The sequence below is a fragment of the Shewanella sp. SG41-3 genome (assembly GCF_014164545.1).
GTDB classification, from domain to species: Bacteria; Pseudomonadota; Gammaproteobacteria; order Enterobacterales; family Shewanellaceae; genus Shewanella; species Shewanella vesiculosa.
This window is the reverse complement of sequence record NZ_JACJFJ010000002.1, coordinates 519,043-576,713: the sequence shown is the minus strand read 5'-3', so window position 1 is coordinate 576,713 and position 57,671 is coordinate 519,043. Positions and strand designations below refer to the sequence as shown.

Annotated in this window: 50 protein-coding genes and 1 pseudogene (1 of these 51 running past the window's edge); 31 read left to right on the top strand and 20 right to left on the bottom strand. The window is 42.7% G+C overall.

Going from position 1 to position 57,671, the window contains the following annotated elements; genetic code table 11:
• Positions 1-247: 247 nt before the first annotated feature.
• The 6 genes from H5164_RS05765 to nqrF are packed head-to-tail and all read left to right on the top strand — an operon-like array spanning position 248 to position 6,079.
• Positions 248-1,627 carry a Na(+)-translocating NADH-quinone reductase subunit A gene (locus H5164_RS05765; protein ID WP_124015410.1) on the top strand — a complete coding sequence of 460 codons (1,380 nt, stop codon included), beginning with the start codon at positions 248-250 and terminating at the stop codon, positions 1,625-1,627.
• Positions 1,627-2,841: an NADH:ubiquinone reductase (Na(+)-transporting) subunit B gene (locus tag H5164_RS05760; protein WP_124015411.1), complete on the top strand. Its 1,215-nt coding sequence runs from the start codon at positions 1,627-1,629 to the stop codon at positions 2,839-2,841. The genes H5164_RS05765 and H5164_RS05760 overlap by 1 nt, the downstream gene beginning before the upstream one ends.
• Positions 2,831-3,598 (top strand): Na(+)-translocating NADH-quinone reductase subunit C, encoded by a 768-nt coding sequence (locus tag H5164_RS05755; protein WP_182722607.1) that lies wholly within the window; start codon positions 2,831-2,833, stop codon positions 3,596-3,598. Before H5164_RS05760 ends, H5164_RS05755 begins: the two co-directional genes overlap by 11 nt.
• Entirely contained in the window at positions 3,599-4,219 is a 621-nt protein-coding gene (locus H5164_RS05750; RefSeq protein WP_124015413.1) for an NADH:ubiquinone reductase (Na(+)-transporting) subunit D, read from the top strand.
• 9 nt (positions 4,220-4,228) lie between these two features.
• Entirely contained in the window at positions 4,229-4,837 is a 609-nt protein-coding gene (gene nqrE / locus H5164_RS05745; RefSeq protein WP_124015414.1) for an NADH:ubiquinone reductase (Na(+)-transporting) subunit E, read from the top strand.
• A gap of 24 nt (positions 4,838-4,861) precedes the next feature.
• Entirely contained in the window at positions 4,862-6,079 is a 1,218-nt protein-coding gene (gene nqrF, locus H5164_RS05740; RefSeq protein ID WP_124015415.1) for an NADH:ubiquinone reductase (Na(+)-transporting) subunit F, read from the top strand.
• A 185-nt stretch (positions 6,080-6,264) separates the two neighbouring features.
• Here nqrF and H5164_RS05735 read toward each other — a convergent pair whose 3' ends face one another.
• The 3 genes from H5164_RS05735 to H5164_RS05725 all read right to left on the bottom strand — a co-directional run bounded on the left by H5164_RS05735 (position 6,265) and on the right by H5164_RS05725 (position 8,495).
• Positions 6,265-6,435 (bottom strand): helix-turn-helix domain-containing protein, encoded by a 171-nt coding sequence (locus H5164_RS05735; RefSeq protein WP_124015416.1) that lies wholly within the window; start codon positions 6,433-6,435, stop codon positions 6,265-6,267.
• 104 nt (positions 6,436-6,539) lie between these two features.
• On the bottom strand, positions 6,540-7,214 hold the full coding sequence (locus H5164_RS05730; protein WP_182755187.1) for a nucleoside-diphosphate sugar epimerase: 675 nt from the start codon (positions 7,212-7,214) through the stop codon (positions 6,540-6,542).
• 354 nt (positions 7,215-7,568) lie between these two features.
• On the bottom strand, positions 7,569-8,495 hold the full coding sequence (locus tag H5164_RS05725) for an LpxL/LpxP family Kdo(2)-lipid IV(A) lauroyl/palmitoleoyl acyltransferase (RefSeq protein WP_182755186.1): 927 nt from the start codon (positions 8,493-8,495) through the stop codon (positions 7,569-7,571).
• Between the two features lie 103 nt (positions 8,496-8,598).
• On the opposite strand from H5164_RS05725, the gene hldE reads away from it, so the two are divergent.
• From hldE to H5164_RS05710, 3 genes are all read left to right on the top strand, one after another.
• A complete protein-coding gene (gene hldE, locus H5164_RS05720) occupies positions 8,599-10,029 on the top strand; it encodes a bifunctional D-glycero-beta-D-manno-heptose-7-phosphate kinase/D-glycero-beta-D-manno-heptose 1-phosphate adenylyltransferase HldE (protein ID WP_182697596.1) in 1,431 nt (476 codons plus the stop codon).
• A gap of 3 nt (positions 10,030-10,032) precedes the next feature.
• Entirely contained in the window at positions 10,033-11,013 is a 981-nt protein-coding gene (locus H5164_RS05715) for a hypothetical protein (protein WP_182755184.1), read from the top strand.
• A 236-nt stretch (positions 11,014-11,249) separates the two neighbouring features.
• Positions 11,250-11,720, top strand: coding sequence for a TetR/AcrR family transcriptional regulator (locus H5164_RS05710; RefSeq protein ID WP_182755182.1), 471 nt, complete (start codon positions 11,250-11,252; stop codon positions 11,718-11,720).
• A gap of 217 nt (positions 11,721-11,937) precedes the next feature.
• On the opposite strand, the gene H5164_RS05705 is transcribed toward H5164_RS05710, so the two are convergent.
• From H5164_RS05705 to H5164_RS05690, 4 genes are all read right to left on the bottom strand, one after another.
• Positions 11,938-12,639 carry a DUF3581 domain-containing protein gene (locus H5164_RS05705; protein ID WP_182722614.1) on the bottom strand — a complete coding sequence of 234 codons (702 nt, stop codon included), beginning with the start codon at positions 12,637-12,639 and terminating at the stop codon, positions 11,938-11,940.
• A gap of 427 nt (positions 12,640-13,066) precedes the next feature.
• Complete coding sequence (locus H5164_RS05700; protein WP_124015423.1) at positions 13,067-14,083, bottom strand: sensor domain-containing diguanylate cyclase; 1,017 nt, start codon at positions 14,081-14,083, stop codon at positions 13,067-13,069.
• 95 nt (positions 14,084-14,178) lie between these two features.
• Positions 14,179-15,663, bottom strand: a complete 1,485-nt coding sequence (gene pntB / locus H5164_RS05695) for a Re/Si-specific NAD(P)(+) transhydrogenase subunit beta (protein ID WP_124015424.1) — start codon at positions 15,661-15,663, stop codon at positions 14,179-14,181.
• Positions 15,664-15,674: 11 nt separating this feature from the next.
• Complete coding sequence (locus tag H5164_RS05690) at positions 15,675-17,204, bottom strand: Re/Si-specific NAD(P)(+) transhydrogenase subunit alpha (RefSeq protein WP_182755180.1); 1,530 nt, start codon at positions 17,202-17,204, stop codon at positions 15,675-15,677.
• A 467-nt stretch (positions 17,205-17,671) separates the two neighbouring features.
• Between H5164_RS05690 and H5164_RS05685 the strand changes: the two genes are divergently transcribed.
• From H5164_RS05685 to H5164_RS05670, 4 genes are all read left to right on the top strand, one after another.
• Entirely contained in the window at positions 17,672-19,462 is a 1,791-nt protein-coding gene (locus H5164_RS05685; protein ID WP_182755178.1) for an assimilatory sulfite reductase (NADPH) flavoprotein subunit, read from the top strand.
• Between the two features lie 79 nt (positions 19,463-19,541).
• Complete coding sequence (cysI, locus tag H5164_RS05680; protein WP_182722617.1) at positions 19,542-21,233, top strand: assimilatory sulfite reductase (NADPH) hemoprotein subunit; 1,692 nt, start codon at positions 19,542-19,544, stop codon at positions 21,231-21,233.
• Positions 21,226-22,017, top strand: a complete 792-nt coding sequence (locus H5164_RS05675; protein WP_182741103.1) for a phosphoadenylyl-sulfate reductase — start codon at positions 21,226-21,228, stop codon at positions 22,015-22,017. Before cysI ends, H5164_RS05675 begins: the two co-directional genes overlap by 8 nt.
• Positions 22,018-22,835: 818 nt before the next feature.
• Positions 22,836-24,560 carry a hypothetical protein gene (locus tag H5164_RS05670; RefSeq protein ID WP_124015429.1) on the top strand — a complete coding sequence of 575 codons (1,725 nt, stop codon included), beginning with the start codon at positions 22,836-22,838 and terminating at the stop codon, positions 24,558-24,560.
• Positions 24,561-24,638: 78 nt separating this feature from the next.
• On the opposite strand, the gene H5164_RS05665 is transcribed toward H5164_RS05670, so the two are convergent.
• Complete coding sequence (locus H5164_RS05665) at positions 24,639-25,529, bottom strand: phospholipase A (RefSeq protein WP_235781606.1); 891 nt, start codon at positions 25,527-25,529, stop codon at positions 24,639-24,641.
• 282 nt (positions 25,530-25,811) lie between these two features.
• On the opposite strand from H5164_RS05665, the gene cobA reads away from it, so the two are divergent.
• The 5 genes from cobA to cysC are packed head-to-tail and all read left to right on the top strand — an operon-like array spanning position 25,812 to position 31,494.
• On the top strand, positions 25,812-26,630 hold the full coding sequence (gene cobA, locus H5164_RS05660) for a uroporphyrinogen-III C-methyltransferase (protein ID WP_182697587.1): 819 nt from the start codon (positions 25,812-25,814) through the stop codon (positions 26,628-26,630).
• A 56-nt stretch (positions 26,631-26,686) separates the two neighbouring features.
• A complete protein-coding gene (gene cysD / locus H5164_RS05655; protein ID WP_124015432.1) occupies positions 26,687-27,595 on the top strand; it encodes a sulfate adenylyltransferase subunit CysD in 909 nt (302 codons plus the stop codon).
• 60 nt (positions 27,596-27,655) lie between these two features.
• A complete protein-coding gene (gene cysN, locus H5164_RS05650) occupies positions 27,656-29,098 on the top strand; it encodes a sulfate adenylyltransferase subunit CysN (RefSeq protein ID WP_182741101.1) in 1,443 nt (480 codons plus the stop codon).
• Positions 29,099-29,101: 3 nt separating this feature from the next.
• On the top strand, positions 29,102-30,826 hold the full coding sequence (locus tag H5164_RS05645; protein WP_182697584.1) for an SLC13 family permease: 1,725 nt from the start codon (positions 29,102-29,104) through the stop codon (positions 30,824-30,826).
• Between the two features lie 44 nt (positions 30,827-30,870).
• Positions 30,871-31,494, top strand: a complete 624-nt coding sequence (gene cysC / locus H5164_RS05640; protein ID WP_124015435.1) for an adenylyl-sulfate kinase — start codon at positions 30,871-30,873, stop codon at positions 31,492-31,494.
• A 124-nt stretch (positions 31,495-31,618) separates the two neighbouring features.
• On the opposite strand, the gene H5164_RS05635 is transcribed toward cysC, so the two are convergent.
• The 6 genes from H5164_RS05635 to yjjX form a co-directional block, all read right to left on the bottom strand.
• On the bottom strand, positions 31,619-32,785 hold the full coding sequence (locus H5164_RS05635) for a membrane dipeptidase (RefSeq protein WP_182741100.1): 1,167 nt from the start codon (positions 32,783-32,785) through the stop codon (positions 31,619-31,621).
• A gap of 27 nt (positions 32,786-32,812) precedes the next feature.
• A complete protein-coding gene (locus tag H5164_RS05630; RefSeq protein WP_182697582.1) occupies positions 32,813-33,268 on the bottom strand; it encodes a SufE family protein in 456 nt (151 codons plus the stop codon).
• A gap of 65 nt (positions 33,269-33,333) precedes the next feature.
• On the bottom strand, positions 33,334-34,572 hold the full coding sequence (locus tag H5164_RS05625; RefSeq protein WP_182755176.1) for an aminotransferase class V-fold PLP-dependent enzyme: 1,239 nt from the start codon (positions 34,570-34,572) through the stop codon (positions 33,334-33,336).
• Positions 34,573-34,689: 117 nt separating this feature from the next.
• On the bottom strand, positions 34,690-35,730 hold the full coding sequence (locus H5164_RS05620) for an NADP(H)-dependent aldo-keto reductase (protein ID WP_182741098.1): 1,041 nt from the start codon (positions 35,728-35,730) through the stop codon (positions 34,690-34,692).
• Positions 35,731-35,852: 122 nt separating this feature from the next.
• Positions 35,853-36,374 (bottom strand): GNAT family N-acetyltransferase, encoded by a 522-nt coding sequence (locus H5164_RS05615; RefSeq protein WP_124015443.1) that lies wholly within the window; start codon positions 36,372-36,374, stop codon positions 35,853-35,855.
• Positions 36,367-36,939 (bottom strand): inosine/xanthosine triphosphatase, encoded by a 573-nt coding sequence (gene yjjX, locus H5164_RS05610; protein ID WP_124015444.1) that lies wholly within the window; start codon positions 36,937-36,939, stop codon positions 36,367-36,369. Before yjjX ends, H5164_RS05615 begins: the two co-directional genes overlap by 8 nt.
• Before the next feature lie 272 nt (positions 36,940-37,211).
• On the opposite strand from yjjX, the gene H5164_RS05605 reads away from it, so the two are divergent.
• Positions 37,212-38,021 carry a hypothetical protein gene (locus tag H5164_RS05605; RefSeq protein ID WP_182755174.1) on the top strand — a complete coding sequence of 270 codons (810 nt, stop codon included), beginning with the start codon at positions 37,212-37,214 and terminating at the stop codon, positions 38,019-38,021.
• A gap of 173 nt (positions 38,022-38,194) precedes the next feature.
• Positions 38,195-38,983: a ribonuclease H family protein gene (locus H5164_RS05600; protein ID WP_182755172.1), complete on the top strand. Its 789-nt coding sequence runs from the start codon at positions 38,195-38,197 to the stop codon at positions 38,981-38,983.
• A gap of 114 nt (positions 38,984-39,097) precedes the next feature.
• Here the strand turns inward: H5164_RS05600 and H5164_RS05595 are convergent, their stop codons facing one another.
• Positions 39,098-39,547, bottom strand: coding sequence for a GNAT family N-acetyltransferase (locus tag H5164_RS05595; RefSeq protein ID WP_182697576.1), 450 nt, complete (start codon positions 39,545-39,547; stop codon positions 39,098-39,100).
• Between the two features lie 532 nt (positions 39,548-40,079).
• Between H5164_RS05595 and mdh the strand changes: the two genes are divergently transcribed.
• The 4 genes from mdh (at position 40,080) to H5164_RS05575 (ending at position 45,515) form a co-directional block, all read left to right on the top strand.
• Positions 40,080-41,015, top strand: coding sequence for a malate dehydrogenase (mdh, locus tag H5164_RS05590; protein WP_011638612.1), 936 nt, complete (start codon positions 40,080-40,082; stop codon positions 41,013-41,015).
• Between the two features lie 253 nt (positions 41,016-41,268).
• A complete protein-coding gene (locus tag H5164_RS05585) occupies positions 41,269-42,231 on the top strand; it encodes a PHB depolymerase family esterase (RefSeq protein ID WP_182755170.1) in 963 nt (320 codons plus the stop codon).
• Between the two features lie 198 nt (positions 42,232-42,429).
• Entirely contained in the window at positions 42,430-44,709 is a 2,280-nt protein-coding gene (locus H5164_RS05580) for a TonB-dependent receptor (RefSeq protein WP_182755168.1), read from the top strand.
• Positions 44,710-44,843: 134 nt separating this feature from the next.
• Positions 44,844-45,515 carry a response regulator transcription factor gene (locus tag H5164_RS05575; protein ID WP_182741093.1) on the top strand — a complete coding sequence of 224 codons (672 nt, stop codon included), beginning with the start codon at positions 44,844-44,846 and terminating at the stop codon, positions 45,513-45,515.
• 190 nt (positions 45,516-45,705) lie between these two features.
• On the opposite strand, the gene H5164_RS05570 is transcribed toward H5164_RS05575, so the two are convergent.
• Positions 45,706-49,212 (bottom strand): sodium:solute symporter family transporter, encoded by a 3,507-nt coding sequence (locus tag H5164_RS05570; protein WP_182755166.1) that lies wholly within the window; start codon positions 49,210-49,212, stop codon positions 45,706-45,708.
• Positions 49,213-49,378: 166 nt separating this feature from the next.
• Here H5164_RS05570 and H5164_RS05565 point away from each other — a divergent pair, with 166 nt between their 5' ends.
• Positions 49,379-50,551: an MFS transporter gene (locus H5164_RS05565; protein ID WP_182755164.1), complete on the top strand. Its 1,173-nt coding sequence runs from the start codon at positions 49,379-49,381 to the stop codon at positions 50,549-50,551.
• Complete coding sequence (locus tag H5164_RS05560; RefSeq protein WP_182755162.1) at positions 50,551-51,507, top strand: alpha/beta hydrolase; 957 nt, start codon at positions 50,551-50,553, stop codon at positions 51,505-51,507. The genes H5164_RS05565 and H5164_RS05560 overlap by 1 nt, the downstream gene beginning before the upstream one ends.
• Positions 51,508-51,677: 170 nt before the next feature.
• Here H5164_RS05560 and H5164_RS05555 read toward each other — a convergent pair whose 3' ends face one another.
• Entirely contained in the window at positions 51,678-52,478 is an 801-nt protein-coding gene (locus H5164_RS05555) for a 3-hydroxybutyrate dehydrogenase (RefSeq protein WP_182755160.1), read from the bottom strand.
• A gap of 393 nt (positions 52,479-52,871) precedes the next feature.
• Between H5164_RS05555 and H5164_RS05550 the strand changes: the two are divergent.
• Positions 52,872-52,970 (top strand): annotated as a pseudogene (locus H5164_RS05550) (malate dehydrogenase); the annotation flags it as partial.
• 109 nt (positions 52,971-53,079) lie between these two features.
• On the opposite strand, the gene H5164_RS05545 reads toward H5164_RS05550, so the two are convergent.
• The 3 genes from H5164_RS05545 to H5164_RS05535 form a co-directional block, all read right to left on the bottom strand.
• Complete coding sequence (locus tag H5164_RS05545; RefSeq protein WP_182755158.1) at positions 53,080-53,643, bottom strand: hypothetical protein; 564 nt, start codon at positions 53,641-53,643, stop codon at positions 53,080-53,082.
• A gap of 250 nt (positions 53,644-53,893) precedes the next feature.
• Entirely contained in the window at positions 53,894-54,736 is an 843-nt protein-coding gene (locus H5164_RS05540; RefSeq protein ID WP_182755156.1) for an SDR family NAD(P)-dependent oxidoreductase, read from the bottom strand.
• Between the two features lie 37 nt (positions 54,737-54,773).
• Positions 54,774-55,163: a thiol-disulfide oxidoreductase DCC family protein gene (locus H5164_RS05535; RefSeq protein WP_124015690.1), complete on the bottom strand. Its 390-nt coding sequence runs from the start codon at positions 55,161-55,163 to the stop codon at positions 54,774-54,776.
• Positions 55,164-55,342: 179 nt separating this feature from the next.
• Between H5164_RS05535 and folX the strand changes: the two genes are divergently transcribed.
• The 4 genes from folX to H5164_RS05515 form a co-directional block, all read left to right on the top strand.
• On the top strand, positions 55,343-55,705 hold the full coding sequence (folX, locus tag H5164_RS05530; RefSeq protein WP_124015457.1) for a dihydroneopterin triphosphate 2'-epimerase: 363 nt from the start codon (positions 55,343-55,345) through the stop codon (positions 55,703-55,705).
• 21 nt (positions 55,706-55,726) lie between these two features.
• Positions 55,727-56,395 carry a GTP cyclohydrolase I FolE gene (gene folE / locus H5164_RS05525; protein ID WP_124015458.1) on the top strand — a complete coding sequence of 223 codons (669 nt, stop codon included), beginning with the start codon at positions 55,727-55,729 and terminating at the stop codon, positions 56,393-56,395.
• Positions 56,396-56,587: 192 nt separating this feature from the next.
• Positions 56,588-57,316 (top strand): dihydromonapterin reductase, encoded by a 729-nt coding sequence (gene folM, locus H5164_RS05520; protein ID WP_124015459.1) that lies wholly within the window; start codon positions 56,588-56,590, stop codon positions 57,314-57,316.
• A 135-nt stretch (positions 57,317-57,451) separates the two neighbouring features.
• Positions 57,452-57,671 carry the 5' portion of an O-acetylhomoserine aminocarboxypropyltransferase/cysteine synthase family protein gene (locus H5164_RS05515; RefSeq protein ID WP_182755262.1) on the top strand. The gene runs 1,073 nt beyond the window's last position, so 220 of the gene's 1,293 nt are visible here — the first part of the coding sequence; the start codon lies at positions 57,452-57,454; its stop codon lies off the right edge, out of view.

The window sequence follows — 57,671 nt, the reverse complement described above, 5'->3', positions numbered from 1 at the left end:
AGGTGAGTATTTGTGCCTAGGATTGTGGCCACCAAGCCGCGTGACCAAGTTTGAATGTACAAACCATTTTGACATTAAAATTACATAAATTGTTTTATCCTGAATGATAAATTGACCGGGTTCACATTTTTGCTATTCAGTTATGTTTCAAAATTACAGTCCTCGCCCGGAGTGTGATCTTAGTTACTATATTAGTAGTTGCAAACATATAACATTAGCTATCGAATATTTTTAGATGGTGAATGTGATGGCTGGTGTTACCAATCCAGTAATAACTATTAAGCGCGGACTTGATATCCCGATTGCTGGAGAACCGCTGCAGCAAATCGATGACGCCCCTAAAACGACCCAAGTTGCGTTAATTGGTGAGGAATATGTGGGTTTAAAACCAACGATGTTGGTTGAAGTCGGCGATAAGGTCGTCAAAGGCCAAGTGCTGTTTGAAGACAAGAAAACCCCTGGCGTATTATTTACCGCGCCTGCAAGCGGAGTTGTTTGCGCGATTAATCGCGGAGACCGTCGCGTGCTGCAGTCGGTGGTGATTGATTGCGATGCTAAGCAAGATCCTGCCATTATTCTTGGATCAGTAGATATTCATGCGCTATCAAATCAAACCGTTAAAGACGGTTTAGTTCGCAGTGGTTTATGGACCGCGTTGCGGACACGTCCTTTTTCTCGCGTACCTCAATTAGATGTCGCTCCTGCTGGTATATTTGTTACCGCTGTTGATACTAATCCTCTGGCGCCAGACCCACGGGTCATCATTGCCACTCAAGCACAGGCTTTTCAAGCAGGATTATTTGCCTTAACGTTTTTGACAAGCGGTCAAGTGTATTTATGCCAAGACGATGGTGCCTCATTATTAGCTGATGCAGCTAGCGAATACGACTTATCAAAAGTGAGTGTGCACCGCTTTAACGGCGTGCATCCGGCCGGATTAGTCGGCACCCACATTCATTATTTGTTACCCGCCAGTATTGAACGCCAAGTATGGCATGTGGGTTATCAAGACGTGATCGCCTTTGGAAAACTGTTTTTAACTGGCGAGCTGTATACCGATCGCATCGTGGCATTAGCTGGCCCTAACGTGTTAAAACCACGACTAGTGCGCACCCAAATGGGCGCCAAACTCAGTGAATGGGTTACAGATGAAATTAATCAACAACAATCACGGATAGTGTCGGGTTCAGTGTTGTCTGGCCATACCGCGGTAGATGTTTATGATTATCTTGGCCGATTCCATAATCAAATCAGTGTATTGACTGAAAATGAACGTCAAGAATTGTTGCCTTGGGTTCGCCACGATAGCAGTAAGTTTTCCCTTACCGGCATCATGATGTCAGGTTTTAGTCATACCAAAAAACTCTTCGATTTTACCACCCATGCTGGTGGATCTCCGCGCGCAATGATGGCCTATGGCCAACTCGCCCGCGTAATGCCATTAGATATTTTACCCATCTTATTAGTACGCGATTTAGTGGTGCGAGATACCGATGAAGCGCAATTGCTTGGCGCATTAGAACTCGACGAAGAAGATTTAGCCTTGTGTACCTTTGTGTGCCCAGGAAAATATGACTTTGGCAAAGAACTTCGTGCTTGCCTAGATATTATCGAGAGGGAAGGTTAATGAGTCAGCAACAGAAAAAGCCCAGCAAACAAGACAGCTATTACGCTCATGGCGACTCGATGCGCAGCTATTTACGATCGTTGTGGATCGCCAATGGCCGCAGCACCAAAGGTGATGTGCATATTCGTGATGCTATTGATGTTAAACGTACTATGCACATTGTGGGCATGTGTTTATTCCCTGCCATGTTAGTGGGTATGTACAACATTGGCCTGCAAGCTCAAATGGCTATTATTGCCGGGGCAACACAGCCGGATGTATGGCAACTTGCCTTTTATAACTTATTGTTCGGCCCACTCACAGAAAGCGCAGGCTTGATCAGTTTGTTCGCCTATGGTGCCAGTTTTTATGTGCCATTTTACTTAACGGCGTTGGTGGTCAGTTTGATGTGGGAAGTGGTGTTTGCCAAAGTGCGCCGCCAAGAACTGCACGAAGGCTTCTTTATCACTGCGTTATTGTTCTCTCTCATTTTACCGATATCGACACCTTTATGGATTGTGGCTTTAGGTCTTAGTTTTGGGGTGGTCGTGGCCAAAGAAATGTTTGGTGGCATGGGGTATAACTTTTTAAACCCTGCGTTAGCAGGCTATGCGTTTATTTATTTTGCATATCCAACAGAGGTGGTGGCGTTAGGTCAGTTTGTGGCCGTTGATGGCTTTTCTGGAGCCACCACATTAACCCTTACCGCGGCAAAAAAATTAAGCTTTATCGATGTGAGTTGGTTTAGTGTGTTGACCGACACCAGTTGGTGGAATGCCTTTTTAGGCTTTACTCCAGGCGCGGTTGGTGAAACCAGCACCTTAGCCATTTTAATTGGTGGCGGTATTTTATTGCTGACTCGCGTAGCTGATTGGCGTGTGGTAGCTGGTGTGATGCTGGGAATGATCATTACCGTGGTGCTGTTTAACTACTTTGGTTCTAGCCGAAATCCGATGGCGGCAATGCCGTGGACATGGCACTTAGTCACTGGTGGCTTTGCATTGGGAATGATGTTTATGGCCACCGATCCAGTAACGGCATCATATACCCGTAAAGCCAAGTTTGCTTATGGTTTTATGATTGGTTTTATGACCATTATTATTCGCTTACTGAATACAAAAATGCCCGAGGGCATTATGTTGGCTATTTTGTTTACTAATTTATGGGCACCGTTATTCGACTACTTAGTTGCACGTGCCAATATTAAACGGAGACTAAAACGTCATGGCCTTTAAGAAAGATAGCATCGCTGGAACAATGGTTTTTATTATCATTTTAAGCCTAGTTTGCTCATTTATGATCACAGGTACCGTTGAGATCTTAAAAGAGCGTAAGTTGGCTAAAAAGCGCGAAGAAGTGCAGCAGTTTGTGTTAAAGGCAGCAGATATCGACATTAGTCAAGGTGACTTTAGTGAGTTATTTGCTCAACGAGTGAAACCTAAGATGGTTAACTTAGCGACCGGCAAGGTCACTGAAAAAGCCAATTTACTAGATTTTGACGAACGCATGGCATCGATTAACCCAGAAACGTCTATCAAGCCGAAAAAGGATATCGCCAAAATTAAAACCATGGCGACTGACATTCGTATTTTTGAGGTGTATGACACTAATGGTCAACTTGCCAGCATTGTTATGCCGATTTATGGCAAAGGTTTATGGTCGATTATTTACGGTTATATGGCGATAAAACCCGACTTAAACACTATCGAAAATATCGTGTTTTATGAACATGGTGAAACCCCTGGTATTGCAGATTTCATTACCGACCCACAGTGGTTAGCTTTGTGGCAAGGTAAAAAGCTATTTGATGATAAAGGTAAAATTGCCATTAAAGTGATTAAAGGCGGCGCCAAAGACGGTGACATTCACGGTATTGATGGCGTAAGTGGTGCTACTCGTTCAGGTGTTGGCATTCAGCGCTTAGTCGAGTTTTGGTTTGGCGTAGAAGGATACCAAACCTATCTACACACGTTAGCTGCGGAGGGTAAGTAAATGAGTAATACCACTTCAACTCGCGAGATCCTGACATCACCTATTTTTGCTAATAATCCAGTGGCAATGCAGGTATTAGGTGTCTGTTCGGCTTTAGCGGTCAGTAATTCGATGCAAACCGCATTCGTCATGACACTTGCTGTGACCTTTGTGTTGGTATTTTCTAACTTGATTATCTCCAGTATCCGCAATTTTATTCCTAATAGTGTACGGATCATTGCGCAAATGACGGTGATTGCCTCGTTGGTGATTATTGTCGATATGGTGTTACAAGATGTGGCGTATGAATTGTCAAAACAGCTGTCGGTGTTTGTCAGTTTGATCATCACTAACTGTATCATTATGGGCCGCGCAGAAGCCTTTGCCATGAAACATCCTCCTCACTTAGCCGTATTTGATGCCTTGGGCAATGCCTTGGGTTATGGCTTAATTTTAATGGGAGTAGCGTTTATTCGTGAGCTTCTGGGTCGTGGCAGTTTGTTTGGTCACAGCATATTTACCACTATTGAGAATGGCGGTTGGTATCTTGCCAATGAGATGTTCACTTTACCACCCAGCGCGTTCTTTTTAATTGGCGTGATGATTTGGGTCATTAAAATCATTCAGCGTAAGCGCGGATAAGGAAACAGCATGGAACACTATCTTAATTTATTTATCCAAGCGGCGTTTATCGACAATATGGCGCTGTCATTTTTCTTGGGTATGTGCACTTTTTTAGCCGTGTCGAAAAAGGTTTCTACTGCATTTGGTTTAGGCGTTGCAGTGATTGTGGTCATGGTGCTGGCAGTGCCATTAAACCAAATTATCTACGTCAATATCTTAGCTCCAGGCGCATTAGCTTGGGCTGGGTTTCCTGAGCTGAATTTAAGCTATTTACAGTTGATTACCTTTATTGGGGTAATCGCTGCGTTAGTGCAAATTTTAGAAATGTTTTTAGACCGTTATATTCCAACGTTATATCAGTCATTGGGGATCTTTTTGCCGTTATTAACGGTGAATTGTGCCATTTTCGCAGGGGTCATTTTTATGGCTAACCGTGACTATAACTTTACTGAGTCTGTGGTATTTGCGGCGGGTTCAGCTGTGGGTTGGGCGATGGCGATTGTGTTATTAGCGGGATTGCGTGAGCGCATGAAGTTTCATGCTATTCCTGATGGGTTACAAGGTATTGGTATCACCTTTATTACCACCGGCTTGATGGCTCTGGGCTTTATGTCATTTGCGGGCATTACGTTATAACGCAGTAAAGAGAAGGGTTATTTAATGGAAATGGCAATAGGTATTGGCATGTTTACCATAGTGGTAAGTTTGCTAGTGGTGGTAATTTTAGCTGCCAAAAGTAAGTTAGTGAACACTGATGATATTACTATCAGCATTAATGGTGATGCCAGCAAAAGTGTACGAACTCCTGCGGGTGACAAGCTATTGGGCGCATTATCTGGGCAGAATATTTTTATTCCATCGGCTTGCGGTGGTGGTGGGACTTGTGGCCAATGCCGCGTGAAAGTTAAATCAGGCGGTGGTGATATTTTAGCAACTGAACTTGATCATATTACTAAAAAAGAAGCCAAAGATGGTTGCCGATTGGCTTGCCAAGTCACAGTGCGAACCGACATGGATCTTGAGGTTGATGAAGAAATTTTTGGGGTTAAAAAATGGCAATGTGAGGTTATTTCAAATAATAACCAAGCGACATTTATTAAAGAACTGTTATTAAAAATCCCCGACGGTGAAGAGGTATTATTTAAAGCAGGTGGCTACATTCAAATTGAAGCACCGGCTCATGAAGTACGTTATGCCGATTTTGATATTCCAGAGGAGTATCGTGGTGACTGGGTTAAGTACGGTTTGTTTGATTTAGTGTCTACCGTTGATGAAGACGTATTACGGGCTTATTCAATGGCCAATTACCCCGATGAAAAGGGGATGATAATGCTAAACGTGCGTATTGCAACGCCGCCTAAAGCAGGTATGGCACCAGGTAAAATGTCGTCGTATATTTTTAATTTAAAAGCGGGCGATAAGGTGACCATTTCTGGCCCATTCGGTGAGTTTTTTGTCAAAGAAACTGATGCTGAAATGGTGTTTGTTGGTGGTGGTGCTGGTATGGCACCGATGCGGTCGCATATTTTTAATCAGCTAAAAAGTGTCAAAACCAAGCGCAAAATGAGCTTTTGGTATGGTGCTCGTTCAACTCGTGAAGTGTTCTATCAGCAAGATTTTGATCAACTAGCCGCTGAAAACGACAACTTTGTATGGCATGTTGCTTTGTCTGATCCACTTCCTGAAGATAACTGGACGGGGTATACCGGCTTTATTCATAATGTGTTATTCGAAAATTACCTAAAGCAGCATAAAGCGCCAGAAGACTGCGAATTTTATATGTGTGGTCCTCCGATTATGAACGCATCAGTGATAGCCATGCTAGAAAGTTTAGGGGTTGAGTCGGAAAATATCTTACTTGATGACTTTGGCGATTAGTTGTTGTGTGATGCGTGCCTTATGGGGCAATCTTGTGCAGGATTGTGGCGTAAAAGACTGGTTTAATAACCCACTCGTTAATCACCATCTCGTTAGTCACAGAGTACTCATATTAACGCGCTAATAAAAATCCCCATACTGTTTTAACAGTTTGGGGATTTTTAGTCATAGAGGTAAACAAAGGATTATCGTTCAGAACATGCTAAACGCATCACCTCGGCTTTGCTAAAACTAAGTACGTTACCGTTTTGTTCAGTAAGCAGTAAATTTTCGCGAGCATAACGCTTAATCGTAGTAGGGCTTTTGTCGAGTATTTCACAGACTTCATTTAAGGTTAAATCGTTATCATCACTCATGCTCATTCTCCTTACGTTATGGTTATCTTTACCCGTTACGTTATTAACATTGAACAACATGTGTATTAACTTGTCATAAACGTACCTAGTTGTCGAGAGTAGTCTTAATAACGATGCATCATGGCATTATTGATGATCTGAGTCGCAGGGGCTACCTGAGGCTTTAACGCGACCTGATACATCGACTCTGCGACCATTTTCGCATCAATGGGTTGATATTGACGAAGAGGTCCGATAAATAAAAATGATAGGCCACCAAAAATGGTTTGGCCAATATCTTCCAGTAAACGCCTATTCGTTCGCGGTCCTAATAATAAGCTCGGTTGAAAAATATTCAGAACGGGTAAAGATAATGCCTTCAGTGCTTGCTCGACTTCACCTTTAATTCGATTATAAAACACAGTTGATTTAGCGTCCGCGCCCAATGCAGTTACCACCATAAATTTAAGCGCAGGATTCGCTTGTGCTTGGCAGAGTTTCGCAAACGCTACTACGGCTAATTTATCGACTTGTATAAAGGCCTCTTCACTGCCAGCTTGTTTGATTGTGGTGCCCAAACAGCAAAATGCATGATCAACTTTTTCGTCCAAGGTAAGCTCATGTAACTCGTCAAGTTGGCAGCCAATAAACTGCACCTTTTGTTCACCAAATTGGTGTTCTACTAAATTAGGTTCCGAACGGCCAATGACCAAGACTTTACTGTATTGTTCACTTTCAATGATGCGAGTTAACAAGGCATTACCCACTAACCCCGTCGCACCTATAATTGCTGCAATCATATAATCCTTTAGAAAGCTAAACACACTGGCTAAACTCTAATCTGTCGTCTTAACGGTTTCAATAAGAATATTTTAATCGTTATTATTGTTCGGTTTGCTCACACAATATTAGCCCCCTAAACGTGAGCGTTGACTCGAGAGGGTTAAGATTTTTAGCCTATTTAGCTGCACGACCAAACCTAGATTGATTTTATGGGTGAGATGCTTGGAGGGTTATTTGTCTGGGGTGGAGCACTCATTGTGCCTAAGTGCGGTTATTTAGATGGCCTTGAGATAACTCATGGCATAATGAGGCGATAAAAAAAAGCGCCCAAAGGCGCTTTATAAGCAAACATCTCACTCAATTAACTCACATCAGTCATATAACGATGGGGTATCTTCTGTTGGACGAGTTTTAAAACGACGATGTAGCCACATATATTGAGCTTTATTGCGGCTAATCAGCTGTTCAACAATCTGGTTACCACGAATGGCGTCGTCTGTTTCATTGTCGCCAGGAAAATTCTCTAAAGGCGGCATGATTTCAAGGGTATAGCCTTTATCATCGCTATTACGTTCAACAAAAAAAGGCACCACATTGGCTTTACCGAGTCTTGCCAGTGACGTTACACCTGTAATTGTGGCGGCATCGGGTACGCCAAAAAAGGGGATAAATACGGCGCTCGAACGACCAAAATCTTGATCGGCGGTGTACCAAATAACATCAGGACTGCGCAAACTGCGGATCATTTGCCGAACGTCACGTTTAGGCACTAAGCCTTTATTTGAACGTAAGCGACCTTTAACTTGTAAGTATTCCATCACCGGATTGTTATGTGGACGATACACGCCAATTCCCGGGGCAAACTGGCCAAATATTCGCGCGCCCATTTCAAGTGGTAAACAATGCACTGCAAATAAAATCACCCCTTTGCCATTGTCTAAACTTTGGCTAACATGCTCAGTGCCTTTAATGGTCATGTGTTGTTGCACGCGTTCGTTGGACCACCACCATGCGTTAATGGTGTCAAATACCGCTTTACCGGTTTCTTCAAAAGTCCGTTCAAGCAGTTGCTGTTTGTCAGCATCGCTCATATCTGGAAAGCATAAATCGATATTACGCTTAGCGGTGTGGGTTCTTCCGGCCGCCACTTTCATGACTAATCGACCAATGCCACGGCCGATTTTCATTTGCCAAGACAGAGGTAATAGCAAAGTTAAACGCATTAAACCGACGCCAAACCACATAGGCCAGTGTTTAGGATGATATAAATCAGAAGAAAATTCGGCTTTCTCGACCACGGACAACTCGTCTAGTTCACAAAAATTATTTGTTATTCTACCTCATATTTTGATGAAAATTAGGTACAATCACGGTTAAATTTTACAAGACAGCGAATACACCATGAAGGTTTCTCTCCCAGCTTTTGAAAATGCGCGCGTTTTAGTGATTGGCGATGTGATGTTAGATCGCTATTGGGTAGGCCCTACGGGACGCATTTCACCCGAAGCCCCTGTACCTGTTGTTAAAATTAATCAAATTGAAGATAGACCCGGCGGCGCCGCCAACGTGGCATTAAACATTGCGACATTAGGTGGACATGTCCAGTTAGCGGGCATTGTCGGTCAAGATGAAACCGCACAAGCATTAACCCAAGGGGTAAAAGTGTTTGGCGTTGAACCGCAGTGGTTAACGGTAGCAGACAAGCCGACGATTACTAAATTGCGCGTATTGTCACGTAATCAGCAGTTGATCCGCTTAGATTTTGAAGAGCAATTTGATAAAGCCACGAGCCAAGCATTATTCGCTCAAAGCGAAGTCATTTTAGATAATATTGACGTATTGGTGCTGTCAGATTACGCCAAAGGTGCTATCGATGAACCGAAAGAGTTTATCGCTAAAGCTCGTGCTAAAGGGGTAACCGTTTTAGTTGACCCTAAGGGACATGATTTTGCCCGTTATCATGGCGCATCATTAATTACGCCAAACATGAGTGAGTTTGAAGCGGTTGTTGGTAGCGTTACTAGCGAAGATGATTTAATCGAAAAAGCCCAAAAACTGATTAAGTTACACGATTTTGGCGCGATTTTAGTGACCCGTTCAGAAAAGGGGATGACGTTAGTGTCGCAAGACCAACCAGAATTGCACATCCCAACCGTTGCCCGTGAGGTTCACGATGTTACGGGTGCAGGTGATACGGTGATTTCTGCTTTAGCAACTTCGATTGCCGCAGGTGCAACTTTGGCGCAAGCTTGCGCGATTGCCAATACTGCCGCAGGTGTGGTTGTGGGTAAGTTAGGTACATCAACGGTAAGCCGTATTGAACTGATTCAGGCACTGGCGCTGAATCATGGCGAGTCTGGCTTTGGCGTAATGACTGAAGATCAATTAGCTTATGCCATGGATCAGGCCCGTTTACGCGGTGAGCGCATTGTCATGACCAATGGGTGTTTTGATATTCTCCATGCTGGCCATGTGAGCTATTTACAACAAGCCAAAGCCTTGGGCGATCGTCTTATCGTGGCTGTTAATGATGATAGCTCGGTAACACGCTTAAAAGGCCCAGGACGTCCGGTTAACCCTGTTGATCGTCGCATGGCTGTGTTAGCGGGACTCGCATCGGCAGATTGGGTTGTGCCATTCTCTGAAGATACACCACAACGGATTATTGCGCGCTTGTTACCCGATGCATTGGTTAAAGGTGGCGATTATAAAGTGGAAGACATTGCGGGCGGGGCTGAAGTCATTGCCGCTGGCGGTAAGGTTGAGGTGCTTGGATTTGAAGATGGGGTGTCCACTACTGCCATTATTCAAAATATTATGTCACAAAAGTAGTCGATGCTTAGATACTGGCAAGGGGCATTACTCAAGTTATTAAGCTTTAGCCTTGCTTGCGCAATGTTATTGGTTTGTCACTTTGTTAATGCCGGGCAGCTAAGTGTCAGTCAATCTGTGGCGATAGACCCTGTCATCACCACTCAGATCAGTGCAGTAGATAGTTTGGCGGATCAGACGATTCGCCAAGCTTATTTTACCCCCGTCGCCTCCAAACAAGCACTCGTGTGTTATTTACCTGCTCTTGAGCTGTGTGTCGGGTTACTGCCTGCTTCATTACAACAACAAACGGCTTTTTCTGTTGCCAATATTCGCCGCGCGATTGGGCGTAAAAGTGCGATGGTACTGGTTGCTGAACATGACACTGTAGCAGGGGTTATTGTGATTAATCGTGCTAGAGACATGCTCGAGCAGAGTGGCTCTATTGGTCTAGTCACTTATCAATTGCCATTAGTGAAACAGGCCCAATTAACCTTGTGGCATGAAATAGGTCATTTATATAATATTACCTTGCAAGGCACTATTTTACCTTCCTCTTTAAGCGAATATCAGCATGAGTGGCTAGCCGATTTGTATCTTCTATGGCAGATTGCGCAGCATTATCATCAGCTCGATTTAGCTTGGCAGCAGTTTCATCGACGTAATCTGGCACTTATTAATGACAGCGGTAATTTGTCACATTGGAGTGCACCACAACTTCAAATAGTGCTCAGCCATTATAATGCCCAGCAATTGCTCGATTTTACTCGCTATGAAGATTTTATCACCGCAGTTTATCCATTGATGCCGCTATGGTCTACGCGTGACATGGGCGAATTTTCTAGCTTAGTCCAACGTACTTTTAGCGCAGTTCAGTCTCTACCTGGGTATATATTTTGGCGTCAGCCCGAACTCATCCAAGTGTTGTCACCGACTTTGGATCGTTTAATGGGTAAGGCTGAATCCCAGCGATGGTTGAAAAATCAATTCTCAACGGTAAAGTAGTTTGTAAACGCTTATTGCGCCTATTTTTTACCGTATGCAGTTCATTCTATAGTGTTTTCTAATAACCTTTGATTTTAAAGAGGTAAATAAATCGTTATCGCGATAATGTTCTGTTTTATCCTGTCTATCTGGATATTGTACGGTTAAATATGTTGTAAATTTGCTAATTCATAGCAGAATTTTCTAGTTTGGTCTGGTAAGCTCTTGCACCAAAAATAATTAGAGAGACCAAGTTTATGGCCAAACGTTCGCGAGTTGAAACTGAGTTAACCGTTAACCAAATTTTAGATGAAGCCTTTAAACAAATACTCACGATTGGTTTTGAGGCGATGTCGTATACCACGCTGTCTGCTGCCACCGGGATCAGTCGTACGGGTATTAGTCATCACTTTCCTCGTAAAACAGAATTCCTAGTGCGTTTAGATCAACGTATTGGGCAGTTTTTTATTGATGGACTCGATTTCTCTTCGCTAGAGGTATTAGAGCAATCATGGGGAGAAGTGATGCAACAACCTGATCGAAAAGCAGTTTTACAACTGTTTTTCAGTTTATGTGCCAGTACTGATGAAAACATCAAAAAGCTAAATTCGCTTAATGTTGTGAGTGAGGTTGCTATGAGTCATTTTGCTGAGAAAGGACGCCAATGCGTTGAACAACTTATCGGCAATAGTGCATTGGTTTTATTGCAAGATGGCAGCGTAGATTAACAATAAGTCATACACAATATTTGACTAAGTTGTTATATGCACCAAATGTTTGGCTATTTAAATTTTTACCCTGTTAGTAACAAATCGATGTTCAAATTGACATTATGATCAATACCGCATCGAAACAACCATCCCGTATTGGCATCTGAGCCTTCAATATACTGAATCGAGCAGATATCATTACGGTATGGTATTTCTTCTACGATGAAGTTACTGTTTATTTATGCCAGCTTCTGCTTTCGTATCTGTCACACATGTCTTGCGCTTTCTCGTCATCAAACTCACGTAATCCACTTAATACTAATGTTTTTACGCCGCTACCGATAACCTTGCCTTCGCTTTGCAGTTCAAAGGTAAGGGTAACATCACCACGCTTACCATCAATGACTAAGTTTTGCTTAACCAAATGCAAACTGATGGTACTGAAATCAAAGTTATCTAAATGAAAAGACATACTTTCATAAATGACTAATGGACGGTCAGGGTTAATCATTACCTTGTATTGCTTCATCATTGGCACGAGTACATGAATAAAATTTAAGCCTGAAAAAGCCACATAGCTTTGAATGAATGCGGCAGTTTGTATATCACATTTACACACTTCACCTTGACGTTGAATATGCAGATATTCTTTACCTTTGGTGTCACTAATACTAAATTTTTCGCCAACACTCTTATCAACGTGAAGTTCAACATTGTCACCTACCATGCCAGCAAACTTAAATTGCATATTTTGGCTTAAGCCATATTGGGTCAGCACGAGGGCAAACAATAAATCGCCCGGTACGCAAAAACGTTTAGCGCCCACATCATGGATAGGATTAAAATCGCCAGCGATTTTTTTTGCGAAGTCACTGGCTTGTTGAGCCGAAATAAATACGCTTTGATCTTGCTTGGTAAAATAAGGTGATAAAAACATAAACAATAATTCTTATTGGTCAGTTGCCTGCTGTCGCATATGGTATTTGTTACTCAACATTCAGTAACAAGAAAGCGAAAGCGTAGGGCAAACAAAGTAATTAATAAAATCAGTAGTTGAGCGAGAGTTTACTGTAAAACGCCAAATACACTCACCCGATGACTATGTCGATAGCCAGATTAGGCTAAGCATGGTAACGGTTTAAGATGGCTTTTAGTGACAGATAATAATGCATTTCCATATATATCAATTCCTTACCTATTTTGTCCAGTTAGGCTTTTGCGTTGAACTCATCTTTTAAGTCTGCAGCATATCCTAGTCGCATAAGATTGGCTTATTTAATTAACTTGAACGCTTAAGCGAATTGAGATTAATCATCCTCATGTTAAGGCTTAAGTTACCAAGGCTGGCTACTTTAGAGTCGTATTTACCAAAATAAGAAGTTATGTTTGCCATCTTTTTTAATACTGTACATGGCTTTATCAGCCTGCTCGCAAACATTCGAAAAATGGTCTAACTCATCAAACAGACTGATACCAATACTGAGGCCAATTTTAATGGTTTCTCCCTCTAATTCTATGGGGTGTTGATAATGTGATAACAATGTTTTAGCCATGGTTGTTAATAATTCAACGTTATTGGAATGGGCTAAAATAACAAACTCATCACCACCAAATCGAGCCACATAGTGATGTTGAGACTGGGCGCTATCAGTAGTACTAAAAATCTGCTCACATACCTGGCAAATATGATCTGCGACATGGATTAATATGCTATCGCCATATCTGTGTCCTAAGCGATCATTAATCATCTTAAAACCGTCTAAATCGATGAAGCAAAGGGCGCCCTTATGGGGAGGGTTAGCTTTTCTTCCTTGCTCAAATACTTCGATGAGAGCATTTCGATTGAGGAGATGAGTTAACTGATCACGATGAGCTCGCTTAGCGAGATCTTCCTCGTAACGTTTTTCTTTAGTGACATCAATATGGGTGCCCATAATGCGCAGCGGTTTACCGTCAATGTCATATTCAACAATACGGCCACGGTCTGAAACCCAAGAAACACTGCCATCTTTGTGTATCATCCGGTGCACGGCGTGATAGGTTTCGGCTTTACCTGCAACATGGTTGTCAAAGGCCTGGATAACCCAGTTTTTATCTTCAGGGTGGAGATTGTTTTTCCAGCTGTCGATATGGGCGGGCAGCTCTTCGCGAGTAAAACCGAGCAGGTGTCCCCATTGTTGATTAAAAATAGTTAAATTGCCTGTGGGAATATGTTGCTCCCACAAACATAAGCCAGTGCGATCAAGCGTGGCACTGAGTTGTTCGTTTACTCGTTTATTCAATAGAGTAAGCCGATTATTTTCATACTCTAATTGCTTGATTTTTTGCTCTTGTTGCGCAAGTTCAAGCTGTAATTGAGTAATGACGTCCTGCGGTGTCATCAATAATCCTATAGAGTCTAATCGTTCTAGTTTAGCGGGTTCTTAAACAAAAAAATACCAGCAAGCTGCTGGTATTTTAGCATTAAAAGATAACCTTATAAGGCTTTAAGAATCGCCTCAACACTGTCCTTAGCATCACCAAACAACATTTGCGTATTGTCTTTGAAGAACAATGGATTTTGTACACCGGCATAACCCGTATTCATTGAACGTTTAAAGCCAATGACATTTTGTGCTTTCCATACTTCTAATACTGGCATGCCCGCGATAGGGCTAGTTGGATCTTCCATCGCTGCGGGGTTAACCGTATCGTTGGCACCTATGACTAGCACAGTATCAGTACTGCTAAAGTCTTCGTTGATTTCGTCCATTTCCAGCACTATGTCATAAGGCACTTTAGCTTCTGCAAGAAGTACGTTCATATGACCAGGTAAACGACCTGCTACAGGGTGAATACCAAAGCGCACTTTTATACCTAACGCTCGCAGCTTTTTAGTGATTTCAGCTACAGGGTACTGAGCTTGAGCCACTGCCATGCCATAGCCAGGGGTGATAACGACGGTATCAGATGCTTTTAGCATATCAGCGACATCTTCAGCGGTTGTTTCACGGTATTCGCCAACAGTGTCATCGCCTGAAGAGGCAACACTGTCATTACCAAAACCACCGGCAATAACTGAAATAAATGAGCGGTTCATTGCTTTACACATAATGTAAGACAGAATTGCACCCGACGAGCCCACAAGCGCACCGACGACAATCAGTAAGTCATTTGATAGCATGAAACCGGCCGCTGCTGCTGCCCAACCTGAATATGAGTTCAGCATAGACACCACAACTGGCATGTCTGCACCGCCAATTGATGCGACTAAATGCCAACCAAATGCAAACGCAATTAATGTCATCAGAATCAGTGGTGTGATTGCACCGCCAGCTTGAACAAATAGCACCATCAGAATAAACGACACCACAACAGCCAATAAATTTAATTTATGACGATGCGGCAGCATTAATGCTTTTGATGACACCAAACCACGTAGCTTAGCAAAAGCCACAATCGAACCTGTGAAGGTGACTGCACCAATAAAGATACCTAAAAACACTTCGACCAAGTGAATGTTAAGCATGGCGCCGGTTAAATGCTGTGTTTGTTGAGCTTGACTTGCTTGGGCAAATGCCGCTTTTGCGGTTTCGAGCGTAGTGTTGAGATCTTGCCCCATAACGACGACAATTTCCGACACTTCATGTGGCTGAATATCAATAAAGCTATTAAAGCCAACTAATACTGCCGCTAAGCCCACAAAGCTATGCAAAATAGCCACTAGCTCTGGCATTTCAGTCATTTCAACTTTTAATGCTAAGCGAATACCAATCGATCCACCAATAACCATGGCAAGAATAATCCATTCTACGCCGCTTGTAGCAGGATTGAGGATGGTGGCAATGAGTGCAATCGCCATCCCGATAATGCCAAATAAATTACCATTCTTGGCGGTTTCTTGTTTTGATAATCCAGCTAAGCTGAGAATAAAAAACACCGCGGCAATGATATAAGATGCTGTAACCAGTCCTTGAGACACGATATGACTCCTTAATCTTTACGGAACATCTTCAGCATACGCTGAGTGACGGTAAACCCGCCAAAGATGTTGATACTGGCAATAAGCACCGCGACAAACGCAAGCGCCGTGACTAATGCTGAACCTTGACCTATTTGCAATAACGCCCCGACCACAATAATGCCTGAAATCGCATTAGTGACCGACATTAACGGCGTATGCAATGAGTGCGACACATTCCACACCACGTAATAACCCACCACACAGGCTAGGATGAACACGGTGAAATGCGACAAGAACTCAGCGGGGGCAACCGAAGCGACTGCTGCAAAGCCGGCAAGACCTAACACACCTAAAATGTATTTAAGTTTTGACGGTGCCTTATCGACTTTTGCCGCTTTAGGCTCGATGCTGGCAGCTGGTTTTTGCGGCGCGGCAGACACTGAAATCGCTGGTGGTGGGAAAGTAATTTCGCCGCCACGGGTCACGGTCATATTGCGCATTACTACATCATCAAAATCGAGTACTGCGTTACCGTCTTTGGCTTTACACATTAGCTTCATCAAGTTGACTAAGTTAGTGCCATAAAGTTGTGACGATTGCGCCGGTAAACGACCTGGCAGGTCGGTATAACCTAATACCTTGACGCCGTTGTCAGTAATAAAGCGCTCACCAGTGACGGTATATTCACAGTTACCGCCCGTGGCTGCCGCTAAATCAACAATCACTGAGCCAGGTTTCATGGTATCGACCATGTCTTTGGTGATCAGTTTTGGCGCCGGGCGACCCGGAATTAATGCGGTGGTGATAATAATATCGACATCTTTAGCTTGTTCGGCAAAGAGCGCCATTTCAGCGGCTATAAATTCTTCTGACATCACTTTTGCGTAGCCGTCTGACGATCCGCCTTCTTTATTTTCAAATTCAAGCTTTAAGAAACTGCCGCCCATTGACTCAATTTGCTCAGCCACTTCAAGGCGAGTATCAAATGCGCGTACTATGGCGCCTAGCGAGCCTGCAGTGCCAATAGCGGCAAGACCGGCTACACCAGCACCAATAACTAATACTTTGGCTGGTGGTACTTTACCTGCGGCGGTAATTTGCCCAGTAAAGAAACGACCAAACTCGTGAGCGGCTTCGATCACCGCGCGATAACCACCAATGTTGGCCATCGATGATAAAGCATCGAGTGATTGTGCGCGTGAGATACGCGGCACCATGTCCATCGCCATCACAGTAATATCGTGACTTGACAGTTTTTCAACAAGCTCAGGGTTTTGTGCTGGCCAAATAAAACTTACCAGGGTAGTGCCTGGCTTCATTTGAGCGATTTCTTCATCACTTGGCGCATTGACTTTAAAAATAAAGTCCGCTTGATAGACGCTGTCGACAACATCTGCCCCAGCGGCTTCAAATGCAGCATTATCGAAGCTTGATTTCACACCTGCCTGTGCTTCAATTGCCACACTAAAGCCGAGTTTTATTAGTTGTATCACAGTGGCTGGAGTCGCAGCGACTCGAGTTTCACCTTCGATACTTTCTCTCGGTATTCCAATCTGCATGACTGTTTCCTGATGGTTGATAAAAAAGACCCGTCTATTGTTGTTCCCCACCAATAGACCATTCCGTTTGAGTATTACAGCCTAACATGGACACTTTAATGATAGAAAAAGTGCAGCATGTAAACATTGAAGTCGGGTAAACTATTTAATCAATGGCTTTACGCTGACATAGTTACATTGTATTTGCACGTCGTTTTACTCAGAGAACAATCAAGCTGAACATTATTCATCAGTTAATTGAACCTCCTAGCTTGCGACAGGAAGCGTGTTCGGTACAAGTGCCTTTGGGCTAATTACTTGGTTTTAAATAGAGGTAATTTAAAAACTTTTAACTGCGCCACACTTTTGTAGCTTAAAAAAACAACTTTGCATATTCCTAAATGGAATAAAAAATTATCTTTTATTCTTTTTTTGTTTTGATACTCAGGAGTAAGCTGTTCCACATTACACTGTTATAAGGCCGTCTTATGTTGTTAAAAGAACTTTCAGCTTTAGCTTCGCCTTTGTCTCAAGGACAAATCGATAAGCTAAAACAACTCACATCAGAATTATCTTCAGTTCAGCTCGCATGGGTCAGCGGTTATCTAGCGGCGAGTGCTAATCATGGTCAAAGCGGTGTCGAGACGACAGCAGAGACAAGTACAGCCCCAACAGTTACGATTTTATACGGTAGCCAAACGGGTAACGGCCGTGGTGTTGCCAAAGAGTTAGCGGCTAAAGCGCAGGCGCAAGGTTATGCGGTTAATTTGACATCAATGGGTGAATACAATGTGCGTCAGTTAAAGCAAGAAACCATCTTGCTATTAGTTGTCAGCACTCATGGTGAAGGTGAAGCGCCTGATGATGCCATTGAGTTACACAAGTTTTTAGCTTCAAAGCGTGCCCCTAAACTAGATAAGCTACATTATTCTGTGTTAGCGCTAGGTGATTCAAGCTATGAGTTTTTCTGCCAAACAGGTAAAGACTTTGATGCGCGTTTAAGTGCATTAGGGGCAACATCATTATTACCTTTGGTAGAATGTGATGTTGACTATGAAGATATTTCACAACAATGGCAGGACAGTGTTGTCGAAACTGTTAAGCCGTACATTCAAGCCTCAAGTGCAAATGTAGTGTCAATTGGTGCCGCATCTGTTACGGGTGAAAGTGAATACACCAAGCAAAATCCCTATACCGCGGAAGTATTGGTAAGCCAAAAAATTACTGGTCGAGGTTCTGATCGTGATGTACGCCATGTTGAAATTGACTTAGGCGAGTCGGGATTAACTTATCAAGTCGGCGATGCGTTAGGTGTGTGGTTTAGCAATAACGAAGTACTTGTTGATGAAGTGATCGCCGCGCTCGGTTTAGCTGCAGACGATAATGTCACAGTGTCGAAAGAGTCACTATCATTAAAAGCTGCGTTAACCGATAAGAAAGAATTAACTCAGCTATACCCAGGCTTAGTGAAAACATGGGCTGAGTTGAGTGGTAATGCACAACTTGCTGCCATTTGTGAAGACAAAGAACAGATCAGACAGTTTATTATTAAACATCAATTTGCCGATTTAGTGGCTGCTTATCCGGCAAAGGTAAGCGCGACACAGTTAGTTGATATGTTGCGCCCAATCACGCCACGCTTATATTCAATTGCCTCTAGCCAAGCCGAAGTGGAAGCAGAAGTACACTTAACGGTCGCGTTGGTTGAAGACGAACGTCAAGGCCAAGCTCGTTTTGGTGGGGCATCGCATTTCTTAGCCTCGGCTGAAGAAGGCCAACACGTTAAGGTCTATGTTGAGTCTAATAACCATTTCCGTTTACCCGAAAATCCAAACACACCGGTGATCATGGTGGGTCCTGGTACTGGTGTTGCGCCTTTCCGCGCCTTTATGCAGCAACGTGCTGCTGACGGCACCTCGGGTGATAGCTGGTTATTCTTTGGTAACCCGCATTTTGAACAAGATTTCTTGTACCAAGTTGAGTGGCAGCAGTATCTTAAAAATGGCGATTTATCGCGTTTAGATGTGGCTTTCTCACGCGATCAAGCTCATAAAGTGTATGTTCAGCATCGCATTGCAGAACAAGCCGAAACGTTGTGGCAGTGGCTACAAAATGGCGCCCATGTGTATATCTGTGGTGATGCAGAACGTATGGCAAAAGATGTCCATCAAGCATTAGTCAATATTGCGGTTGAACAGGGTGGCTTAAGTGCTGATGACGCAGAAGCTTACTTTGAAACACTACGTAGTGAAAAACGCTACCAAAAAGACGTGTACTAAATTCGACCTCGGTTGTTAGCGCAAATCTAGCAACCCAATCGCACTACTGAATTGAACAGAATTAAGAGAGGCCTAGGCCATGAGTGAGCAAAAGTTAGCGTTAAACGAATACTTAAAAATCGACAGTGATTATTTACGCGGTGATATCCAAGAGGGTTTAGATACCCAAGTAACAGGATCGTTTAGTGATGGCGATCAGCAGTTGATCAAATTCCACGGTTTTTATCAGCAAGACGATCGCGATTTACGTAATGAACGTAAAGAGCAAAAGTTAGAGCCATTGCATAGCTTTATGCTTCGAGCTCGGGTACCTGGTGGTATCTGTACCCCAGCACAATGGTTAGAAGTGGATAAAATTTCATCTACGCTAACCACCTCAAACAGCATTCGTTTAACCACGCGTCAAACGTTTCAGTACCACGGCATTCCTAAGCGTAATCTAAAAACCTTGATCCAAGGTCTTGATCGCGCAGCACTTGATTCTATTGCTGCTTGTGGTGATGTAAACCGTAACGTGATGTGTAACCCAAACCCGGTTGAGTCTAAACTGCATGAGCAAGCATATGCGGTGGCAAAGCATTTATCGGATCATCTATTACCACACACTCGCGCTTATGCTGAAATTTGGTTAGATGAAGAAAAGCTATTAGGTACCGAAACCGTTGAACCTGTTTACGGCAAAACCTATTTGCCACGTAAATTTAAAATGGCTGTCGCCGTTCCGCCACATAATGATGTTGATGTATACACCAACGATCTTGGTTTTATTGCGGTAGCAGAAGAGGGTGAATTGGTTGGTTTCAACTTGGTTGCTGGCGGCGGCATGGGCTCTACCCACGGTGAGGTTGAAACCTTCCCACGCTTAGCTGACGATTTTGGCTTTATTAAAACTGAGGATGTGACTAAGTTTGCCGAAGCCGTAATGACAGTTCAGCGTGACTGGGGTAACCGTGTTGTCCGTAAACGTGCGCGTTTGAAGTACACCATTGTTGACCACGGATATGATGCCTTTAAAGCGGAAGTGGAAAAGCGTGCTGGGGTTAACTTTGAGCCAAAGCGTGATGTGATCATTGGTGATCGCGGCGATCGTTATGGCTGGGTTGAAGGTATCGATAACAAGTTCCACTTAACCTTATTTATTGAAAGCGGCCGTATTAAAGACATGCCTGGCCAAACCTTGCAAACGGGTTTACGTGAAATTGCTAAAATCCATAAAGGCGATTTTCGCATGACATCTAATCAAAACATGATTATTGCGGGTGTTGCGGCAGAAGATAAAGCCGAAATTGAAGGTCTAGCGCGCAAGCACGGCTTATTAGGTCAAGTGCTAAGTGGTACACGCGGTCATTCAATTGCCTGTGTGGCATTACCAACTTGCCCATTAGCGATGGCTGAAGCTGAGCGTTACTTCCCTGAGTTTATTGATCATATCGATGCACTACAGGCGAAACATGGCATTAGTGAGCAATCAATTGTGGTGCGTATGACGGGCTGTCCAAACGGTTGTGCTCGTCCATTTGCCGCCGAAATTGGCTTAGTGGGTAAAGCTCCAGGACGTTATAACTTGTATTTAGGTGCCAGCTTTGAAGGTACGCGGTTAAATAAAATGCATAAAGAAAACATTCAAGAAGCTGAAATTTTAGCTGAATTGGATGGCTTGTTTGGCCGTTACGCCACCGAACGTGATGCTGGCGAAACCTTTGGTAACTTCACTGTGCGCATTGGCGTAGTGAAGGCGGTTAATGACGCCGCTAAGGATTTTCATGCGTAATGACGTGGTAACGACTGCATCAACAAGTGCAGCCGTCGATCATTCTATCACTCCGGCTCAATTGCAGGCGTTGTTATCAGCGCCTAAAGCTGAGCAAACTGCAGCGCTAGAAAGGATTAACCAGTTTTTAGCAGGCTTAACGGCGCAGCAGCGAGTGGCTTGGGGCTTAGCCTACCTACCTGGTGAGCATGCGCTATCGTCTAGCTTTGGTATTCAAGGTGCAGTGATGCTGCACATGGTGACTCAGGCGCAAAGTGATATTCCAGTAATTTTAACTGACACGGGTTATTTATTTGCTGAGACTTATCAATTTATTGACCAGTTAACTGAGCGCTTAAACCTGAATCTTAAAGTGTACCAAGCGGGCCAAACCCAGGCGTGGCAAGAAGCGCGTTTTGGTAAGTTGTGGCAGCAGGGGATTGATGGGTTGGAGAAATATAACCGCATCAATAAAGTTGAACCTATGCAGCGTGCATTAGCTGAACTCAATGTTGGTACTTGGTTTGCGGGCTTACGCCGCAGTCAGTCTAGTACTCGTGAAGCCTTGCCAATTTTGGCCATTAGCGGTAAACGCTTTAAGTTATTGCCTATTATTGAGTGGAGCAATAAAGATGTGCACCTATATTTAACCGAGCATGACTTGCCATATCATCCATTGTGGGAACAAGGCTATGTGTCGGTTGGTGATACTCACTCAAGTAAGCCGCTGGAGTTAGGCATGTCTGAAGAAGACACGCGCTTTAATGGTTTACAGCGTGAATGTGGTTTGCATTTCGATATTTAGGCTTAAGCTATTACCGTAAAGTACTGCATTCATCCGCAGTCAAATGCAGATGAATGTGTCTACTCTTTGCTGTGCTGCTAGGTTACTCTTTCTGTTAATGAGCTTCTGTTTAATAAGGCGTATTTCGTAAGCCGATTTTCAATCATTTATAAGATTGAACTTTGTTGCAATCTACTCTTATTTCATCACATGGTAATAGGTTATCGCCACAATATGACTGGTGCGATTGATGCTGTTTTTGGCGATGGAATACACAGTATTTTCGCTAATTGATTAATTTACCTAGCATGAATAAAAAAGAATTAAATTTTATTTAAATTTTCATGCATCCGCGCCGATAGTAGTCTAGATTTAGAAGTCCCCGTAGATGGTTTTTGTTGACGTTTTGGGATTGTTTTTGCAATCCACGTACCTTCAAAAGCTTCGCTCGCATCCTCGAGCACATTGATTGACTTGTTAGCGTATAAGCAATCGATTAGGTTGTTCCCGATAACTCTCTATTGAAGAGTTATCGGGAAAACCGACTTTTAATTTATCATCTGCTTACTGTTTTTTACGCCCCCTCGTCATGACTAAACTTGTGCTATTGACTTCTAAACTTGGCAGCATAATGTCGTGCTTTGATAGTGCGATATTCGTTTTTGCTGCATAAGTCGTATGCAATAAGGTAAGGTTTAATGCGTTTGTTAACATTTAGTGCTAAATTATTCCGCAGTTTATCGGTGGAATCGATAATACTTATCTCAAAAGATAACAAATTTTCAAATGCTAACTCATTTCAAGGAAGAGTTAACAATAATATAAATTGGAGTTTATAAATGAATAAAATGGCAATTGCTGCTGTGGTATTGGCTGTTGGTGCTGGTGGATATCTTTTGTCACAACAAGGGACGTCAGTGGTTAAAAACGACCCCATGTTGGACTATATCCCTGCTGATACATTAGCGTTTTCTGGGCAGCTGGTTCCATTTCCGTTAAAAGATTATTTGTATAGCATTGCAGGTAATTATCAAGCTTATGACGTTGATAAAATGCTGCCGTTAGATGAGAATTCATCAGCAAAAGAGCGCTTTTTTGTCAGTTTATACAAGCAATACATGAGCGTATTGTCTGAACCAGAAACCTTGCTATCGACTTACGGTTTACCCGATACCATTCAGAGTTATTTTTATACCTTAGGCGCATTGCCGGTAATGAAAATTGAGTTGAGTAATCCTGCAGCATTTTGGGCGGAACTTGATCGCGCCGAGCAGGAAAGTGGCTTAACTCACACTGTAGGTCAGTCTGGTTCTGTTGAGTATCGTGGGTATGCATTAACCAATGCAGATGATGAAGAACACATAGATATCGTCTTTGCTGTTAAAGATAACTGGTTAACCGTGACATTGAATACGTCATTTAACCAAGCGGAATTACTTGAAACTGCATTGGGTGAAAAGAAAGTTGAACATCCAATTAGTGCAACGACCATATTGCAAGACATCGCGAATGCACATGGTTTTATGCAAGACAGCATAAGCTTTATTAACCATGTTGAACTGGTTAAAGGTCTGACGTCAACAGACGGTAACATGCTAGCCAAGCAAATGACCAAAATGATTGAAATTGAGGGCGAAGATCCTTTTGCTGAACTGAAAACACCTGTGTGTCAAACTGAGTTAAATGGCATAGCAGCTAACTGGCCGCGCAGTGTCATGGGATTAAACTCATATTCGATTAGTCGTGAAGAAAGCAACATTGATGCCTCTATGGTGTTTGAGAGTAACAACCAAGTCATCCTGTCGGCATTAAATAAAATGCGTGGCTTTGTGCCATCATTTACCACTAAAGGTCATGACAACATCTTATCGGTTGCGCTGGGGGTTGATGTTAATCAACTGGCACCAGCATTGAATGAGGTGTGGACCGATTTACAAACTCCGCAATATCAGTGTGCTGCGTTGGCTCAAATGCAATTACAGTTGAGTGAGTTAAATCCTGCTATGTTGGGAATGATGACAGGTATGGCTAATGGCGTTAAAGGCATTAGTGTGACACTTGCCGATTACAAGTTAGCTGACAATAATGGCCAACCTAGCTTTGAAACGTTAGATGCATTAATCAGTGTCTCGGCTGAAAAACCGATGATGTTAGTCGACATGCTTAAGCCATTTTATCCGCCTCTTGCGAATATCGACTTGAAAGATAACGGCGATCCGGTTGATATTACCCCAATGCTGATGTTACCTCCTGAACTTGGTGTGAGCGCTAAATTAGCCATCAAGGGCAATCATTTAGTGGCTTATACTGGCGACAGAGGCACAGAACTTGCTGATTTAATGTATAAGCAATCGCTTGAGTCTAACGGATTCTTTAACATGGCGGTTGATTATCAGAAAATGTTTGCCCCGTTAGTTGATATGGTCGAAATGAGTGGCGAACCAATGCCAGAAGAAATGCTTATGTTAAAAGACTACAACATGCGTTTACAGATGTCGGTAGACTTTACTGATAAAGGCTTAGTCATTGGTTCTAAGGTCAACAGTAAAGCCAATACAAAATAAGGTCACTTGGTGATTTCAACAAATTGGTAATAAAAAAGGTGACCCATGTGGTCACCTTTTTGATATTGAGTGGCAGTGTTACAACAAATCGTTTAACGCAATACCGATACCAATTCGCTGATTATGATGGTTATAATCAATTAAGCTTTCACCGTAACCATTAAAATATTGAGTATAAACACGCAAAGTACCAATAATCGGGTAGCTCCAGGTCAATTCAACTGCACCGCGATTATTATCGCGTAAGTTGTTACGCAGTAGCATGGTAAAGCGGTGCTCATCTAAGCCGTATACTCCCGTCAGTTCGAAGTTGCCCATGTAACTGCCGATGTCTGGATTGTCATCGCCTTTAGCTGAATTAATGTCTTCTTTTGCATCTTCAGGGATACGCCACCACACTCTAAGTCCCAGAGCGAAAGGACCACGGTCGAATATTGCGCTGCCGTATATTCGGTTCCAGCTGCGCGATAATTGATTGGTTTGACCATTAGACTGATGCACAGCACCCACACCTAAAAATGAGTTGGTAAAGCCAGCAATTTTCCAATCATTATTAAATAACATAAATACTTCAGGTTCATGATTGGTTTCACGAAATGGCGATGAAGCTTCTTCATTGTAAACTTGCCAATATGATTGATTGGTGTAGGCAAAGAACAAATGGCCATTATCACCAAAAACGTTATACATAATCGGAAACTTAAAACTGATTTGGAACTTTGCTTCTAAGTTATCAATGCTGAAATCTTCATCTGGGTATTTAATTTCAAATGGCAATGAGTTGGTTCTGGTTTGGTAGGTAACAGGAAGTAGATAATTAGCTTTGTGCGGAGTGATCACAAACGGCTTTTCAGATGTTGCCAACTCTCCTTTTACACGTTCGTCGACTAAAGAATCTTCTGCAAGGGCTATCGAGCTATAACCCCATAACAACAACGAGAGTCCAAGATATTGTGTGCTTTTTATCATTGCATCATCCATAAGCATAATTAATAGTAATTTTAATGTGATTCTTAGTATGAGTATCTTTCGAAGTTCATTGTCATCAATTGCTAGAGATTTGTCGAATTAAGTTAACAATTGTTTTGATTCTAGTGGATCATTTTATACATTTTTGCATATGACATCGATTAAACAGCAAACAAACAATTTAATATTCTATTTAGTTATAAAAACTAACTATTAACTATTGTATATGGAATATAGAAAACGCTATATTCGATCATGGTCAAATATCTTGAGGTAAATGTGATGGAATTAGTATCTATGCTGGGGCAAAAAGCCAAAGGCAAAGTGTGGTTAGTTGGTGCAGGTCCCGGTGACGTTGAACTGCTAACGCTAAAAGCCTATCGCATCCTAAAGAATGCTGATGCTGTGCTGTATGACGCATTAGTGAGCCAAGATATTTTAGATTTAATCCCTTGTGATGCTGAAAAAATCGCTGTGGGTAAGCGCGCAGGTAAACACAGTGCTGCTCAAGGGGACATTAATCAGCTATTAGTGACGAAAGCGTTTACCCGTAAAAATGTCGTGCGCTTGAAAGGCGGCGATCCGTTTATTTTTGGCCGCGGTGGCGAAGAGTTACAAACCTTAGTGGCAGCGGGTATTGCTTTTGAGGTGGTTCCTGGCATTACTGCGGCCAGCGGCACAGCAGCTTACGCCGGTATTCCCCTAACACATCGTGACTATGCTCAAGGCGTTACCTTTATTACGGGTCACTGCCAGTTAGCGAGCCGCCCGATGGATTGGCAAGGTTATGCTAACTCTAACAACACCTTAGTGGTATATATGGGTATATTAAACGCTAATATTATCAGTGATGGTTTGATTAATGCTGGCCGCAGTGCTGATACGCCAGTAGCGATCGTGTCTAACGCCACCACCTCATCACAACAGCGGTTTATCGGTAAATTAGGTGAGCTGGCACGACTAGCCGCCGATCCTGCCTTGCAGATGCCTGCGCTGATGATTATCGGTGAAGTCGTTGAATTAGCTGACAGCTTGAATTGGTTTGACCCACTTACAGCGCAACAAAAAACAGATTTAGACTCAGTCGCCAAGGCGCTGTAGTCAAATAATTTAACCCGCTGCTTTTTTGCAGCATATTTAGGTAATGGAGAATCATCATGGCAGGCCGTTCGTTAAGCCATTTACAACAACTGGAAGCTGAAAGCATCCAGATTATTCGTGAAGTTGCAGCTGAGTTTGGTAACCCTGTGATGCTTTATTCTATTGGTAAAGATTCATCGGTTATGTTGCATCTTGCGCGTAAGGCATTTTACCCAGGTAAAATTCCATTTCCATTACTGCATGTTGATACCGGTTGGAAATTTAAAGAGATGATCGCGTTTCGTGACGCGCAAGCTAAAGCATTTGGTTTTGAGTTGTTGACTCACACCAACCAAGAAGGCGTTGAACAAGGCGTGGGCCCATTTACCCATGGCAGTGCTAAACATACAGATATCATGAAAACTCAAAGTTTAAAGCAAGCGTTAAATCAGTATGGATTTGATGCTGCTTTTGGCGGTGCTCGTCGTGATGAAGAAAAGTCTCGCGCGAAAGAGCGGGTGTATTCGTTCCGTGACAAACACCACCGCTGGGATCCGAAAAACCAACGTCCAGAGTTATGGCGCACTTATAACGGCGCGGTAAATAAGGGCGAAAGTATTCGTGTGTTCCCATTATCAAACTGGACCGAGCTGGATATTTGGCAATACATCTATCAAGAGAACATCGAAATTGTGCCGTTATATTTTGCTGCGCCTCGTACCGTAGTGAACAAAGGCGGTCAGCTCATTTATAAAGATGACGATCGTATGCCTATTGAAGAGGGTGATGTTGAATCGGTTGAACGAGTTCGTTTTAGAACCTTAGGTTGTTATCCGTTAACCGCGGCGATGCCATCAGAAGCTGATACCTTAGAGAAAATTATTGAAGAGATGCTGTTAACTCGCTCAAGTGAACGTCAAGGGCGCTTAATTGATTCAGACCAAAGTGCATCAATGGAGCAGAAAAAGCGTCAAGGCTATTTCTAAGTCATTGAACAGGGTTATTTTACCTATCCAGCATGCGAACGAATTTGAGTGAGAAAGATTATGGACCAAGCAAAAACTAATACTGACCGCATGGCGGCAGAGATCCAACTACACGGTGTAAAAGAATATTTAGCATTACAGCAGAATAAAGGCTTACTGCGTTTTTTAACTTGTGGCAGTGTCGATGATGGTAAAAGTACCTTAATTGGCCGTTTACTGCATGACAGCGCCCAGATTTATGAAGATCAACTTGCAAGCCTGAAAAGTGATAGCGCTAAAATGGGCACTACTGGTGAAGCTATTGATCTCGCGTTATTGGTAGACGGATTACAGGCTGAGCGTGAGCAAGGCATTACTATCGACGTCGCTTATCGCTATTTTTCCAGTGAAAAACGTAAGTTCATTATTGCTGACACTCCAGGTCATGAACAGTACACGCGTAACATGGCAACGGGTGCATCTACCTGTGACCTAGCGGTTATTTTGGTTGATGCACGTTATGGGGTGCAAACCCAAACTAAACGCCATGCCTTTATTGCCTCTTTATTAGGATTACGTCACTTTGTCGTTGCGGTAAATAAAATGGACTTGGTTGGCTTTGATCAAACTGTGTTTGAAAAAATTCAAGCTGACTTTACTGACTTTGTAAAAGATTTTGGTGATTTAGATATTCACTACGTGCCGTTATCCGCCTTGAATGGTGACAACGTGGTTAATCGCAGCACTCAGTGTGATTGGTATCAAGGTGGCACATTACTTGAGTTACTTGAAACTATTGATACCCAGCGTGAACTGAGCGAATTACCGGTTCGTTTCCCAGTGCAATACGTGCTGCGTCCTAATCTCGATTTTCGTGGTTTCTCGGGCACCTTAGCGTCAGGCATTATTACAGTGGGTGACGAGCTGGTCGCTCTGCCATCGGGCAAGCGCAGTAAAATTGCGCGTATTGTGACGTTTGACGGTGATTTACCAGAAGCGGTAGCAGGCCAAGCCATTACCATTACCCTTGAAGATGAGATTGATATCTCTCGTGGTGATTTACTGGCTCATCCAGCAACTGCGCCAGACATTGCTAACCATATTGTGGCAGACTTAGTCTGGATGGATGAAAAACCATTACAAATCGGTCAGTTATATGATGTGAAAGTCGCGGGTAAGAAAACTCAAGCCGTGGTGAGTGAGATTGAATACATCACCGATGTGAATACCCTTGAACGCAGTGCAGCATCGACATTAAGCTTAAACACCATTGCACGAGTTAAGTTAGATCTAACTGAATCAATAGTGTTAGATGCTTATAGCCTAGTGCGTGATACAGGTGGCATGATTTTAATTGATCGCCTATCTAATGCCACTGTAGCCGCCGCTATGGTTGTGAGTGGTCATCAAGGTGACAAGCAAAGTCATACTGAGTTTAGTGCATTTGAAGTCGAATTTAATGCGTTAGTACGTAAGCATTATCCACATTGGAACGCGCGCGATATTAGCGTACTTGGAAAATAAATAATGAGCGAAATGTGGTTGTTAGCGATTATCTTGTTAGCACTGGTCGGTGGGCTTCTTGCTGGGCTTGCAAAACCGGCTGCCATGTTTTTCTTCGCTTCATTACTTTGTTATCTGCTCGGGCTTGTTGATTTAACGGTCGCATTGGGTAGTTTTACCAATAACGGACTGATCACTTTAGTGCTGTTGGTGCTTGCCGCTACAGCACTGGAAAAAACCTCATTATTAGGCAAATTAAGCCATGTGATAGGTAAAGGTTCGTTATTTTCTACTCTAGCTAAGTTAGGTGTATCGACAGCCCTGTTGTCATCGTTTACTAACAACACTGCAGTAGTCGCCTCGTTAATTGGTGTGGTACGCCGTAATCAAGCGCATGCGCCATCTAAGTTGTTACTGCCGTTAAACTACGCCGCCATTTTGGGCGGTACGCTTACGCTCATTGGTACTTCCACCAATTTGATTGTTAACTCCTTTGTTGAAAATGCTGGCCTTGAGCCTCTAGGTTTTTTTGAGTTTTCACAAGTCGGCTCATTAGTGGTCATTAGTGGCTTAATCGTGCTGACCATTATGGCCAACTTTTTACCTGACAGACGTGAAGAAAACGAAGATGAGTCTCTGCCTTATCTGTTGGAAGCGCATGTGGCTAAAACGTCGAGTTTAGTGGGTAAGAGCGTACTCGAAAATCGTCTACGGGCGCTGAAAAAGCTCTATTTAGTTGAATTAGAACGTAGCGGTATACGTATTTGCCCTGTGCCACCACAAATGGTGCTGCAAGCTGATGACGTTTTACGTTTTAGTGGTGCGGTTGAGTCGGTTGAGTTATTGCATCAGTTTGATGGTTTAGAATGGTTCGGTAAGCAGCATGCAAAAGGCCAAAATCTGGTTGAAGCCGTATTAGCGCCATCATCGAGCCTAGTTGGCACAACCTTAAAAGATTCGCGTTTTCGTGAAGTGTTTGATGCAGCCGTAATGGCTATTCGTCGTGGACATTTGCCGTTAAAAGGTGGGCTTGGCGACATAGTGTTACAACCGGGTGATGTATTACTATTAACCCCTGGTGACCGTTTTTCTAAATGTCCTAATTTGACCACCGACTTTGCTGCTATCAGTGGCTTAGAGTTAAGCGTCCGTTTAGATAGTAAGCGCGGTAATTGGGTCTTGATCGGGTTTGCACTAACCATTACGGCGAGTATTTTAGAAGTATTGCCTTTAGCCAAAGGTTTAGTCTTATTGTTACTTAGCTACGTGGCGATTGGCGCAATAACCTTAACTGAGCTTAAACGTCGTTTTCCATTAGAACTCGTGGTGATTGTAGGCAGTGCCTTGGGCTTAGCTAACTTGATGATTACCACAGGCTTAGCAGATGTCATGGCGCAAGCGATGTTAAGTGTGTTTAATGGTTATGGTGTGTTTGCCGCTTTTGTGGGCATTTATCTGATCACCTTAATTGTTACAGAGTTAATTACCAATAATGCCGCCGCAGCACTCGTGTTCCCGGTTGCCTTTGCTGTTGCAACCAGTTTTGGTGTCGATACCCGACCCTTTATTATGGCAGTGGTATTTGGCGCCAGCGCGAGCTTTATTTCGCCTTACGGTTATCAAACCAATCTTATGGTCTTTAATGCTGGTAATTATAAATTCAGTGATTTTGTTCGCTTAGGTTTACCGTTATCAATTGTATATTCCCTAGTGGTTATCTTTTCGATCCCATATTTCTTTCCGTTTTAAAAAAGTATTTAGTGTGGTGTCACAACCACTCGATAGGAGTAGTGATGAGCAATATTGTTTGGCATCAGCATGCCATTGACCAAGCTGCCCGTGGAGCCCAAAAGGGCCAAAATCCAGTGCTATTATGGTTTACTGGATTATCTGGCTCAGGAAAATCAACCCTTGCAGGCGCATTAGAGCGAGCGTTATTTGAACACGGTTTTCATACCTATTTGCTCGATGGTGATAATGTTCGTCATGGTCTTTGTAAAGACTTAGGTTTTAGCCTTGATGATCGCGATGAGAATTTACGTCGTGTCGGCGAAGTCGCTAAATTGATGGTGGATTCAGGCCTAGTAGTGCTATCGGCATTTATCTCGCCTACCCGTGAAGAGCGTGATCGTGTCCGGGCGTTATTTCCCCAAGGCCAATTTGTTGAAGTGCATGTATCTACTCCATTGAGCGTGTGTGAGTCACGAGACCCTAAAGGGTTATATGCTAAAGCTCGTAAGGGGGAAATTAGTAACTTTACTGGTATTTCATCACCTTACGAAGTACCAGTATCTGCGGAGCTAACCATAGATACCAGTAAAGGCGATTTAAGCACACAAGTGAATGGTTTGTTGGCTTATTTAAAAGCCATTGAAGTGCTCAACCCAGCAAGACAAATTGCGGGTGCTGGCATTTAAACTGCACTAAATCGACAATTAAATTGATAACCTAATCAATCGACAAAAAAAGGGCTGATTATTCAGCCCTTTTTATTGTTGAGTTGCAGTTAATCTCAGCAGTCACGCCTTAAACTTTGCCGCTCTAAACCAGTACTTGCTTTAATACTCTTTGCCAGTTTCCACCCATAAAACGATCGCGATCAGTGGCTTTAAAACGGGCTTTTTTCAAGGCGTCGTCGATACGGCTCATGCGGTCAATATTATTGAGCTCGGGGATAACCACATGCTTTGGCTCAACATCAAACCCTAATACATTTTTGTCTTCTAGGCTGTGCCACCATTCTAAGTATTCTTTTATTCCTTCGCTGTTATCGTTGTCTAACGCTAATAAATTTTCTTGGCCGCGAAGTGGAAAATCATTGGCAATGGCGACACTGTCGAATCCGCCAACTTTAGCAATATAAGCCAGTTGATTGATATAGTCTTCAATCGTGGGTACAGGTTTGTTCGTCAGCCAAAAGCTCATCATAAACACCCCAAAAACACCACCGCTATCGCCAATAGCGCGGATCACTTCATCAGGTGAGCAGCGGGCATTGTTTACAATCGCGCGCGCAGCACCATGGCTTTGGATAATAGGAGATTGACTGGCTTTAACAGTATCAAGGGCTGTTTGAGCACTAGAGTGACTGACATCGATAAGAATATTTTTACGATTCAGCTCTGTTATCAGCTCTTTGCCTGCAGATGTTAATGGCATATTTAAACTATTTAAGCCGTTATTATCTAAGGCACCACCAGCATAACGATTACCATAATGGTGTGTCAGTTGCAGTACCCGTAAACCCTGTTGATGTAAATTGTCTAATTGCCGCCATTCATTGCTTAAACCATCATCTTCAACACAATCAGCCCCTTGAATTTGAAAAAACACCGCTGTTTTTTGTTGCGTTCTGGCTTTACTTATATCTGTCCCTGTAAGTCCTTGCAGATACACATCGGGATTCGCTATGACTGAGTCAGCCGCTTGTTTAATGCTGTTGATGCAGGCTTGATAAGTGCGTTTATAGTTTTTAGTGCCATCGGCTTGTTCAATGGTTTCTACTGCTGAAATATCGGCAATAAAGGCATCGAGTTTTGAGGCCTTTACATCATTGATGTCGGTAGGTAAAAAAGATAACCCATCTACGTATAAACGGTGTGGTTTAGCTGCCCATGCTGGAAAGGAGCTTAAAGGGCTTAATAATGTGGCTGCTCCAAGGCCTTTTAAGATATGACGGCGAGCTTGGTTACAGACTTTTTGAGGCATTATTATTCCTTAGTGCTGGCGAGTGTTTCAGGTGCCAACATCGTGTGTATAGGCCACGATGGCCTGCGCTAATGCAGTTAAACCATTAGTACGAGATGGACTTAATTGGCCACTGAGTCCAAGGTGGGCAAAATACTGGTTTACATCAAATTGTTGTATTTGCTCTGCGGTTTTACCTTGGCAAGCAACCAGTAATAATCCCATTAAGCCTTTTACGATACGAGCATCGCTATCGGCGATATAAAAATGCTGCTCGTTTAACCTGTAATGGTACAACCAAGCTTGGCTTTCACAGCCTTTTACTTGTGCGTCTTGGTGCTTAAATTCTGCCGCTAATGGCGGTATTAATTTACCGAGTAACATAATTTGGCGATATTTATCTTGCCAGTTATTCGCTTGCTCAATGAGGTTAACAGCATCAACTAATTCATCTGATAATGGTAAAAATAACTGCGCTGAAGGTGTGGTGCTTGGGTTTAACATGGTAATTCAATTAACCTCGGCTGTAGATAAAAGATGCGTTAGGATCAGCCTGTTGTGCCTTATGACTATAACAATAACTCTTTTACAGCATTAAGTGCATGAATAAATTGATCAACATCCTGCTTATTAGTATAGATGCCAATCGATGCTCGGCAACATCCATTTAAATTAAGGCTCGCCATTAGCGGCATGGCACAATGATGACCACAGCGAACCGCAACAGCTTGTTGATCGAGTAAAATCCCTACATCTTGATGGTGTTCACCTTGTAAATTAAAGGCCACAGCACCCACATTGATAGGGGCAATACCATACAATTCAATATCGCCCAGCTGTTGTAATTGTTGCTGTAAGTATTGCATCAATTGTTGTTCATGTGCGAGCAGTTGTTCGCGCGGCAATTGGAGCAAAAAGCTGATGGCTGCCCCGAGACCAATCACTTCAGCAATGGCTGGAGTGCCAGCTTCAAGGCGATTAGGTAGTGCACCAAATACAGTACGATTAAAGCTCACTGTTTTGATCATTTCGCCACCAGTGAGCATTGGAGTTAGTTGATCGAGTTGTTTATAGCGACCATATAAAATCCCCACACCGGTTGGACCATACATTTTATGGCCAGAAAACACATAAAAGTCACAATCAATCTGTTGTACATCCACCGATAAATGGGCAACTGCCTGAGCACCATCCACTAAGGTTAAGGCACCAACAGCTTTGGCTTTGGCGACGAGCTCATTGATCGGGTTTACTGTGCCTAGTGCATTTGATACATGGCAGATGGCGACGACTTTAGGCTTAAGCAGCAATAGTTGCTCAAATGCTGTTATATCAAGTTGGGCATCTGCGGTGAGTGGTATCGGTTTAATTACTGCACCTGTGCGCTTTGCCAGTTCTTGCCAAGGCACGATATTGGCGTGGTGAGCTGCAGTATCAATTAAAATGACATCATTCGCTTTTATCTGTGACGTCAGCCCAAAGGCCACCATATTGATCGATTCAGTGGTGCCGTGGGTGAAAATAACTTCTTGAGATTGCGATGCATTAATGAAGTCGGTTACTTGCAAACGTACGGCTTCATATTGCTGAGTCGCTCTTGCCGACAATTGATGAGCCGCGCGGTGCACATTGGCATTATTGAATTGGTAATACTCGTTCATCGCGTCAATCACCACTTGGGGTTTTTGACTGGTTGCCGCTGTGTCTAAGTAGCACAAAGGATGATCGCCAATGGTCTGTTTTAGCGCTGGGAATTGATCGCGTAACGCTTGATGATCAAATAAAACAACAGACGATGCAAGCTTCATAAATAGGGGTTTCTATATTGAAAATAAAAGGCATCAAGATCTTCAGTGATCTTGATGCCTAATGCAAGGTTTTGTGGCAATAAGCCCAATATCGCATTTGCGCTTAGGCTAATAAACTTAAGGGCAAGGGAAGCGATATAAAGCCGATAGTTCATTAATTCTGCCCATCAACTCTGCCGATAAGCTCACCTTGTGGCTGTCGATATTTTGCTTTAGCTGATGTAAATCAGTGGCGCCAATAATATTAGAGGCGACAAATTTGCGGCTATTCACAAATGCCAAGGCCATCTCGGTAGGTGTTAACCCAAACTCACGAGCTAAATCGATATAAGCCTGTGTGGCTTCTAGCGCCATAGGTGTGCTGTTATAGCGGGCAAAACGTTTAAATAAAGTCAGGCGTGCACCTTCTGGCCACTGATTATTTTCATATTTACCGGTTAATGCGCCAAAGGCTAAAGGTGAATAGGCTAATAACGGCACATCTTCACGATGACTAATTTCAGACATCGCGATTTCGTAACTACGATTAAGCAAGTTATAAGGGTTTTGCACGCTGATAATACGGGGTAAATCATGCTTTTCGGCTAATTTTAGGTATTTCATAAATCCCCAAGGGGTTTCATTTGAAATACCGATATAACGCACTTTACCTTGCTTAATTATTTCAGCTAAGGCTTCAAGGGTGTTTAAAATAGGAGTGTAATGTTCTTCTTTGTCATGCTCATACATCATTTCGCCGAAAAAATTAGTGTTTCTATCCGGCCAATGTAGTTGATATAAATCGATAGTGTCGATTTGCAAGCGTGATAATGAATCATCAACAGCTTGATGAATATTGCGCCAATCGAGTGCCATATCACTGCGGATATAATCACTTTTACCACCTGGTGCGGCTATTTTAGTCGCAATCACTAAATTATCACGGTTGCCCTGGGCTTTGAGGTAGTTACCTAAAATTCGTTCAGTGTCGCCCTGAGTTTCAGCTTTAGGCGGTACAGGGTACATTTCTGCGGTATCAATAAAGTTAATACCTTGTCCAATAGCATAATCGAGTTGAGCAAAAGCTTCTGCTTGAGTATTTTGTTCACCCCAAGTCATGGTGCCGAGACAGATCTTACTGACCTCAAGGCTAGAATGTGCGATACGTTGATATTCCATTTCATCCTCCTATGGAATGTGCTTAATCTGAGGCTAACAAGCTTTTGTGTCCTTGCAAAGCGCTATCATTTAGCAGAGAGAAAGAGTGAGTAAAAAATGTGCAATATGAGTGTTTTAAATCACTAAATTGGTTTTATCATAGCGATTTCACAGGCATCGTGGCCAGTTTCGCCTAAATGCTGACAATGACTAAAGCCAAGCTTTTCATACAGGGCCAATGCTTCAACTAATACCGCCGTGGTTTCCAAATACATTGATTGATAGCCTTGCTGTTTAGCAAATTCAATACATTGGCCCGTTATTGCCTTCGCCATACCTTGGCCGCGAATAGTGCGGGCAAAATACATTTTCTGTAATTCACATACCCCATCATTGCCAGGTAACGGGGCTACACCAGCGCCGCCGACCACTTTGCCTTGGTACTCAATCACCCAGTATTGTGAGCCTTGTGCGTCATAAACCTCGCTTAAACAGTCGAGGGTTTTGTCTGCTACGCTAAAGCCTTTATCAGGTGTTAAACCATATTCTGCTGATACTTCACGGATCACTGCGGCTAGGGCAGCATTGTCGTCAGCGTGTAGCGCGCGAATTATGGGAGGCTGCGCGTCGGCACTGATTGCATTTGTTGGGTCATTGTTAGTCATTAAATAATTCCGCATTGATAAAAGGAGCCATTGCCAGCACTAAAGCTTGGGTATAAATGCTTTCTCGGGTGGCTAAACCTCGAGTTAACAAGCCAATCGCGCCACCTTTTTGCTTAATATTATGGGTATTAAATACTCGGTCCATTACTTTGCCCAGTTCTTCACCCGCTTGTAAAGCGTTAAAAATATTCTGTGGTAGCGGTAAGTTGGCGCTGCGACCGACAGATAATTTATCGTTATGAATAATGGCCATATACGCAAAAGTGGCGGGGCCGTGATCAAACTGATCAACCCCACCTTCCATCGCCACATAAAAGTCCGCATTTTGATTGGTGATATGGGCGTTGTCTTGGCAAAACTTAGCTCGATTAATCGCCCCCAATTTAGTTTCTGCTTCGGTCATGGGCTGTTCTGCTACTAATGATGGGGCATGCATGCCATGACAACGGATTTGAGCATCAGGAAAATATAATTTAATCGCCTGTTGTGCTGCACTGATTTTAACTGGGTTGGTTGAACCAACAATAATCTCTAACGTTTGCGGTACTGCAAGTGATATCGGCATAGGGTGAGTTCTTTTTTTTGAGTTAATCGTGATGTTCACGCTAGTGAAATTAACCACATTGTATTGGATTTTCGTGCTTTTTGGTTTGATGGATGAGTGAATTTTATTACTGATAACTGTAAGTCATTGTAAATAATGGCTTTGTCTAGTTGGTATGAAACCTGCTAATTAATGATTAATTGCTGCTAGTCATGTCTGTAATAGTTAACTCTGTTAATCACATTTGTGTAGCGGCCAAGCTTATTTTTATTCTTATAAAAGGAATTAGTCATATGTCTATACGTATCGCAACCATTAGTGTCACGGCCGGACTTATTTTAGGGGCAACAATCTTTGGTGCGTCGCAAAGTGAAGCTGAGTCTGTATTTTCATCATTAAAACCGTCGCTAGTCACTCATGCTGATCTTAATTTGGTACAGCAACAATTGAATCTTGATGCTGGGTCGTTAACTGAGCTAGTAGCCAACACGGGAGCGGGTAAGTTAACGGTTGTTGGCGTAAAAGGTTTAAACGAAGTCGTGGTGCATGCCGATATTTATAGTCCGTCATTAGATCAAGATGATGTTGAAATTAAACTCAGTTTGACCCGCAAAGGTAACCAAGCCTATTTACTATCAGAAATCCACAGTGATCATGTTATAGGTGAATCACCTTTTATCGATTTATTAGTTAAAGTGCCACCCACACTAGCCCTTAAAATAAATGATGGCTCAGGTGCCATTCAAATAGATGATATCAGTGCCGATATTGATTTAACTGATGGTTCTGGGAGTATTGTCATCAACCGTATTGGTAAATTGGTATTAGTTGATGGCTCTGGGTCGATTGATATTACCGATGCTAAAGGTGCTATTAGGTTGCAAGATGGCTCGGGATCTATTCGTATTAGTCATGTTGTTGGCGATGTTGCTATCAATGATGGCTCTGGTTCAATCAAGGTTAATCAAGTATTGGGACAGGTTGAAATTGAAGATGGTTCCGGTAGCATTGATGTTGCTAACACTAAAGGCTTAACCATACATAATGCCGGTTCTGGCAGTGTTAATTATCATGACATCGATGGCCCATTGATACTCGACTAATTCGCCCTTAATACTTAATTTAGATGAGCGTAGATAAGGTTTTTAGCTCAAGATATTCACATTAACGCTAATCAAACCGGCTCAGGTGCATTTTTGTTTTAACGCCAAGTTTAATCATGGCATCATGTCGCTTCGATATGAGTCAATTAGCATTAGATAAGTAAGAGTTCATCATGGCAAAGAAGTTTTATGTAGTATGGGCCGGCCGAGAAACGGGCATTTTTACCAGCTGGGATGTCACTAAGCGTGCAGTGGATAAATATCCACAAGCCAAATACAAATCCTTTGCCACCGAAGCGGAAGCCAAAACTGCGTTTGCTCAATCACCGGCAAACAGTATTGGTAAAAGTGCACCCGCTAAAAAAGCGGCAGGCTCAGCAACAGCGACATCTGCTGGATCTGTATCAACCAAAACTCAAGGTGCCAATCAAGCAGTGTTAAGCCAATTTGATGTGGTCATTTATACCGACGGCGGTTGTGAACCTAACCCAGGTAAAGCCGGGTCGGGAATGGCGATATATCGCAAAGGCGAGTTAGCCGAATTATGGTTTGGTTTATATAATCCAAATGGTACCAATAATACCGCTGAACTGAATGCGTTACACCAAGCATTAATTGTCGCTAAAAAGGTAATAGCTGCGGGTGAAACTGTGCAAATTATGAGTGACTCACAGTATTCAATTAAATGTGTTTGTGAGTGGGCATATGGTTGGAAAGCTAAAAACTGGACGCGAAAAACCGGCGAAATAGCGAACCTTGAGATTATCAAGCAAGCACATGAGCTATATGATGCAATGAAAGCGGATTTGGTATTGCAGCATGTTGCTGCCCATATTGGCATTGAAGGGAATGAGTTGGCAGACAGAATGTCAATCCATGCTATAGATCAACAACATAAAAGCTTTAGCCAATATCCTGCGTCAATGGATATCAGCAAGATTCTAGGGTTACGCACTGGTTAGCGATTGTCGCGATAATCTCTCAATAACAGCGGTTTATTGCCCCCCCCAAAAAACAAAAAAACAAAAAAGCCGGATAATTCCGGCTTTTTGCATTTATCTTATGATTTCTCAGCGTTACTTAGTATTTTCTTCGTACATTAAGTAATGGCTTTGCTGCATACCCAGTGACTCATAGGTTTTTTGAGCAATCTCATTGTCATGTTCAACATATAGGCGGAAGCTCGCTGTGCCGCCATTTTCTGCCGCTAAGTCTTTTACTGCTTGATACAGTTTGGCGTAAATACCCTGACGACGATTTTGCGGGCGTATATAGACGCTTTGGATCCAGTAATAATTACTTGCGCGCCAGTCGCTCCACTCGTAAGTGACCATCAAAGAACCAGTTATTTCACCATCAACTTCAGCGACTAAATATACTCCGCGTTCTGGATGGTTCAGCAAGCCTTCAACCCCGCGGGTTAATTGCTCAGTGTCTAATGAAAGGTTTTCGGTTTCCATTGCCATAGCTTGATTAAACTGAACTAGAGCTTGTAGGTCGGCATGTTGGCCTATTCTTATTGTCATGAATTTCTCGTTTTTATAGGATGTTCTGTGGATATCATACCTTTCCACTTAATAAATGTATTGGCCTGTTGCGTCAGTAAATGTGTACGCCAATAGCGGGTGACATAATATCTAGCGCATGTTTACAGCGTCAATGCTTGAGTGTGGTCTCGTCGAGATCTCTCTGCATTAGCTCTAGGTTTCAACCCTTAATATAAACATTCAACTATTGTTCAATCCGCTTGATAGCATGTTTACAGGCCGGTAATAAAACAGCTGAATTAATTTTGTGCAACATGAGATTGTCCATAATATAAAAAGATAGCGACATTGGCATGTTGAAAAATAATCCACTTAAGCTGTTCATGGGACCATTTTTACGTGCGTTAATACTCATAATGTACGGCGACACGCCAGTCTATGCATGGATTAGGGCTGATTTATTTAAGATTGTCCACTAACGTATAATTGAAATTATTGTGACGATGCAGTAATGTGACGCCACGACAATTTAGATGAATGTCACAAACTGCATAAATTGATGGAGATAATTATGAAAGTTGCTGTATTAGGTGCTGCTGGTGGTATCGGCCAGGCGCTAGCTTTACTGTTAAAAACTCAACTGCCTGCGGGCTCAAAGTTGTCTCTGTATGACATCGCACCTGTTACTCCTGGTGTTGCGGTAGACTTAAGTCACATCCCAACAGACGTAGAAGTAAAAGGTTTTGCTGGTCAAGACCCAACAGATGCATTGGTTGGTGCTGATGTCGTATTAATGTCTGCTGGTGTTGCGCGTAAACCAGGCATGGATCGTTCTGATCTATTCAATATCAACGCAGGTATTGTGCGTAACCTAATGGAAAAAGTGGCAGTAACTTGTCCTAAAGCATTAGTGGGTATTATTACCAACCCAGTTAATACTACCGTTGCGATTGCTGCTGAAGTATTAAAGAATGCCGGTGTTTATGATAAAAACCGTTTATTCGGTATCACAACACTTGACGTTATTCGTAGCGAAACCTTCATTGCTGAGCTTAAAGGCTTAAATGTTGCTGACGTTAAAGTTAACGTTATTGGCGGACACAGCGGTGTGACCATTCTTCCATTACTTTCTCAAGTTGAAGGCGTGACTTTCACTGACGAAGAAGTGGCAGCAATGACGACTCGCATTCAAAACGCAGGTACTGAAGTTGTTGAAGCTAAAGCCGGTGGCGGTAGCGCAACATTATCAATGGGCCAAGCGGCATGTCGCTTTGGTTTATCATTGGTACGTGGTCTTCAAGGTGAAGCTAACGTTGTTGAATGTGCCTATGTTGACGGCGGCAGTGAGCACGCTACATTCTTCGCCCAGCCAATTTTACTTGGCAAAAATGGCGTAGAAAAAGTATTACCTTACGGTGAAATCAGTGCATTTGAAGCTAACGCTCGTGATGCAATGTTAGATACCCTTAAAGGTGATATCAAATTAGGCGTTGAATTTGTTAAGTAATTAACACTCTCAATGATCTAAAAACGCGAAGCCAAGGCTTCGCGTTTTTTTTATTTAACATGACTAGTATCGCAATTAATTTAGCCTTTATTTCCAGCATCCCGCCGTGTCAACCTATGTGAATTTCCCGCGCTATCATCCCAATCCATGACGACATATTCGCTCCAAATGCCCTATGTGGATCTAAAGTGCCATTGCTGTTTGCAGTAAAATTGAGCAAGTTATGGTTATGTTAAATTTGGAAGCCGCTGAAATGAGCAATAAACCATACAGCTTAATTAAATCCGTGTTTTTACTGTGGTGGATTTTTTTAATCCAACCTATTCAAGCTAATGAAACACCTTATCTTCCACTAACCGATTTTGGTGATAATCCTGGTGCGTTAACCAGCTTTTATCTTCCGCTAACGGAAGACCTAGATACCTCTGATAGCGCTAATTCGTCGTTAATTGTGTTACTTCATGGTTGTATTCAAGATGGCGTCGAACTGGCTAACAAGAGTGGATTAACCGCTTTAGCGTTAGAGCATCATTTTGCGGTATTAGTGCCACAACAAAGTTATGACAATAACGTAAAACGGTGTTTTAACTGGTTTGCTAGTCAAGATACACAACTCGATAGCGGTGAAATACTGTCAATAAAAAACATGATCTTAGCCACTCAAGCAAAGCTTGGGATAAAGCATGCCTACGTGATTGGGTTATCCGCGGGTGGGGCTATGGCCAGTGCAGCCTTGGTCAATTACCCTGATCTATTTCAACGCGGTGCTGTCATTGCTGGGTTGCCATATCCATGTGCTGATAATTTAATTAAAGCGATATCGTGCATGAAGCGTGGCCCGGCTCAGTCTGCCGAAGAGTTAGCTCAATTTGCTCAAGCCGTACACCCACAGCAAAAAAGTTGGCCTTCACTGTCCATTTGGACCGGTGACAGTGACACTGTCGTCGACGCGAATAATGCGCAGATGCTTGCTTCTCAATGGCAAATATTGACTCAATCTGGCGCCAAACCAGAAATCAACACTCAGTCCGGCTACAGTATTTCGCGCTGGAAAGACCCTCAAAATAACACAGTAATAGAGCTAGTCACTCTTAAAAATTTCGGCCATGGAATTGCCGTTAATCCAGATATTAAAAATGGCGGAGTAGAAAGCGACTTTCTACTCAAAGCACCAATAAGTAGTGTCACTGAGATAATTAAGCTTTGGGGGCTTTAATCAAGGTCTTCACATAAATTTTTGTTTTTAATATGTAATACCAGGTTTATTTTCAACACCTATAGACCAAAGCACATACTACTATAGTACCGATTCAATGCACTTGAAAATGCTATAAAGTCAATATGTGAACAGTTTGTTGTAAACCAAAATAAGCAGTAAAAACCATTAATAATAAATATTACAACGGGGATCTGTATGAAACAGAATACTATTAAAATGAGTTGTATTGCCCTAGCAATTTCGTCTGCGTTAACCGCTTCGTTTGCCAATGCCGCAGATGCAGAAAATAGCAGCGCTGATAAGCCCGCAGTTTTAGAACGCATTGAAGTGACCGCACGTAAAACAGTTGAAAGTTTACAAAATGTGCCTGTTGCAGTGACGTCTGTCAGTGAAAAAGAGCTGTCAGAAAACGGCATCAGTGTGATGACTGAAGTGCAGCAATTCTCTCCCAACACGACATTACAATCTAGCCGAGGCACTAACTCTACGCTAACTGCGTTTATTCGCGGCGTGGGTCAAGAAGATCCGCTATGGGGTTATGAGCCAGGTGTGGGGATATACATAGATGATGTCTACATTGCACGCCCACAAGGCGCGGTATTAGACATTCTTGATGTGCAACGCATTGAAGTGCTGCGCGGGCCACAAGGTACCTTATACGGCAAAAATACTATCGGTGGAGCGATTAAATACGTTACGAAGAAAATGACTGGTGACGGAGAGTTGAGCCTTAAAGGTACTGTCGGCACCTATGGTCAAAAGGATGTTAAAGTTGCAGGACAATTACCGCTTATCGATGACAAACTCTATGTTGGTTTTGCCTTTGCTAGCTTAAATCGCGATGGTTTTGGTGAATTTAAAACTTCTGCATTAGATGGTCAAGACACTGAAAACTATAATAAGGATGTTATGGCCGGTCGCTTAAGCGTTGAATATACGCCTACCGATGACCTGTTTATGCGTTTTACTTATGACAAAACTCAAGATGAATCAAATTCAAAGGGGGGCTACCGCCTACTGCCTAGTTTATTAACCGATGCCCCAGTGCCAGACAGTAAATATGATTCTTATACCAGTATGCCTACTTGGAATAAGGTCGAAACAGAAGGGTGGGGAGCAACAATTGAGTATAACCTCAATGAAAATTGGAGTGTAAAGTCTGTCACAGCTAAACGCGAAGGTTACTCACCAACAAACATCGACTTTGATAACACCAGTTTACGTATTTTTGACGTGCCCGCCATTTATGAAGATGAACAATTTAGCCAAGAGTTTCAAGCAAACTATGTTGGTGACAATCTTACGTTAGTCTCTGGCCTTTACTATTTTAAAGGTGATTCCTGTGGGCTTTTCGATGCTATTTTAGAAGAAGCCTTTAAAGCATTCGGCGGACTTACTCGTGAGATTAGTGGGTGTAATAATAGCGAAAGTTATGCCGCTTACGTGCAAGGTTCTTATGACTTTACTGAACAATTATCGATGACATTAGGCGGTCGTTATACTCGAGAAACGAAAGACGCTACGGTTTATAACGGCGTTATATTTGACAGTATTTATCCTGAAACCGGTTGGTATCCTGGGTTTGTGCGTGATGAAGCGTTAATTGAAGCGCAAGTCCCTAAAGTGCTTGATGATGAAGAAACATGGTCTAAATTCAATCCTCGTGTGGGGTTAGAATATCAAGTTAACGACGACATGATGCTCTTTACCAGTTATTCACAGGGATTCAAATCGGGCACATTCAATCCTAGGGCGACCGGCGCTGAACCTGCTGTTGAACCTGAAACCGTCGACTCATATGAAGTGGGTATCAAGAGTGAGTGGAATGATAATCTTCGCGTTAATGCAACGCTATTTTATCTCAACCACAAAGACCGACAATTCGTCTCCGTGTTACCTGGTGAAGATAGTTCAGACCTAAATCAGCGTTTAGGTAACATAGGTAAGTCTACCGCCAGCGGACTGGAGCTTGAAGTTGAATATGCTGCAACAGATTCACTTAACTTGTTCGCCAATCTGGGCTTAATAGATGCTACGTTCGATGAAGTAATTTCTTATGATGAACTTGGCAACAAAATTGATATCAGTGACACTTACACTATTACTAATACGCCAGATACCACTGCAAACCTTGGTTTCAGCTATAATATTGAAGCTGATATTGGCAGCTTTATCATTAATGGTAATTACTATTACCGTGGTGATTATGACTTAGCGGTAGTGGATAACTTACTGAGTCAAGATGGATACGGGTTACTCAACTTTGGTGTCAATTGGTATAGTAATGACGGCCATTGGAATGCTGGATTACATTGGAAAAACGTCACTGACGAGGAGTATTTAGTCGGTAACTACGCTTTTGTGACGCCGACAGGCAACGGAGATTTTACTCCAGGGCTTGGTGGGGATAATACTTTAATTGGCTATTATGGCGATCCAGAAACGATTTCGTTAACGGTTGGCTACCAGTTCTAAGCATTAATGAATCAATTGTCTATTAAAGGATAGCCGGCTCCCTATAGAACCGGTTATTCTTTTTTATAGAGAATGAAGTTTGCGCGATTTAAAAAATAATAAACAAAACCCGCGCAATTTTTTAGGAGCCGAGTATGTCTCAAATAAAAGTGGCAATTGCAGATGATCACCCGCTATTTCGTGCCGCCTTAACACAAGCGGTGCTTAAAAATTTCAATGATGCTGAAGTGTTAGAGGCGGAAAACTTCCAAGAGTTAATCAGCATAGTGGAACAGCATTCCGACATCGAAATTATCTTTATCGATTTGCACATGCCTGGAAACGATGGATTTACAGGATTAACCTTACTACAAAATCATTTCCCCGATATTGTCGTTATTATGGTGTCGTCTGACGATCAACCAGAAATTATTCGCAAAGCCATCAATTTTGGCGCCAGTGCTTTTATTCCCAAGTCTGCTAATTTAACCCAAATCTCGACCGCCATAGCCACAGTGCTTGAAGGAGATGTTTGGTTACCAGAACACACTAATATCACTGCCGATCAGCATACAGCTGCTGAGCATCAACGCTTAGCGAAACAACTCGCCCAGTTAACTCCTCAGCAATACACTGTACTTGCTAATATTGCTAATGGTCGCTTAAACAAGCAAATAGCCTATGACTTAAACATTAAAGAAACCACGGTTAAAAAGCATGTCTCGGCTATTTTGCTAAAGCTTGAGGTGTACAACCGCACTCAGGCAGGACTGGTGTTCCAACAACTCATGATAACGTCCAGCGAAAACCAGCAGCTAAATGCTTAATATCAAGTAGATATTGTCAAATACCAACATAAAAAAACGCCTCAATTTGAGGCGTTTTTTAGCTAATCGGCATCTACAATGACAGGATCTAATCAACCGACTTTAAACATGTCGTGAGCATTATGCTGTCGATACAATTTCATCAATACAATTTCATCAATACAATGTCATCAAATCTATGTCATCAATTCTAAGGCATAAGTTGTTTAATAATCCGTTTTAAGGCAATCGCCTTAAGCGGTTTGCGTACAAAACTAAATTGAGCGCTGCTAGTATGTTGTCTAACTGCTTCTGAAGGGTCTGCAGAGCAAATAACACAGGTGGTTTGCTTGTTAATGCTATCGGTATGCTGAGCTAATAAGTACTGCACCAAATCAACGCCATTTTTATCATCTTCTAAGTGATAATCTGCAATAATTAATTTTGGCTGTGGATTATCTGCCAGCTGCTGTATTGCACTGGGTTGATCTTTAGCGGTAATCACATGGCATCCCCAGCCACTGAGTAATGAAGAAATAGCTTTCAACATAAGGTCATCATTGTCGATAACCAGTACAGTCATATTTAGGTTGTCGCGACTGATCTCCTCTTCGGCAATGTCTAATAAATGCACCGGCTTTTTCTGCTGCGACACTCGCGGTATTTCAACGCTAAAGCAAGTCCCTTTTCCCACTTCTGAATGCAGTGATATTTTTACATTGAGTAACTTGGCGATACGGTCACATATCGCCAAACCTAGGCCTAATCCCGGAATTTCGCGAGTCAGCTCTAAGCGTTCAAACTCACAAAAAATGGCTTGGCGCTTATTAACAGGGATCCCCGGACCATTGTCCCAAACTTGTATCAACAAGGCGTTCTCAGTCCGCCGCACACCTAATAACACCTTAGGCACAAACTCGCTGTGCTTAAGAGTGTTTTTTGTTTTTTGGTGTGGTTTAGCATCATCTTGCATGACTTGATGATGCGTTTTACCTGAAGGTGAATAATGAAATGCATTCGACAAAAAGTTCTGAATAATACGCCGTAATAGCCTTTGATCGCTGTGTACAAAGCAGGAAGAGACTTGATAGTTAAAATCTATGCCTTGTTGCACCGATAATGCTTTAAATTCATTAACCAGTGTGGACAGTAAATCATCAATGGCAAATTGGCTTTTTTCGGTTTTTAACGAATTGCTGTCTAAGCGTGAAATCTCAACTAGATCCGATAGTAAACTTTCTACTACGTTTAGAGAATCTTCAATATTAGTTGCTAAATCATGCAGTTCAGTCGACTTAACTCTTTGTTTTAACATCTCAGTAAACAAGGTTAATGCGTTAAAAGGTTGCATTAAATCGTGGCTTGCTGCGGCTAAAAAGCGGGTTTTACTGCTATTGGCCGCTTCGGCTTCTGCTTTGGCTTTTTCCAGTTCCTTGGTGCGGCTTTCTACCCGTTTTTCTAATGTTTCATTCGCCAGTTGTAAGGCTTTTTCTGCTTCAATATGCGCGGTAATATCCGTGAAAGTACTCACAAATCCACCGCCAGGCATGGCTTGACCGCGAATTTCTAATACTTTTCCATCGAGCATAGTTCGCTGAAAATGATGCGGGCTACCCCCGCGCATATGCTCTAAGCGCTTTTCGATGAGTTCCTGGGCTTCGTTACCCACGATAATGCCTCTGTCGATGTTAAATCGAATCAGCTGTTCAACATGAAGCCCCGCTTTGACAAAGTGTTTAGGGTAATTAAGCAGTTCAATATAGCGTTGATTCCATGCAACTAAGCGCATATCAGCATCGACAACGCTAATGCCTTGCTCAATATTTTCAACGCCAGATTGCAGTAGTTCACGGTTAAACTCAAATATTTGGCTGGCTTCATCGACAATGCTCACCACATCTTCTAAGGGAACATGTTGGGTGCGAGATGCGGCGCTCATGACCATGCGTGTTGAGGCAGAACCGAGCACTCCAGACAGTTTCAAACGCGTGTAATCAACTAGCTGTTGCTGTTGATCTTTTCCAGCGAGTTTTTTGGATTCGGCGAGCAGGGCATCAGCTTCATCTTTATTAATAAACCGATTTAGCAAACTGGCTAAATCATCTACAGACAAGTGACGCTCTGACTGAACGGGTTTTCGATTAACAAATAAATCGGCTTGCAGCACCTCGCCAATGCTTTGCTCTTTAACCAGTGAAATGATCACAAAGCAGCCGATGTTAGCCGCTAAACTGTAAAACACCCCGTGGCTGATGTTGTCTAAATCCGTTAAGCCAAACAATGCTGTCGGTGTTAACCAAGTGATACCAAATAAGCCAAGGTTAACCCATTGGGCATCAGGGAACGTAACCGGCAAGAGTAGGGTATAGAGCCAAACAATACTGCCCATAATTAACCCTACAAATGCGCCTTGAGTGGTTGCATTGCGCCAATACAAGGCGCCAACTGCGGCTGGTGCAAACTGCGATAACAATACAAACGATAGTAAGCCGATACTGGCTAAATGATTTTGCTGATTAATAAAACGTTCAAATGCAAAGGCTGATAGCAAGATGACCGCGATAGATATGCGCCTTAAATTTAATAACATTCCCGCCAGTTGTGGGGTTTTTTGCTGGGAATTAAACTTTGGTAGACGTAATAATAATGGCGTGAGGATTTCTGTCGAAATCATGGTGCTTAGCACAATAGCGGCCACAATAACCATTGCCGTTGCGGCGGCAAGTCCACCGATATAGACCAATATGCCTAACCAAGCTTGCTGATAAAATAGCGGCAGTGTGAGTACATAAGTATCGGCGCCCACGCTACCACCGGGGAAGCTAAGCTGCCCAGCCAAGGCGATAGGTAATACAAAAATATTGATCAGTAACAGATATAGCGGCACCATCCAGCGAGCGGATTTAAGCTCCTGGTGATGATTATTTTCTATCATCATCATGTGGAATTCTTGCGGCAATGCATAGATAGTAATCGCGCCTAAAATCACCTGCGAGATAACAAGGTAAGTGGAGTCTGCATGGGTGGTTTCAGTAATATTTTGGCTTTGGCTGAGTAGGTCGCTAAAGCCATCGAAAACATAAAACGTGGCAAATATACCGACAGCGGTAAGGGCAAACAATTTCACGATAGAGCTGAACGCGATCGCCAGAACTAAGCCTTGGTTATGTTTACTGGCCGATAATTGACGTGTGCCGAATAAAATACTGAAAATAATTAATACGATAGTGACCACAAATGCAGTACTAATGCCCGACTGGAAGGTGCCTGTCAGTAAGTCGAAACTGGTACTGATAGCCCTTAACTGCAAGGCGATATAAGGAATCGTTCCTAGCAGTGACACTATGGCGACGCTGGCAGCAATTTTAGGTGAGCGGTCAAAACGGCAAGCAATAAAGTCAGCAATTGAGGTTAGGTTTTGGCTTTTAATGATTTGCAAAGTGCGCATTAACATTGGCCAAGCAAGCACTAAACAAATGATCGAACCAATGTAAATGGGAGCAAGCCAAGCCCCTGTCGTTGCTGCTTGACCCACAGTGCCATAAAATGCCCATGAGGTGCAGCATACGCCTAAGGATAGGCTATAGACCCATGGCTTCTGGCTTAACTTTTTTATGGCGCGATTTTGTCCCCACTGCGCCACCACAAAAAGCATTGCAAGATAAGCAATCGAAATGGAACTGATCAACCAAGTGTCAATAGATAACCAAGCCTGCAAGTGATTCCCCAATCATTTTTCTTATATGTTAGCGAAACTACACTAGACGTCCTGTTTGATAAAGATTTTTAATATCGCGGTGAACTAAGGTAGTACTTATTTATCCATACCCATCAGATAACATGATTAACCTACATTTGTGTCATTGAAGGTTTACATTACGCCTATGAAAATAACCCATAGATATTTGGTCGAAGGTCTGGTTTTTACGAGTTATGTTCTCTTTGCCATGGCATGGGTTGGCGGCACCGCGAGTATGGGCAGCATCATGGCATCGATGCACATAGATAGTTTAGCTTCAGCAAGTTTTATCAGTGGTGCCGTCACTTTGGCTAAAATTGTCGGCACCTTTAGCGCCGCTTATGTGGCAGTAAAGTTTGGTATAAAGTACGCCTTTTTACTCGCGGCGCTATTAATTGTCGTCGGTATAGTGACTCCTTTTGCGACCAATTATGAATTACTGCTGGTGAGCCGCTTTTTGATGGGCTTAGGCGGAGCCTTTATGATTGTGTACTTTAACCCCATTGTGATGCTGTGGTTTGCACCAGAAGATCGCCCAGTCATTAATGGTCTAAATGCGGTGGCATTTAACGTCGGCACAGCGATTATTTTATGGGGCATGACAGGTATTAACGCTATAACGGGCAGTTGGCAAAGCAGTTTAGTGTTATTTTCTGCCGCTAGCCTGATATTAGCCATACTCTGGTTACTGGTTAAGTTTGATACTCCAGCAGCCACTGTTCATGCAGCAGGTGCAGAGCCCGCAATATACGGTTACCTTGAGGGATTAAAAGATCAATTTAATTGGGCTTATGCGTTTACTTATTCAGGATTATTGTCGTTTTACATCTGCTTATTTACTTTTTATCCTCAAGCGGGAATAAGTCAAAGCAAATGGGTGATTGGTTTTGGGATTGTCGGCACGATTGCGGGGATGCTTTATAGTCGCAAAAATCCGTTACGCCTGCCGATTATTCGCTGGAGTGGCTTGATTATTGTGATCACCGTTTTAGGCTTATCCTTTAGTACTCAGCCTTGGTTACAGGTTTTATGTGCCATAGTCTTGGGCTTTTTTATCTTTTTCCCCGTGACAGCTTTAGTGTCTATTCCTCACGAACTGCCTATGATGACCGGCCAAAAAATCACCGTGGTGTTTAGCCTATTTTGGTCAATCAGTTATCTGGTTTCTACTATCGTGTTGTGGGTATTTGGTAAGCTGGTTGATTTAAGCGATGGCAGTTATTTTGGCTCATTTGTGATGATTACCATACTCAGCGGCACTGTGTTTGTGGGCAGTTATTTTCTACCAGAAACAGGCAAACCAAAGGAGTTAATCTAATGCGAGGAATCGTTTCCCCTAAGCTGACTGATTTTCTAGCGTTAGCTAACAGCAATATTGCCTTGGCTAAACAAAATAATGTCCAATTTACCCCAGCGATATTACGCGAAAATCTCAATAAACTTGGTGCACTTATGAGTGACTCCCCCTCAGTGAGCTATATTGCCGATAAGGCGTTTACGTTAACCGACCGAGCTATTCCGGTCAGAGTGTATAGCCCTGCACCAGATCAGCCTTTGCCTGTGTTGGTGCACTTTCATGGTGGCGGTCATATGTGTGGCAGTGTGGCGCTGTACGATCCGATTTGCCGTCATCTAGCCAGTATTGTGCAGTGCGTGGTGATTTCGGTTGAATACCGACTCGCGCCTGAATTCCCATACCCTGCAGGGCTTGATGACTGTGAACATGCACTGATCCATTATGCCGAGTTACTCGATGAGGTTAACCATCAAGACTCAGTCACCATTATTGGTGACAGTGCTGGCGGTGCTATTTGCACTAGCTTAAGCATGAAAAGTTTAACCGATAAGCAGATTAAGATAGACCAACAAATTTTGATCTATCCCAGCGTCGATTACACATTAAGCAGCCCATCACTTGATAGTAATGGCACCGGCTTCTTACTCGAAGCACCTCGTATAAAGTGGTATTTTGAGCAGTATTTTCAACTGCCCGAATCATTGTCAAAGCAACAGATAGAGCAAGTTAAACAGGCTTCACCTTTGCTTGGTCCCATTAACGCTCACTTACCGAAAACATTAATTTTTACCGCAGGTTGCGATCCGCTTAGGGATGAGGGCATAGCGTATGCTAATGCCTTAACTGCTGCGGGTGTGGAGGTTGAGCACCATGCGTTCGACGGCATGATCCATGCCTATATGTTGCTGCACGACTTAGTCAAAGAGGAATGTATGGCAACCTATCAACACATAGCTGCGTTTATGGCCAAGGCCTAATTGATCTCATATTAGTCTGTTAACTGCACCATTATCTTGGCTAGTGGCTCAGTTGGCCAAGTCTTCTCTGCTAATAAAAACAACCCGCACTCACAAACAGTGAATGCGGGTTGACGTGATTATATAAGGCTAAACCGAATGCTAATAGTTAAAGCTAAGGTTAGTTAAGCTTATTGCGCCGTCCAGGCACCGTCCATCGGCAGCGCTGATCCTGTAATGCCTCTTGCTGCACCACCACAAAGAAATAAAACAAACTCGCCGATTTGTCTAGGAGCTAACATTTCTGGTAATGGCTGTTTTGAGGTTACCAGTTGGTATTTAGCCTCGTCATAACTCAAGCTTTTATCGCTTGCAATGCTGTCAATTTGTTTACCGATAAGCGGGGTATCAACCCAACCAGGGCAAATTGCATTAACGGTAATGCCTTGTTCGGCACATTCAATCGCGACCACTTTTGTTAAGCCCACAATCCCATGCTTTGCCGCGCAATAGGCCACTTTATTTGCTGAGGCGACTAAACCATGCACTGAGGCAATATTGATGATCCGGCCCCAGCCTTTTTCAGCCATAGCAGGGATAACTTGTTGAATAGTATGAAAAGCAGCAGACAAGTTAATCGCAATGATGTCATTCCACTTTTCTATCGGAAAATGAGCCACATCTTGTGTATGCTGAATGCCGGCGTTGTTCACTAAAATATCAATACTGCCTAGGGCATTAACCGCATTGTCGATAAACTCATGTATGCAGTTAGCCTCTCTTAAGTCAGCATTGCTAAAAAAGGTGTTGATTTGGTATTGCGCCCGAAACTCAGCAGCTAAAGTTTGCCCTTCATCATGATCCATCAGGCCATGCAATACGATATGGCAACCTTGCTCAGCCAGCACATGTGCAGTCGCTAGACCAATACCGCTAGTTGAGCCAGTAATAAGCGCCACTTTGCCTTGTAGTCCTGTTTGTAACGTCGACATAATATCGGTTTCCTCAATTCAATAGCGGCAATGACAGCATATGTGATCGCCCATAGTGTAATGTTTCATAGCAAAGTGATGTCAACGACATGGTTTCACTACAATCCGAGTCAGTACTCTCAGAATAAAGCAATTACAGCACTATTTATTTGGCACCTTAGTACCATAGGGAAACGTCATTTGTTACAGATGGTGGGTTGATCGTGTTGATGACAGTTTGCTTATAGACAGCAGAGATTGTTGAACACTGGCCATGAGCAATAGGCTAACCGACTCCTTAATGAGTCCGCTAGCAACTCATTTACCAACTAATCTGTTGCCCTTGCCAATCCAAGTAACTGGCTTCACCGTCTGGCTCAATATTGGCCATGATGTGATACAACTGTCTGGCGACAAAACGGTGTAGAAAAAGTATTACCTTACGGTGAAATCAGCGCATTTGAAGTTAACGCTCGTGATGCAATGTTAGATACCCTTAAAGGTGATATCTAATTAGGCGTTGAATTTGTTAAGTAATTAACAATATCAATGATCTAAAAACGCGAAGCTAATGGCTTCGCGTTTTTTTATTTATCAGTTATAGCTCGATACATAAAATAAATTAATTGTTATTACGTAAAGTCTCTAACTCTGCTGTTATTGCTTTTATCTCTTTCCTTGATACACCTGGTCGTTTAGCCATTGACTCAAGTTTTTTCTCTCTAAGTTGTTGCAGTTGTTTAGTTTCTGCAGCACTAAGTTGTTGTTTTTCTTCTAATGCAAAAATTTTCTCGTTTATACTGTCCATTTCAGCAAACCAGTTGTCCATTGGCGACATGGCTTCTTCGTTGTCTTCATCACCTTCTGCGGCATCGACCCATTTTTGGAATTTCGCTTTCGATACGCCAATGTTAGTGGTGATCTCATTCATCAGACATTGATTCATTTTGTCATCATCTTCACTTTGCATAATAGCTTCTTCATTAAAGCAAGTTGTAAAGGAATCACGATACCCTTGCTCTAATGTTGAAATATCAATACCCGACAATTCAGCTAGTGTGACGAAATCACCTCGTGCTTTCATCTGATTGATTGTCATATCAACCATTTGTTGTTGCATATCCATTGCTATAGCATTAAAGCCAATTCCAGCGAGTAGCATTGGTAAAATCACTTTTAATTTCATCTTATTCCCTTAATAACAACTTATGACTTTTAAAACGCCATTAACTTAGCAGATTTGAGTGCATTGACCAAATCGGCAAACAGGGAATGCTATTGATATGCTTGTCGTAATAGTGAGAAAATTATCGAAATATGTATCATCAATAAGTCTTTTTATCGCTGTTTTCGGTCGATAATTGAGATTGGGTTATGCATTAATCAAGTGATCCATCAGGAACGAGTCAACACTATCAAGTCCGCTAGCAACTCATTTACCAACTAATCTGTTGCCCTTGCCAATCCAAGTAACTGGCTTCACCGTTTGGCTCAATATTGGCCATAATGTGATACAACTGGCTGGCGACAAACTCTGGGGTAAATAATTTACCTTGAGGTACATTGGCTTGAAAGGGTTTTGATAATGGTGTGTCAGTGGTGCCTGGATGAAACGCAATTAACTTAACTCGCTTAAGTCGTCTTGCATATTCTACGGCTGTGGTTTTAATCAGCATGTTTAACGCCGCTTTTGAAGCGCGATACCCATACCAACCACCCAAACGATTGTCAGAAATACTGCCGACCCGAGCACTCAATATACTGATCACACACTTATTGTCAGCGTCTACCTTATGACGGGCTTGCGATAATAACGGCGTCAATGCACTCAGCCACAGCATGGGCACAATGCTGTTGGCATAAAATAATTGCTCTAGGGCATTAGCATTAATATCTTCAATGCGTTTTTCTGGCATCAAGCTAGGTTGTTGAGCCTGAATTTGCACGTCAGCTGTTTGTGAATGCAAAATACCATTACACATCACAATGCGACTGATTTTGCCTGCGACCTTGCCCATACTGTTAACACAATCAATAATCGATGCTTGCTGGTAATTACAATAAAAATGCTGGTGGGTAATCTTGTTACTTAGATTGGCTAATGTCAGCTCGGATTGTCTGCTAACAGTAATAACATTTAAGGCTAAATCATCAGTTTGTTCTGCCTTGTCAGCAAGCCCCTTCAAAGCAGCAGCAATGGCATGGTCGATAAAGGCTTGGGCGATAGCCGATGATGCCCCAATAACTACCAAGGTCTGTGTTGAAGTTGACTCACTCATAGCTAATCTCATACCTTATTTTTCATAAATGAAGCGCTTATTTAACCTTACAATTGCCATTATCACAGCGCTTTTGGCCAGTGAGTAAATAAGATATCCGGTAGCGATTGCGGGCAAAAGCTAAATAAGCAATATCAGCAAGCGGTTTTATCAATGGCAAGCGCAACAGTTTTATCCAACCATGTTTACCGGTTAGGCCCCATGCTTTAGCCGTAACATCTAAACCATAAAGCCAGCTGCCATCAGCCTGTAATCCATGTAATACAGTATTAGCATGTGCCACGTCTAAATCAGGAAAACGATCATTAATATCATCGGCATTAATATCTTCAAGCTTGATGCGATCTAAGCTATCGTAACGCTTCAATTGCTTCATTTCATTGAGGCAAAGCGGGCAAGTGCCATCGTAAAAAACCGTCAGTTCCATCATTAACCTCGTTTGAACTAATGTGTATATAAATCATTGTACGCACAATAGGCCCAGCTAGTTTACCTTTATGTTCTCACCTTAATGCAACAGGCGGTTCAACCGATCAAAATCAATATTTATGATCTTTTTATTGCACCCTCGCGTATCTATTCAAAACAATTCACAAGGGCTAAATAATGCCATTAAGCCAAGCCATTATTAAGGTCACCAATTTACGTTTACGCACTTTTATTGGTTTTAACCAAGACGAGCGCGAAAAACAGCAAGATGTGGTGATCAACATTGAGATCCATTATCCAGCCGATCGATCGTTTCAAACCGACGACGTTGCCGATGCGCTAAACTACAAAATCATCACCAAAAAAGTGATTCAGCATGTAGAAGAAGGGCGTTTCTTGTTACTGGAAAAATTGGTTGCTGACGTGTTAGATATTTGCCGTGAACACCCAACTGTTACTTTAGCTCGGGTCACTATTGATAAGCCGCATGCATTGCGATTCGCAGATTCTGTATCGTTATCTTTAGAGTATCAAGCCTAACCCAATATTAAGGATGTTATTATGACGACCATTAATGACATAACCCGTGCAGAGTTGTCTGCAGAAGCATTAAAAGTACAACAAGCGTTAGTTGCTCACGGACTGGAAACCCCTTTGGTACCGAGTGACATGACTAGCGAGCAAAAATATCAGCGTATTAAAGGTTTAATGACTGAGGTTGTGTCTACTTTAGGGCTCGATTTAACCGACGACAGTTTGGCTGAAACGCCGCATCGCATTGCTAAAATGTACGTCAACGAGATTTTTTCAGGTCTTGATTATGCTAACTTCCCTAAAATTACCCAAATTGATAATAAAATGGGTGTTGAAGAGATGGTTAAGATCAGTAACATCAGTGTGGTCAGTACCTGTGAGCATCACTTTATTACTATCGACGGGCTTGCCAAGGTGGCCTACATCCCCAAAGACAACATTATCGGTCTATCGAAAATTAACCGTATCGTGCGTTTTTTTGCGCAGCGTCCTCAAGTTCAAGAGCGCTTAACTCAGCAGATTTTAGTGGCGTTGCAAACCTTGCTTGCCACCGAAGATGTCGCCGTGAGCATTAATGCTACTCATTATTGCGTAAAATCTCGTGGCATCATGGATACCTCATCAAGCACCCAAACCACTGCACTTGGTGGCTGCTTTAAAGCCAACCCAGCTAGCCGCGCTGAATTTTTAGCTTAGTAAACCGCGGTATCATCATGATTGAATGACTCCCATTAGCGGAGTCATTTTTTTATAATTTAACCGACTATCTTTTGTCATTATTAGTCGGTAGGGTAAATGTTTCATTATCCATTACTTTGAGATAACCATCTAATTTTGCTTATGATAAAGTCACACGTTATCAGAGCGACAACCAATAAAGGCAACATTATGGAACGAACAATACTGATCACTGGCGTAGGTAAGCGTATTGGCTATGCACTGGCTAAGTATTATTTGGCTCAAGGTCATCATGTTATTGGCACTTATCGCACTCACTACGACAGTATTGAACAGTTGGGTAAGTTAGGCGCGAGTTTACATTCATGCGATTTAACCGATGCAGGCGCCATTGATGGCTTAATTAGCCATATCAATCAGCATCACGATCGCCTCGATACCATTATTCATAATGCATCCGACTGGTTGCCCGACAACAGCGGTTTAAGCCCGAGTGACACCATGGCGAGAATGATGCAAATTCATGTCACTGCGCCTTATCAAATCAACCTTGCTTTAGCGCCATTGCTTATTAGCGCGGCTAAAATCAATCACGACAGTATTGGTGCCAGTAACATTATTCATATTACCGATTATGTTGCCGAAAAGGGCAGTAAAAAGCACATTGCATACGCTGCCAGTAAAGCTGCACTGCATAATATGACACTGTCATTTGCCAGCTTGTTAGCACCGCACGTTAAAGTGAACTCTATTGCCCCAGCGATGATCTTATTTAACGACCATGACGATGATGCTTATAAAGTAAAAGCGTTAGCCAAAGCGATTTTGCCAAAAGAAGCGGGTAATGATGAAATCATCGCCTTAATCGATTATTTGCATGCGAGTCATTATGTTACGGGTCGCAGTTATGCGGTTGATGGCGGCAGACAATTAAAATAGCCAGTCAACAGCATCATTAAAAAGTGCGAAGCGATAATTTAATATAGACTTCTAGATGGCTAATTGCTAGTGTGGATTGCAGTGCAATATCACACAGCCTATTACCTGAAGGAAGTTACTATGACTGCAGCAAACATGAAACTGGAATCACTGGCATTACATTATGGTTACGAGTCAGAAGCAACCACTAAAGCTGCTGCAGTGCCAATTTACCAAACTACCTCTTACACCTTTGACGATACCCAACACGGGGCGGATCTGTTCGACTTAAAAGTCGCCGGTAATATTTATACCCGCATAATGAACCCCACAACCAGTGTACTGGAACAGCGCTTAGCGGCGATAGAAAGCGGCA

Excerpts from the sequence above, each read along its gene's own strand:
- H5164_RS05705 (WP_182722614.1), bottom strand. The coding sequence starts at position 12,639 with ATGTTTTTATCACCTTATTTTACCAAGCAAGATCAAAGCGTATTTATT.
- H5164_RS05760 (WP_124015411.1), top strand. The coding sequence starts at position 1,627 with ATGAGTCAGCAACAGAAAAAGCCCAGCAAACAAGACAGCTATTACGCT.
- nqrE (WP_124015414.1), top strand. The coding sequence starts at position 4,229 with ATGGAACACTATCTTAATTTATTTATCCAAGCGGCGTTTATCGACAAT.
- yjjX (WP_124015444.1), bottom strand. The coding sequence starts at position 36,939 with ATGCCGATATCACTTGCAGTACCGCAAACGTTAGAGATTATTGTTGGT.
- H5164_RS05765 (WP_124015410.1), top strand. The coding sequence starts at position 248 with ATGGCTGGTGTTACCAATCCAGTAATAACTATTAAGCGCGGACTTGAT.
- folE (WP_124015458.1), top strand. The coding sequence starts at position 55,727 with ATGACGACCATTAATGACATAACCCGTGCAGAGTTGTCTGCAGAAGCA.
- H5164_RS05595 (WP_182697576.1), bottom strand. The coding sequence starts at position 39,547 with ATGACAATAAGAATAGGCCAACATGCCGACCTACAAGCTCTAGTTCAG.
- H5164_RS05575 (WP_182741093.1), top strand. The coding sequence starts at position 44,844 with ATGTCTCAAATAAAAGTGGCAATTGCAGATGATCACCCGCTATTTCGT.
- H5164_RS05560 (WP_182755162.1), top strand. The coding sequence starts at position 50,551 with ATGCGAGGAATCGTTTCCCCTAAGCTGACTGATTTTCTAGCGTTAGCT.
- hldE (WP_182697596.1), top strand. The coding sequence starts at position 8,599 with ATGAAGGTTTCTCTCCCAGCTTTTGAAAATGCGCGCGTTTTAGTGATT.
- H5164_RS05565 (WP_182755164.1), top strand. The coding sequence starts at position 49,379 with ATGAAAATAACCCATAGATATTTGGTCGAAGGTCTGGTTTTTACGAGT.
- H5164_RS05645 (WP_182697584.1), top strand. The coding sequence starts at position 29,102 with ATGAGCGAAATGTGGTTGTTAGCGATTATCTTGTTAGCACTGGTCGGT.
- H5164_RS05710 (WP_182755182.1), top strand. The coding sequence starts at position 11,250 with ATGGCCAAACGTTCGCGAGTTGAAACTGAGTTAACCGTTAACCAAATT.
- H5164_RS05630 (WP_182697582.1), bottom strand. The coding sequence starts at position 33,268 with ATGTTAAACCCAAGCACCACACCTTCAGCGCAGTTATTTTTACCATTA.
- H5164_RS05685 (WP_182755178.1), top strand. The coding sequence starts at position 17,672 with ATGTTGTTAAAAGAACTTTCAGCTTTAGCTTCGCCTTTGTCTCAAGGA.
- H5164_RS05665 (WP_235781606.1), bottom strand. The coding sequence starts at position 25,529 with ATGATAAAAAGCACACAATATCTTGGACTCTCGTTGTTGTTATGGGGT.
- folX (WP_124015457.1), top strand. The coding sequence starts at position 55,343 with ATGCCATTAAGCCAAGCCATTATTAAGGTCACCAATTTACGTTTACGC.
- cysD (WP_124015432.1), top strand. The coding sequence starts at position 26,687 with ATGGCAGGCCGTTCGTTAAGCCATTTACAACAACTGGAAGCTGAAAGC.
- folM (WP_124015459.1), top strand. The coding sequence starts at position 56,588 with ATGGAACGAACAATACTGATCACTGGCGTAGGTAAGCGTATTGGCTAT.
- H5164_RS05700 (WP_124015423.1), bottom strand. The coding sequence starts at position 14,083 with ATGACACCGCAGGACGTCATTACTCAATTACAGCTTGAACTTGCGCAA.
- H5164_RS05585 (WP_182755170.1), top strand. The coding sequence starts at position 41,269 with ATGAGCAATAAACCATACAGCTTAATTAAATCCGTGTTTTTACTGTGG.
- H5164_RS05580 (WP_182755168.1), top strand. The coding sequence starts at position 42,430 with ATGAAACAGAATACTATTAAAATGAGTTGTATTGCCCTAGCAATTTCG.
- H5164_RS05545 (WP_182755158.1), bottom strand. The coding sequence starts at position 53,643 with ATGAAATTAAAAGTGATTTTACCAATGCTACTCGCTGGAATTGGCTTT.
- H5164_RS05615 (WP_124015443.1), bottom strand. The coding sequence starts at position 36,374 with ATGACTAACAATGACCCAACAAATGCAATCAGTGCCGACGCGCAGCCT.
- H5164_RS05620 (WP_182741098.1), bottom strand. The coding sequence starts at position 35,730 with ATGGAATATCAACGTATCGCACATTCTAGCCTTGAGGTCAGTAAGATC.
- cysC (WP_124015435.1), top strand. The coding sequence starts at position 30,871 with ATGAGCAATATTGTTTGGCATCAGCATGCCATTGACCAAGCTGCCCGT.
- H5164_RS05605 (WP_182755174.1), top strand. The coding sequence starts at position 37,212 with ATGTCTATACGTATCGCAACCATTAGTGTCACGGCCGGACTTATTTTA.
- H5164_RS05735 (WP_124015416.1), bottom strand. The coding sequence starts at position 6,435 with ATGAGTGATGATAACGATTTAACCTTAAATGAAGTCTGTGAAATACTC.
- cysN (WP_182741101.1), top strand. The coding sequence starts at position 27,656 with ATGGACCAAGCAAAAACTAATACTGACCGCATGGCGGCAGAGATCCAA.
- cysI (WP_182722617.1), top strand. The coding sequence starts at position 19,542 with ATGAGTGAGCAAAAGTTAGCGTTAAACGAATACTTAAAAATCGACAGT.
- H5164_RS05600 (WP_182755172.1), top strand. The coding sequence starts at position 38,195 with ATGGCAAAGAAGTTTTATGTAGTATGGGCCGGCCGAGAAACGGGCATT.
- mdh (WP_011638612.1), top strand. The coding sequence starts at position 40,080 with ATGAAAGTTGCTGTATTAGGTGCTGCTGGTGGTATCGGCCAGGCGCTA.
- H5164_RS05675 (WP_182741103.1), top strand. The coding sequence starts at position 21,226 with ATGCGTAATGACGTGGTAACGACTGCATCAACAAGTGCAGCCGTCGAT.
- H5164_RS05625 (WP_182755176.1), bottom strand. The coding sequence starts at position 34,572 with ATGAAGCTTGCATCGTCTGTTGTTTTATTTGATCATCAAGCGTTACGC.
- nqrF (WP_124015415.1), top strand. The coding sequence starts at position 4,862 with ATGGAAATGGCAATAGGTATTGGCATGTTTACCATAGTGGTAAGTTTG.
- H5164_RS05555 (WP_182755160.1), bottom strand. The coding sequence starts at position 52,478 with ATGTCGACGTTACAAACAGGACTACAAGGCAAAGTGGCGCTTATTACT.
- H5164_RS05750 (WP_124015413.1), top strand. The coding sequence starts at position 3,599 with ATGAGTAATACCACTTCAACTCGCGAGATCCTGACATCACCTATTTTT.
- H5164_RS05670 (WP_124015429.1), top strand. The coding sequence starts at position 22,836 with ATGAATAAAATGGCAATTGCTGCTGTGGTATTGGCTGTTGGTGCTGGT.
- H5164_RS05755 (WP_182722607.1), top strand. The coding sequence starts at position 2,831 with ATGGCCTTTAAGAAAGATAGCATCGCTGGAACAATGGTTTTTATTATC.
- H5164_RS05715 (WP_182755184.1), top strand. The coding sequence starts at position 10,033 with ATGCTTAGATACTGGCAAGGGGCATTACTCAAGTTATTAAGCTTTAGC.
- cobA (WP_182697587.1), top strand. The coding sequence starts at position 25,812 with ATGGAATTAGTATCTATGCTGGGGCAAAAAGCCAAAGGCAAAGTGTGG.
- H5164_RS05690 (WP_182755180.1), bottom strand. The coding sequence starts at position 17,204 with ATGCAGATTGGAATACCGAGAGAAAGTATCGAAGGTGAAACTCGAGTC.
- H5164_RS05635 (WP_182741100.1), bottom strand. The coding sequence starts at position 32,785 with ATGCCTCAAAAAGTCTGTAACCAAGCTCGCCGTCATATCTTAAAAGGC.
- H5164_RS05535 (WP_124015690.1), bottom strand. The coding sequence starts at position 55,163 with ATGGAACTGACGGTTTTTTACGATGGCACTTGCCCGCTTTGCCTCAAT.
- H5164_RS05540 (WP_182755156.1), bottom strand. The coding sequence starts at position 54,736 with ATGAGTGAGTCAACTTCAACACAGACCTTGGTAGTTATTGGGGCATCA.
- H5164_RS05730 (WP_182755187.1), bottom strand. The coding sequence starts at position 7,214 with ATGATTGCAGCAATTATAGGTGCGACGGGGTTAGTGGGTAATGCCTTG.